43 protein-coding genes and 9 pseudogenes (2 of these 52 only partly in view) are annotated in these 57,671 nt (G+C 65.0%); 16 read left to right on the forward strand and 36 right to left on the reverse strand.

What is annotated here, in order from left to right:
• Positions 1-1,168, forward strand: partial view of a methyl-accepting chemotaxis protein gene (locus G4G28_RS27800; protein WP_183107862.1) — the 3' portion only. Its footprint begins 557 nt before the window's first position; 1,168 of the gene's 1,725 nt are visible here — the last part of the coding sequence; its start codon lies off the left edge, out of view; it ends in the stop codon at positions 1,166-1,168.
• Between the two features lie 108 nt (positions 1,169-1,276).
• Here G4G28_RS27800 and G4G28_RS27135 read toward each other — a convergent pair whose 3' ends face one another.
• Both G4G28_RS27135 and G4G28_RS27140 read right to left on the reverse strand, forming a co-directional pair.
• On the reverse strand, positions 1,277-1,960 hold the full coding sequence (locus tag G4G28_RS27135) for an EAL domain-containing protein (RefSeq protein ID WP_229507787.1): 684 nt from the start codon (positions 1,958-1,960) through the stop codon (positions 1,277-1,279).
• A complete protein-coding gene (locus G4G28_RS27140) occupies positions 1,921-3,090 on the reverse strand; it encodes a GAF domain-containing protein (protein WP_229507788.1) in 1,170 nt (389 codons plus the stop codon). The genes G4G28_RS27135 and G4G28_RS27140 overlap by 40 nt, the downstream gene beginning before the upstream one ends.
• A gap of 231 nt (positions 3,091-3,321) precedes the next feature.
• Between G4G28_RS27140 and G4G28_RS23115 the strand changes: the two genes are divergently transcribed.
• Positions 3,322-4,050: a helix-turn-helix domain-containing protein gene (locus G4G28_RS23115; protein WP_183107863.1), complete on the forward strand. Its 729-nt coding sequence runs from the start codon at positions 3,322-3,324 to the stop codon at positions 4,048-4,050.
• Here G4G28_RS23115 and G4G28_RS23120 read toward each other — a convergent pair.
• The 3 genes and pseudogenes from G4G28_RS23120 to G4G28_RS23130 all read right to left on the reverse strand — a co-directional run bounded on the left by G4G28_RS23120 (position 4,037) and on the right by G4G28_RS23130 (position 5,923).
• Positions 4,037-4,450 carry an ANTAR domain-containing response regulator gene (locus G4G28_RS23120; protein ID WP_182990112.1) on the reverse strand — a complete coding sequence of 138 codons (414 nt, stop codon included), beginning with the start codon at positions 4,448-4,450 and terminating at the stop codon, positions 4,037-4,039. The genes G4G28_RS23115 and G4G28_RS23120 overlap by 14 nt on opposite strands.
• Before the next feature lie 19 nt (positions 4,451-4,469).
• Positions 4,470-5,245: pseudogene (locus tag G4G28_RS23125) on the reverse strand (5'-3' exonuclease H3TH domain-containing protein).
• Positions 5,246-5,251: 6 nt separating this feature from the next.
• Positions 5,252-5,923 carry a glutathione S-transferase family protein gene (locus G4G28_RS23130; protein ID WP_182990113.1) on the reverse strand — a complete coding sequence of 224 codons (672 nt, stop codon included), beginning with the start codon at positions 5,921-5,923 and terminating at the stop codon, positions 5,252-5,254.
• Positions 5,924-6,073: 150 nt separating this feature from the next.
• Here G4G28_RS23130 and G4G28_RS23135 point away from each other — a divergent pair, with 150 nt between their 5' ends.
• Complete coding sequence (locus G4G28_RS23135; protein WP_182990114.1) at positions 6,074-6,973, forward strand: DUF72 domain-containing protein; 900 nt, start codon at positions 6,074-6,076, stop codon at positions 6,971-6,973.
• Between the two features lie 45 nt (positions 6,974-7,018).
• Here G4G28_RS23135 and G4G28_RS23140 read toward each other — a convergent pair whose 3' ends face one another.
• The 4 genes and pseudogenes from G4G28_RS23140 to G4G28_RS23155 form a co-directional block, all read right to left on the reverse strand.
• Positions 7,019-7,558 carry a transposase gene (locus G4G28_RS23140; RefSeq protein WP_182990115.1) on the reverse strand — a complete coding sequence of 180 codons (540 nt, stop codon included), beginning with the start codon at positions 7,556-7,558 and terminating at the stop codon, positions 7,019-7,021.
• A 116-nt stretch (positions 7,559-7,674) separates the two neighbouring features.
• Positions 7,675-7,938: a DUF6587 family protein gene (locus G4G28_RS23145; RefSeq protein ID WP_182990116.1), complete on the reverse strand. Its 264-nt coding sequence runs from the start codon at positions 7,936-7,938 to the stop codon at positions 7,675-7,677.
• 1 nt (position 7,939) lies between these two features.
• A pseudogene (locus tag G4G28_RS23150) lies at positions 7,940-9,824 on the reverse strand (ferrous iron transporter B).
• A gap of 3 nt (positions 9,825-9,827) precedes the next feature.
• Entirely contained in the window at positions 9,828-10,085 is a 258-nt protein-coding gene (locus G4G28_RS23155) for a FeoA family protein (RefSeq protein ID WP_182990118.1), read from the reverse strand.
• Between the two features lie 217 nt (positions 10,086-10,302).
• Here G4G28_RS23155 and G4G28_RS23160 point away from each other — a divergent pair, with 217 nt between their 5' ends.
• A complete protein-coding gene (locus G4G28_RS23160) occupies positions 10,303-10,515 on the forward strand; it encodes a bacterioferritin-associated ferredoxin (protein ID WP_182990119.1) in 213 nt (70 codons plus the stop codon).
• 94 nt (positions 10,516-10,609) lie between these two features.
• Entirely contained in the window at positions 10,610-11,080 is a 471-nt protein-coding gene (gene bfr, locus G4G28_RS23165; RefSeq protein ID WP_182990120.1) for a bacterioferritin, read from the forward strand.
• A 283-nt stretch (positions 11,081-11,363) separates the two neighbouring features.
• Here the strand turns inward: bfr and G4G28_RS23170 are convergent, their stop codons facing one another.
• From G4G28_RS23170 to G4G28_RS23180, 3 genes are all read right to left on the reverse strand, one after another.
• Positions 11,364-13,031 (reverse strand): CehA/McbA family metallohydrolase, encoded by a 1,668-nt coding sequence (locus G4G28_RS23170; RefSeq protein ID WP_183107864.1) that lies wholly within the window; start codon positions 13,029-13,031, stop codon positions 11,364-11,366.
• Positions 13,032-13,144: 113 nt separating this feature from the next.
• Positions 13,145-14,206 carry a sugar-transfer associated ATP-grasp domain-containing protein gene (locus G4G28_RS23175; protein ID WP_182990122.1) on the reverse strand — a complete coding sequence of 354 codons (1,062 nt, stop codon included), beginning with the start codon at positions 14,204-14,206 and terminating at the stop codon, positions 13,145-13,147.
• Between the two features lie 188 nt (positions 14,207-14,394).
• On the reverse strand, positions 14,395-15,255 hold the full coding sequence (locus tag G4G28_RS23180) for an outer envelope protein (RefSeq protein ID WP_182990123.1): 861 nt from the start codon (positions 15,253-15,255) through the stop codon (positions 14,395-14,397).
• A 47-nt stretch (positions 15,256-15,302) separates the two neighbouring features.
• Here G4G28_RS23180 and G4G28_RS23185 point away from each other — a divergent pair, with 47 nt between their 5' ends.
• Positions 15,303-15,452 (forward strand): hypothetical protein, encoded by a 150-nt coding sequence (locus G4G28_RS23185; RefSeq protein WP_183107865.1) that lies wholly within the window; start codon positions 15,303-15,305, stop codon positions 15,450-15,452.
• 137 nt (positions 15,453-15,589) lie between these two features.
• On the opposite strand, the pseudogene G4G28_RS27680 reads toward G4G28_RS23185, so the two are convergent.
• The 7 genes and pseudogenes from G4G28_RS27680 to G4G28_RS23215 all read right to left on the reverse strand — a co-directional run.
• Positions 15,590-16,698: pseudogene (locus G4G28_RS27680) on the reverse strand (GH36-type glycosyl hydrolase domain-containing protein); the annotation flags it as partial.
• A pseudogene (locus tag G4G28_RS27685) lies at positions 16,584-17,216 on the reverse strand (GH36-type glycosyl hydrolase domain-containing protein); the annotation flags it as partial. The pseudogenes G4G28_RS27680 and G4G28_RS27685, both read right to left, overlap by 115 nt.
• Positions 17,111-17,587 (reverse strand): annotated as a pseudogene (locus G4G28_RS27690) (hypothetical protein); the annotation flags it as partial. The pseudogenes G4G28_RS27690 and G4G28_RS27685, both read right to left, overlap by 106 nt.
• The gene (locus tag G4G28_RS23205; RefSeq protein ID WP_183107868.1) at positions 17,500-18,102 is read right to left on the reverse strand and encodes a hypothetical protein; all 603 of its coding nucleotides are present in this window, start codon (positions 18,100-18,102) and stop codon (positions 17,500-17,502) included. The gene G4G28_RS23205 and the pseudogene G4G28_RS27690, both read right to left, overlap by 88 nt.
• The gene (locus G4G28_RS23210; RefSeq protein WP_183108506.1) at positions 18,048-19,376 is read right to left on the reverse strand and encodes a hypothetical protein; all 1,329 of its coding nucleotides are present in this window, start codon (positions 19,374-19,376) and stop codon (positions 18,048-18,050) included. Before G4G28_RS23210 ends, G4G28_RS23205 begins: the two co-directional genes overlap by 55 nt.
• Positions 19,316-19,960 (reverse strand): annotated as a pseudogene (locus tag G4G28_RS28700) (glucoamylase family protein); the annotation flags it as partial. The gene G4G28_RS23210 and the pseudogene G4G28_RS28700, both read right to left, overlap by 61 nt.
• A gap of 163 nt (positions 19,961-20,123) precedes the next feature.
• Positions 20,124-21,662, reverse strand: coding sequence for a hypothetical protein (locus G4G28_RS23215; protein WP_183107869.1), 1,539 nt, complete (start codon positions 21,660-21,662; stop codon positions 20,124-20,126).
• Positions 21,663-21,835: 173 nt separating this feature from the next.
• Between G4G28_RS23215 and G4G28_RS23220 the strand changes: the two genes are divergently transcribed.
• Both G4G28_RS23220 and G4G28_RS23225 read left to right on the forward strand, forming a co-directional pair.
• Entirely contained in the window at positions 21,836-23,197 is a 1,362-nt protein-coding gene (locus G4G28_RS23220) for a hypothetical protein (RefSeq protein ID WP_183107870.1), read from the forward strand.
• A gap of 39 nt (positions 23,198-23,236) precedes the next feature.
• Positions 23,237-23,605 (forward strand): hypothetical protein, encoded by a 369-nt coding sequence (locus tag G4G28_RS23225; protein ID WP_183107871.1) that lies wholly within the window; start codon positions 23,237-23,239, stop codon positions 23,603-23,605.
• Positions 23,606-23,774: 169 nt separating this feature from the next.
• Here G4G28_RS23225 and G4G28_RS23230 read toward each other — a convergent pair whose 3' ends face one another.
• A complete protein-coding gene (locus tag G4G28_RS23230) occupies positions 23,775-25,313 on the reverse strand; it encodes an aminotransferase class V-fold PLP-dependent enzyme (protein ID WP_183107872.1) in 1,539 nt (512 codons plus the stop codon).
• Between the two features lie 146 nt (positions 25,314-25,459).
• On the opposite strand from G4G28_RS23230, the gene G4G28_RS23235 reads away from it, so the two are divergent.
• The 4 genes from G4G28_RS23235 to G4G28_RS23250 all read left to right on the forward strand — a co-directional run bounded on the left by G4G28_RS23235 (position 25,460) and on the right by G4G28_RS23250 (position 30,033).
• Positions 25,460-25,945 carry an Lrp/AsnC family transcriptional regulator gene (locus G4G28_RS23235; protein ID WP_182990129.1) on the forward strand — a complete coding sequence of 162 codons (486 nt, stop codon included), beginning with the start codon at positions 25,460-25,462 and terminating at the stop codon, positions 25,943-25,945.
• 70 nt (positions 25,946-26,015) lie between these two features.
• Positions 26,016-27,149: a branched-chain amino acid ABC transporter substrate-binding protein gene (locus G4G28_RS23240; RefSeq protein ID WP_182990130.1), complete on the forward strand. Its 1,134-nt coding sequence runs from the start codon at positions 26,016-26,018 to the stop codon at positions 27,147-27,149.
• Positions 27,150-27,160: 11 nt separating this feature from the next.
• Positions 27,161-28,981, forward strand: a complete 1,821-nt coding sequence (locus G4G28_RS23245) for a DUF885 family protein (protein WP_182990131.1) — start codon at positions 27,161-27,163, stop codon at positions 28,979-28,981.
• A 167-nt stretch (positions 28,982-29,148) separates the two neighbouring features.
• Positions 29,149-30,033: a transposase gene (locus tag G4G28_RS23250; RefSeq protein ID WP_182990132.1), complete on the forward strand. Its 885-nt coding sequence runs from the start codon at positions 29,149-29,151 to the stop codon at positions 30,031-30,033.
• Between the two features lie 32 nt (positions 30,034-30,065).
• Here the strand turns inward: G4G28_RS23250 and G4G28_RS23255 are convergent, their stop codons facing one another.
• The 6 genes from G4G28_RS23255 to G4G28_RS23280 form a co-directional block, all read right to left on the reverse strand.
• On the reverse strand, positions 30,066-30,854 hold the full coding sequence (locus G4G28_RS23255) for a prohibitin family protein (RefSeq protein ID WP_182990133.1): 789 nt from the start codon (positions 30,852-30,854) through the stop codon (positions 30,066-30,068).
• A gap of 199 nt (positions 30,855-31,053) precedes the next feature.
• Positions 31,054-32,739 carry a PQQ-dependent sugar dehydrogenase gene (locus G4G28_RS23260; protein ID WP_229507789.1) on the reverse strand — a complete coding sequence of 562 codons (1,686 nt, stop codon included), beginning with the start codon at positions 32,737-32,739 and terminating at the stop codon, positions 31,054-31,056.
• Positions 32,740-32,973: 234 nt separating this feature from the next.
• Positions 32,974-34,674 carry a M14 family zinc carboxypeptidase gene (locus tag G4G28_RS23265; RefSeq protein WP_229425284.1) on the reverse strand — a complete coding sequence of 567 codons (1,701 nt, stop codon included), beginning with the start codon at positions 34,672-34,674 and terminating at the stop codon, positions 32,974-32,976.
• A gap of 32 nt (positions 34,675-34,706) precedes the next feature.
• Positions 34,707-36,263, reverse strand: coding sequence for an ATP-binding protein (locus G4G28_RS23270; protein WP_182990134.1), 1,557 nt, complete (start codon positions 36,261-36,263; stop codon positions 34,707-34,709).
• Positions 36,260-36,955: a hypothetical protein gene (locus G4G28_RS23275; RefSeq protein ID WP_182990135.1), complete on the reverse strand. Its 696-nt coding sequence runs from the start codon at positions 36,953-36,955 to the stop codon at positions 36,260-36,262. Before G4G28_RS23275 ends, G4G28_RS23270 begins: the two co-directional genes overlap by 4 nt.
• A 261-nt stretch (positions 36,956-37,216) precedes the next feature.
• Positions 37,217-37,873, reverse strand: a complete 657-nt coding sequence (locus G4G28_RS23280; protein WP_182990136.1) for a response regulator transcription factor — start codon at positions 37,871-37,873, stop codon at positions 37,217-37,219.
• 304 nt (positions 37,874-38,177) lie between these two features.
• Here G4G28_RS23280 and G4G28_RS23285 point away from each other — a divergent pair, with 304 nt between their 5' ends.
• The 4 genes and pseudogenes from G4G28_RS23285 (at position 38,178) to G4G28_RS23295 (ending at position 43,094) form a co-directional block, all read left to right on the forward strand.
• Entirely contained in the window at positions 38,178-38,846 is a 669-nt protein-coding gene (locus tag G4G28_RS23285; RefSeq protein WP_182990137.1) for an energy transducer TonB, read from the forward strand.
• Positions 38,847-39,395: 549 nt separating this feature from the next.
• Positions 39,396-39,851, forward strand: a pseudogene (locus G4G28_RS29540) (M28 family peptidase); the annotation flags it as partial.
• Positions 39,852-39,867: 16 nt separating this feature from the next.
• Positions 39,868-41,316 carry a hypothetical protein gene (locus tag G4G28_RS23290; protein WP_202033865.1) on the forward strand — a complete coding sequence of 483 codons (1,449 nt, stop codon included), beginning with the start codon at positions 39,868-39,870 and terminating at the stop codon, positions 41,314-41,316.
• A gap of 134 nt (positions 41,317-41,450) precedes the next feature.
• Positions 41,451-43,094, forward strand: a complete 1,644-nt coding sequence (locus tag G4G28_RS23295; protein WP_183107873.1) for a M28 family peptidase — start codon at positions 41,451-41,453, stop codon at positions 43,092-43,094.
• A gap of 267 nt (positions 43,095-43,361) precedes the next feature.
• Here the strand turns inward: G4G28_RS23295 and sodC are convergent.
• From sodC to rpoC, 10 genes and pseudogenes are all read right to left on the reverse strand, one after another.
• A pseudogene (sodC, locus tag G4G28_RS23300) lies at positions 43,362-43,888 on the reverse strand (superoxide dismutase [Cu-Zn] SodC).
• 55 nt (positions 43,889-43,943) lie between these two features.
• Entirely contained in the window at positions 43,944-44,165 is a 222-nt protein-coding gene (locus G4G28_RS23305; protein WP_183107874.1) for a hypothetical protein, read from the reverse strand.
• Positions 44,166-44,757: 592 nt separating this feature from the next.
• The gene (locus G4G28_RS23310) at positions 44,758-47,313 is read right to left on the reverse strand and encodes an EAL domain-containing protein (protein WP_182990143.1); all 2,556 of its coding nucleotides are present in this window, start codon (positions 47,311-47,313) and stop codon (positions 44,758-44,760) included.
• Positions 47,314-47,405: 92 nt separating this feature from the next.
• Positions 47,406-48,116 (reverse strand): alpha/beta hydrolase, encoded by a 711-nt coding sequence (locus G4G28_RS23315; protein ID WP_183107875.1) that lies wholly within the window; start codon positions 48,114-48,116, stop codon positions 47,406-47,408.
• Positions 48,117-48,195: 79 nt separating this feature from the next.
• Positions 48,196-48,783 carry a cysteine hydrolase family protein gene (locus G4G28_RS23320; protein ID WP_182990145.1) on the reverse strand — a complete coding sequence of 196 codons (588 nt, stop codon included), beginning with the start codon at positions 48,781-48,783 and terminating at the stop codon, positions 48,196-48,198.
• Positions 48,784-48,812: 29 nt separating this feature from the next.
• Positions 48,813-49,316, reverse strand: a complete 504-nt coding sequence (locus G4G28_RS23325; protein WP_182990146.1) for an arsinothricin resistance N-acetyltransferase ArsN1 family B — start codon at positions 49,314-49,316, stop codon at positions 48,813-48,815.
• A 190-nt stretch (positions 49,317-49,506) separates the two neighbouring features.
• Positions 49,507-49,896 (reverse strand): annotated as a pseudogene (locus G4G28_RS23330) (hypothetical protein); the annotation flags it as partial.
• A gap of 58 nt (positions 49,897-49,954) precedes the next feature.
• Entirely contained in the window at positions 49,955-52,285 is a 2,331-nt protein-coding gene (locus G4G28_RS23335) for an ATP-binding protein (protein WP_182990147.1), read from the reverse strand.
• A gap of 1 nt (position 52,286) precedes the next feature.
• Entirely contained in the window at positions 52,287-53,756 is a 1,470-nt protein-coding gene (locus G4G28_RS23340; protein WP_182990148.1) for a metallophosphoesterase, read from the reverse strand.
• A 187-nt stretch (positions 53,757-53,943) separates the two neighbouring features.
• Positions 53,944-57,671 carry the 3' portion of a DNA-directed RNA polymerase subunit beta' gene (rpoC, locus tag G4G28_RS23345; RefSeq protein ID WP_182990149.1) on the reverse strand. Its footprint extends 520 nt past the window's final position, so only the last 3,728 of its 4,248 coding nucleotides appear in the window; its start codon lies off the right edge, out of view — the gene reads right to left on this strand; its stop codon occupies positions 53,944-53,946.

A 57,671-nucleotide genomic window follows, 5' to 3' on the forward strand; every position in this document is an offset into this window, starting at 1 on the left:
CAATACGGTGCGCACGATGGTCGCCCTGGCCGTGGTGATCCTGGTCCTGGCCGGCCTGATCGCCTGGCGCATCACGATATCGATCACCCGTCCGGTGGCGCGCGCGCTGGCGATTGCCGAAACCGTCGCCGCGGGCGATCTCACCAGCCAGATCGAAGTGAACACGACGGATGAACTCGGCCAGATGTTGTCAGCACTGAAGAAGATGAACGAAAGCCTGGTCGCCACCGTCTCGACGGTGCGCACCGGTACCGACCTGATCGCATCGGCCTCGTCGCAGGTGGCCGCCGGCAGCCTCGACCTGTCAAGCCGCACCGAGCAGCAGGCCAGCGCGCTCGAGGAAACGGCGTCCTCGATGGAAGAGCTGACCTCGACCGTGAAGCAGAACGCGGAGAACGCGCGCCAGGCCAGCACCCTCGCCGACGCCGCCTCCACGGTCGCCGAACGCGGCGGCCATGTGATCAGCCAGGTCGTCGGCACCATGGATGCGATCAACGATTCGTCGGCGCGCATCACCGACATCATCGGCGTCATCGACGGCATCGCCTTCCAGACGAATATCCTGGCGCTCAATGCCGCCGTGGAAGCGGCCCGGGCCGGCGAGCAGGGCCGCGGCTTCGCGGTCGTCGCCAGCGAGGTACGCAACCTGGCGCAGCGTTCGGCTGCCGCGGCGAAAGACATCAAGGGCCTGATCGCCGATTCCAGCAGCAAGGTCGGCGACGGCAGCCGCCTCGTCGGCGAAGCCGGCGACACGATGCAGGAGATCGTCGACAGCATCCGCCGCGTCACCGACATCATGGGCGAAATCAGTGCCGCCAGCCGCGAGCAGAGTGCCGGCATCGAGCAGATCAACCAGGCCGTCAACCAGATGGACCAGGTGACCCAGCAGAACGCCGCGCTGGTCGAGGAAACCTCGGCCGCCGCGGACGCGATGCGCAGCCAGGCAGCGACGCTGGCAACCACGGTGGCGGTGTTCCGTACCGGCGGCGATGCCGGCCGTGTCCAGCCAGCGGCAGCGGCAGCGGCCGCCGCCGCCAAGGCCCCGCGCCTGTCCAGGCCGGCGGTACCGCGCACGAGCGCCAAGCCGCAGGCGAGCGCCAACGTGCAGGCGGGCGCAGGCAAGGCGCAATTGGCGAGCGCCGGTGCCGACGGCTGGGAAGAGTTTTAAGCGAGCGTTCCGGAACGCGTGCCGGCTGCCCGTCCGGACGGCAGGCGCTAACGACGGCGCAGCGATAGTCGCTGCGCCGTTTTCATTTGCACGGTACTGTGGCGGACTTCAGGCGCAGGCCAGGGCCGCGCTCTTGCACTTCGCACGCGGACGCGCCGGTGCTGCTTCGGCGCGAATCCAGCGCGCGAATTCTTCCGGGGCCAGCGGCCTGGCATACAGATAGCCCTGCACCTGGTCGCAGCCGGCGCCGGCAAGGAAGCGCGCCGCCGATGCCGTCTCCACGCCCTCGGTCACCACCACCTGGCCCAGGTCGTGCGCCAGCGTGATCATGGTGCCGACCAGCGCGCGCCTGCGCTCGTCGCTGTCGACGTCGCGGATGAAACTCTGGTCGATCTTGACGACCTTCGCCGGCACGCTTTGCAGGTAGGCCAGGCTGCTGTAGCCGGTGCCGAAATCGTCGATCGCCAGCTGCACGCCGCTCGTAGCCAGCGCTTCCGGGGTGGCGCCGGCCAGCGCGCGGTTGGTCATCAGCGCGCTTTCCGTGATCTCGAGCGCCAGCGCGCCCGGTTCCAGGCCGTGCGCACGCAGCCGCGCCAGGACGTGTTCGCAAAAGTCCGGCTCGAGCAAATTCACAGCCGAGACATTGACCGCCAGCTGCAGGTGCATGCCGGCGGCGTGCCATTGCGCCAGCTGGCGCAGCGCCTGCTCGATCACCCAGCGCGTGGTGGCGCGCGCCAGGAAAGTCTGCTCGATCACGGGGAAGAATTCGCCGGGCGAGATGTCGCCCAGCACCGGATGGCGCCAGCGCAGCGGGCCTCGGCGCCATGGCAGCGGCCCGTTGCCAGCTCGACCTTCGGCTGGAACACCAGGCGCAGCTGGCTGTCGTCCGCGAGCGCCGCACCGAAGTCGTTGACGATGCGGAAGTGGCGCATGAAGGCGGCGTTCTGCTCGGCCGAGAACAGGCGCACCCGGTCCGAGCCTTCGATGGCGTCGTGGGCGGCGCTGAACAGGTCGCGCAGCAGGTCGACCGGATCGGCCTGGCCGACCGCGAACGGCACCACGCCGATCGTGGTGGTGGTGACGAAGCGGGCAATGGTCGTGCCGGCGCGCAGGTCGAGCCAGGCATGCAGCCACTCGCAAAAGCGTGCGGGATCGACATCCGGCTCGGCCACGAAGGCGAACTGGGTCGTCCCCACGTGGTACAGCTTGCGCGCCGGACCGAGCGCCGCGCGCAGCATGCGCGCCGTCTCCAGCACGATCTCGTCGACATACGAGGTGCCCATCGCGCGCACTGCGCTGCTGAGCTGTTCGGGCGTGGCCAGGCTCACCAGCGCGGCGAAGCGCGGCTCGCCGGCCGGCCGCTCGAGCGCCAGGTCGGCCAGGTCCTCGGCGAACTGGTTGCGGTTGGGGACGCCGCTGACCGGGTCGATGCGGCCGATCGCATGCTGCAGCTCGATCTGCGCCATCACCATCGCGGCCAGGTCGGCCAGGCCGGCGCGCTCGCGGTCGCCGATACTGCGCGGCTGGAGGCCGAGCACGCACATCGCGCCCAGGCAGTAGCCATCGCGCGTCATCAGGGGCGCGCCGGCATAGAAACGCACGCCGCTGGCGGCCAGGTTGCTGTCGCGGTAGTAGGGATCTTCCCGCAGGTCGGGAATCACCAGCAGGGCGCCGCTGTCGGCCACCTGCGCGCAGGGCGCGCGTTCGCGCGGGATTGCGCGATGGTCCACGCCGACGCGCGACTTGAACCACTGGCGGTTGGCGTCGGTGAGCGACACCGCCGCGATCGGCAGCTGGAACAGCTGGGCGGCCATGCGGGTGATGCGGTCGAAGGCTTCGTTCGGTGGCGTATCGAGCAGGTCGAGCTTGTGCAGCGCGTCGAGGCGGGCTGCTTCCGGTGCCGGCAGGTGTTGATGACTCATGGCGATCCTTGTCCACTGCCGGCCGGGGCCGATCTATAAATGATGAAAATGATGAATTCATTCTGATCGTCAAATTGCCTTGCGTCAACAATTATTTGCCATTCTGGCAGATTTGCGACAGAATTGTCCCTGCTCAGCAATAATGCCGTGGCGAGCATCATCATTTCCGGCAATTTTGTTGTTTCCGCCGGTAAAATAGCGAACAGTTATCGCAATCCTGGAAAAACCAACATGCACGCGTCCCTTCTTGACGACGCCGCCGGCAGCGATCCGGTCCTGACCACGCGCCAGGCGGCCCAGCTGCTCGGCATCGCCGTCAGCACCGCCCAGCTGTGGATCGAAAACGGCGTCCTGCCGGCCTGGAAGACGCCGGGCGGACACCGCCGCATCCGCCTGAGCGACGTCAGCGCCCTGCTGCGCGAGCGCGGCAGCCTGCACGCCGAGCCGGCGGCGCACGCCCGCGACTTTCTGCCGGCCGCCACGACCGTCCTGCCGGCCCAGGAGCAGGCACGCCTGGCGGCGCTGCGTGCGAGCGGCCTGGTCGACGCTGCGCCAAAGGCGGTGTTCGACCGCCTGACCTGGCTGGCGGCGCAGGTGACGGCCTGCCCGTTGGCGGCGCTGACGCTGGTGACGGCCCAGCGCCAGCTGTTCAAGTCGCGCGTCGGCATCGCCCTGCTCGAGACGGCGCGTGAAGACGCGTTCTGCAACGGGACGATCCTGCGCGACGAGCCGATGGTGGTGCCGGATGCGCGCCTGGACGCGCGCTTTGCCGCCAGTCCGCTCGTCACCGGCGCGCCGTATGTACGTTTCTATGCCGGGGTGCCGCTGCGCGACGCCCACGGCTACCGGCTGGGCGCCTTGTGCGTGATGGACCACGAGCCGCGCCGTCTGCGCGAGCGCGAAATGCGCGCGCTGGGCGAACTGGCCGCGATCGCGATGGACGAGATCAGGCGTCGCTAGGGTTGGCGTTGGAGCTGGCGTTCGCCTGCTGCTTGCGCACGGCGGCGATGACGGTGTTGCGGATGGTTTTCAGCACCGCATCGGCCTTGAAGGGCTTGACGATGAAGCCGTGCACGCCGCGTGCGAGGGCGGCTTCGATGGTCGGCGCGTCGAGCGTACCGGAGACCATGAAGATGAAGGATTTCGGCAGCAAGGCGCGCAGCTGTTCGACCACGTCGCTGCCGTCCTCGACCTGCTCGCGCGCGATGCAGACCAGCTGGGGGCGGAATCTGGTGGCCAGCTGCAGCGCGCCCTGGCTCGTGTGGCCCTGGCCGACGACCTCGTAGCTGCCATCGGTGAGCACCGTATTCAACAGTCCGCGCGAAATCGCATTCGCGTCCACTATCACTGCCTTGAGCATTGCCCCGTCCTTACGTATGTCAGTGTGAATCGTAAGCCAGCATCTTCCACGTGACGCCCAGGCGCACGTCGGTTTTCAGCTCCACGAGCTGGCGCGACAGCAGCAGGATGTCGCGCTCGGCGCGCAGGCGCTCGCCCAGCGGCGTTTTCAGGATGCCGGCGCCGGCCATCACCGCATCCAGGCTGCCATAAGCATTGAGCAAGCGCGCCGCCGTCTTCATGCCGATTTTCGACACGCCCGGCACGCCGTCGGTGGCGTCGCCCATCAGCGCCAGCAGGTCGTGCAGCAGTTCGGGCGCCACGCCGAAACGCGCGCACCCAGGCGTCATCATGCCACTCGCCCTTGAAATGATCCCACACCAGTGCGCCGTGCGCGCGATCAGCACGTGCAGGTCCTTGTCGGTGGTGGCGACGATCGCCTCGCCGCGGTTTTCGGTCAGCCAGCGCATCACGCAGGTGGCGACGACGTCGTCGGCCTCGACCTCGGGCACGGTCACCACCGGCACGCCGGCCCCTGCAGGCGCGCGTGGAATTCCGGCAGCGCGTCGCGCAGGAACGCGGGCATCGGCGCGCGGTGTTCCCGGTAGCGCGGGTACAGGGCGTGGCGCCAGGTCGGGCCGCCGTAGTCGAAGGCGGCCAGCACGTGGGTCGGCGCGTGAGCGTCGAGCAGATTGCGGAAGGACGAGAACGCATGGCGCAAGGCGATGCTGGCCTTCAGGTCGGAGTCGGGCTCCGGGCTGGCTTCGTAGACCCGGCGCACGATGTTCAGGCCGTCGATCGCGAGCAGCTTCGCCATGCGTGCTTACCGTGCGTAGTCGTACTTGCCGCCGCGCTCGAGGGCGCGGATGTAGGCGGGGCGGGCGTGGATGCGTGCCAGGAAGGCCGTCAGGCGCGGGTACTGCGCCCCCAGCCCGGCGCGCGCGCTTGCGGCCTCCAGCGGGAAACTCATCTGGATGTCGGCGGCGGAGAATTCGTTCCCGGCGAACCAGCCGCACGTGGCGAGTTCGGATTCCAGGTAGCCCAGCTGGGCCTGGATATTCGGGTGTACCAGGGTGTCCTTGACCTTGCGCGCGATGGTGCGCGCGATCGGCTTGGCGAAGAAGGGCATCGGACCATTCTCGATGCGGTCGAACACGAGCTTCATCAGGAGCGGCGACATCGCCGAGCCCTCCGCAAAGTGCAGGAAATAGGTGTACTTCAGTTTTTCGGGCGTGCCGGCCGCAGGCACGAAACGCCCCTTGCCGTAGCGTTCGACCAGGTACTCGATGATCGCACCGGATTCGGCCACGACGGTGTCGCCATCCGTGATGACGGGCGACTTGCCGAGCGGGTGCACCGCGCGCAGTTCGGCGGGCGCAAGCATCGTCTTCGGGTCGCGCTGGTACTTTTTGATCTCGTAGTCCAGGCCGAGTTCCTCGAGCAGCCACAGGATGCGCTGCGAGCGCGAATTGTTCAGGTGATGGACGATGATCATGGCGCAAGGGCGGCAAAAGGAAGGACCCTTAGCTTAGCACTGTTGCGTGATTACAAAAAGATGGGCAGCCAATCGCCTGCCTTGCGCCCGCGCCACGGCACCGTTCGTCAGCGCACCGAGGCGCCCTGCCGCCCCCTCTATGATGGGCCCATGGGTGCAATCTACATTGGCATATCCGGCTGGCGCTACACGCCCTGGCGCGGCGTGTTCTATCCTCCCGGCCTGGTGCAGACGCGCGAGCTCGACTACGCCTCGCGCCAGTTGCCGACCATCGAGATCAACGGCTCCTTCTACTCCCTGCAGCGGCCCGAAAGCTACGCGGCCTGGTACCGCGCCACGCCGCCGGGTTTCGTGTTCGCGGTAAAGGGCAACCGCTTCATCACCCACATGCTGAAGCTGAACGACATCGAGGGACCGCTGGCCAATGTGCTGGCCTCGGGCGTGTTCGAGCTGCGCGAAAAACTCGGGCCTTTCCTGTGGCAGTTCCCGCAGATGGTGAAATTCGATCCGGAGCGCTTCGAGCATTTCCTGAGCCTGCTGCCGCAGGATACCGAGGCCGCCCTTGCACGCGCACTGCAATACCAGCCGCGCATGGAGGGCAAAGTGTCGCTGGTGATGGATGCGAAGCGCCCCATGCGCCACGCCGTCGAGATCCGCCACGAGAGTTTCGAGGACGCCCGCTTCATCGCCCTGCTGCGCAAGTACAAGGTGGCGCTGGTGGTCGCCGACACCGCCGGCCGCTGGCCGCATGTCGAGGACGTGACCGCCGACTTCGTCTACATCCGGCTACATGGCGACAAGGAACTGTATGCCAGTGGCTATGACGACGAGGCGATCGAGCAGTGGGCCGCGCGCATCCGCGCATGGAGGACGGGCGGGCAGCCAAAGGAAGACCGCTGCGTGTCCGCGCACGCGCCGCCGAAGCGCACCAGCCGGGATGTGTACTGCTATTTCGATAACGATATCAAGGTGCATGCGCCGTACGATGCGCAGCGGCTGATTGCGGCGCTCGGGCTGGCTGACGCACCGCTTGATTCTTCGAATACGTAGGGTGGAGTCCTGACTCCACGCTTTACACCTGCATACCACCACCGCCTACTCCAAATCCGCGTCCGCAATGTCCGGCGCCCCCGCCCAATCCGCCGAATAAATCCCATCCCGAACATAACGATGGAAGGTCGAATACGGCCAATCGCCAACCCGCCTGGCCTGCCCATGCTTGACCGGGTTGAAATGGATGTAATCCACATGCTTCTCCATGTCGAACTCATCGCGAATCTGGTGCTCCCAAAACCGCCGTTGCCAGATCGTCGATTCATTGCGCTGCCTCGCTGCCCGCGTCAGCAGGCTGGGATCATGTAGCCGGTCCCTGCAAGCGTTGACAACATGACGTTTGATTTCCGCCCAACGCGCCGCGTAGTCGGGATCCCCTTCCGGCAGGGTCCAGATGCAGTGCATGTGGTCAGGCATGAGTACCCAGGCGTCGATCCCAAAAGGCCGAGTCAGGCGTACGGTCTGGATCGCGTCATGCAAGGCGGTGCGCAGTATCGGCGCGCAGAGGATGGTGCGGCGGCGGTAGGCGACGACCGTGAAGAAATAGGTGGAGCCAGCGAATTGGCGGCGGTAGCGGGGCATGGTGCGGCATCGTAGGGCGATGCAGCGCGGGCGCGCTGTTTTACGTCAATCGGACGAGTGGAACCGGTAACATTTGCCGGCGGTGAAACGCGTGGAGTCGGGACTCCACCCTACGGTTATCTCTTGTCGTGGATTTTAATAACGCGATGGCTGTTACCTGGCGGCGGCGTCAATTCCTCCGGCGTCTCGCAGGTATTACAACTCTTGCACCCGCCCCCGCAGCTGTCGGCCGTATCGAGCCAGCGCACCAGCTTCGACTCCGCCCCGCCGGTCGACAGGCGGTTGACGATGCGCACGCGCCACGCGGCCGGCAGGTATTTGGCGCCGACGTAGACGGCGGCGCACACCACGACCAGAGCGACGACGAGTTCCTGCCACATGTCAGCCTCCGCCGAGTGCCAGCGCGACGCGGTAGGTGATGAAGGAAGCGGCGTAGGCCAGCGCGAACATGTAGCCGGCCATCATCCAGGCGTATTTGGCGCTGCCGGTTTCGCGGCGCACCACCGACAGCGTCGACAGGCACTGCGGCGCATACACGTACCAGGCCAGCAGCGACAATGCAGTCGCCATCGACCAGGAGCCGGCGATCAGGGGCCCCAGCGTGTTGGCGACGTCGTCGCCGGAACCGGACAGCGCGTACACGGTGCCGAGCGCGCCGACCGCCACTTCGCGCGCGGCCATCCCGGGCACCAGGGGCGATGCAGATCTGCCATCCAAAGCCGATCGGCTCGAAGATCACCGCCAGCGCGCGGCCCAGCATGCCGGCCACGCTGTAGTAGATCGGCGGCTGCGTGGCGCCTTCGGGCGCGCCCGGGAAGCTCGACAGGAACCAGACCAGCACCATCAGCGTCAGGATGATGGTACCGACGCGCATCAGGAAGATCTTCGCGCGTTCCCACAGGCCCAGGGCCAGCGTCGGCAGGTGCGGCCAGTGATAGGCCGGGAGTTCCAGCATCAGCGGATGCTGGCCGCTGCCGCTGCGGCGTTTCATGTACCAGGCAACCAGCATCGCGCTGACGATGCCGAGTGCGTAGAGGACGAACAGCACCAGGCCCTGCAAATTCATGAAGCCGCCCACCTGGCGGTCGGGAATGAAGGCGGCAATGATCAGGGCGTACACGGGCAGGCGCGCCGAGCAGGTCATCAGCGGCGCGATCATGATCGTTACCAGGCGGTCGCGCGGATTCTGGATGGTGCGCGCGGCCATCACGCCGGGAATCGCGCAGGCAAACGAGGACAAGAGCGGAATGAAGGCGCGGCCGGACAGCCCCACGCCGCCCATCATCCGGTCGAGGAGGAAAGCGGCGCGCGGCAGGTAGCCGCAGTCTTCCAGGATCAGGATGAAGAAGAACAGGATCAGGATCTGCGGCAGGAACACGAGCACGCCGCCGACGCCGGCGATGAGGCCGTCGACGATCAGGCTGCGCAGCGGGCCTTCGCTCATCGCTCCGCCAATCCATTGTCCGATGCTGTCGACGGTATTCGTGATCAGGTCCATCGGCGCTTCGGCCCAGCTGAACACGGCCTGGAAGATCACGAACATCAATACGGCCAGGATGAGCGGACCGGCCACCGGATGCAGGACCACGTGGTCGATCTGCTCCGACAGGTTGCCGGTGTCGTGGGCGTGGCTGGTGCAGGCGGCCAGGATGCGGCGCACTTCGCGCTGGGTCTGTTCGACCGGCACGGTATCGATGGCGGACAGCGCTTTCGGCTGGACCGATGCGTCCAGCGGCATGCGGTCCAGCGCTTCCAGCAATGCGCTTTCGCCGCCGGCCTGGATGGCCACCGTCTCGACCACGGGCATGCCCAGCTCGCGCGACAGCTTTACCGTGTCGATCTCGATGCCGCGCTTTTTCGCGACATCGACCATGTTCAGGGCCAGCAGCATCGGCAGGCCGAGGCGCTGGATCTCCAGCACCAGGCGCAGGTTCAGGCGCAGATTGGTGGCGTTGACGACACAGACGACGGCGTCCGGTGCGCGCTCGCCGGCGCGCAGGCCGGCGACGACATCGCGCGTGATGGCTTCATCCGGCGTTTGCGCCGACAGGCTGTAGGCACCGGGCAGGTCGAGCACGCGCAGCGCGCGGCCGGCGGGAGAAGTAAAACTGCCTTCCTTGCGTTCGATGGTGACGCCGGCGTAGTTGGCGACTTTCTGGCGCGCGCCGGTCAGGCGGTTGAACAGGGCGGTCTTGCCGCAGTTCGGATTACCCAGCAATGCGATCAGGGGCGAACCCGTCGCCACCTGTTGTTCCATGACACCCATCGATTATTCCGGCTGGATGGAAACGAGCGCCGCCTCGAACTTGCGCAGCGCAAAAGTCGATTCGCCGACCTTCACCGCCACCGGGCCGCCCGGCAGGCCGCGCTTGAGCATGCGGATGCGTTCGCCCGGCACGAAACCGAGCTCCATCAGGCGGCGCGGTACGTCCGCCATGCCCTGGGCACTGGGGGCGATATGGATCACGGTCGCACTCTGCCCGGCCTTCAGGGCATCGAGTGTAGTCAAGGTGGGAGCGAGAGTCATGGCGGCGGTCCGTAAGGAGAACGGTGATGAGTTAGCGCAGCATATGTAGCGCTGATGAGACAGATACTAGCATCATAAACCTAAATGCGAATTATTTCTATTTGCAGAAACGATCACACGACAAAACCGCTTGCGTTCGTCCAAAAGTTTCCGCAAAATAGAACACGAATGAGAACGATTCTCATTATTCAGTTGACAATGCCAGGAAGCCATCTCGATGATCGTCTGTGTCTGCAACAACATCTCCGACCGTGAAATCCGCCAGGCCGTCGACCTTGGCATCACCTCGATTGCCGCCCTGCGCGCGGAACTGGGCCTGGGCACCGACTGCGGCAAATGCATCAGCTATGCCCGTGAAGTCCTGCATGAAGCCCTCGACAGCAAGACGACTGTTACCGAACTGAGCCGCCAATCGTCGCAACCGGCCTGATCCGCCGTCTCTCGCGGCGCCGGCGATTCTGCCGCGCGCCCTGCCCTGCTTTGCTATGATTGTGGTAACCGATACCACAACAACAAGGCATATCATGAAGGGCGATCCCAACGTCATCCGGCTGCTCAACGCGCAGCTGACCAACGAGCTCACCGCCGTCAACCAGTACTTCCTGCACGCGCGGATGTACCGCCACTGGGGGTTCTTCAAGCTCGGCAAGAAGGAATACGACGAATCGATCGGCGAAATGAAACATGCCGACAAGTTGATCGACCGCATCCTGATGCTCGACGGCCTGCCCAACCTGCAGGCGCTGCATAAACTCCTGATTGGCGAAAACACCGAGGAAATGCTGGCCGCCGACCTGAAGCTCGAGCGCGCCGCCCAGCTGACCGTCAAGGAAGGCATCGCCGCCTGCGAAGCGGCCGCCGATTACGTCTCGCGCGACCTGCTGCTCGTCATCCTCGAAGACACCGAAGAGCATATCGAGTGGCTCGAGACCCAGCTCGACTTGATCGTCAAGGTCGGCATCCAGAATTACCTGCAGAGCCAGATGGTCGAGTAATGTCGTAGGGTAGGCGGGTCTCCCGCCTACGCGTTCAACCACAACCCGATCAGCCCGAACGCTCGCATCCGATTGAACGCGCGTTGGACGCGTAGGCAGGAAACCTGCCTACCCTACGCCCCTGACGGACGCGGTGGGGGACCTTCCTGCATCACCCACACCGGCGCCGACCACAGTAGGGTAGGCGGGTCTCCCGCCTACGCGTTCAACCACAACCGATCAGCCCGAACGCATGTACCCGATCAAGTACCGGTTGAACGCGTAGGCAGGAAACCTGCCTACCCTACGCCCCTGACGGGCGCGGTGAGGGACCTTCCTGCATCACCCACACCGGCGCCGACCACAGGACCTTGCCGTCCGTCTGCGTCACCTTCGCATAATAGAAATGGGGTCCGGCTGGCGGTGTGAAGGTCGTCACCGCGTCGCCCGACATCTGCGTCACCACCCCGCCCCTCCCCGGTACACCTTCCATGATCGCGACCGACGCTGCCTGCTTGCCCGCCGAGCTGGCGAAATTCGCCACCAGCGTCAATGGCCCGCTGTTGTTGAATCGTTCGCCCATCAGGTGCCCGTTCGCGGTGAGCACCAGCTGCGAGCCCTTGTCCATGGTGGCGAACACGCGCCTTGCCTTCAACGCCTCGATGAAGCTGGCCTGGCTCAGGGGCGTACCGGTCGGAATCAGCACCGCGGTGCGATTGGAAAAGGCGCTGCCCCAGTTGGCACAGTGGTTGTCCTGGTTGGTGCTGAAGGCCACGTGGTAGCCCGCTTCCAGTACCTTGTTGCAGGCGGCCTCGAAATTACTGCGGCGGGTTTCGGTTTCGCTGTCGTTGGTCGAGAACGCGGTGCTGTTGGTGACCTCGCACAGGGCCATGGCTTCGTCGCCGTCCGGCGTATAGCCGAGCGACTGGCCGCCGGCGCTGAATTGGCCATTCAGCGCCGGATGGTTGAACTGCCCCACCCAGCCGCGTGCGCGCATCAGGGTGTAGAGCGCAGCGTAGTCGCCCTTCGGCGTGGCCACATCGGCCAGCAGCTCGCCCTTGGCATTCTTTTCCCAGCCCAGCAGCTGCTCGCTATTAAAAATGTTCAGGTGGCCGCCCCCATTGATGACGCCCCATTCCATGCCGTACACGGCGAGAAATTCCGGATGCTGCGCATTCGACGCGGCGGCCAGGTCGAGGCCCTTGCGATACAGGGCCCTGGCGGCGCCGGCATCGGCTTCAGGCCGGGTACTGTCCGAGCCGTCGTACATGTGGTTGTGTTCCGAGGCGACGAGGATGTCCAGGCCGTGCTCCCGCGCATAGGCAAAGGCGGCGTCCGGCCCATATTTTGCGCTCAAGGGTTCCTTGGCGCCCTTGCAGTCGGACAGTTCGGCGCCGCCGTCGCTGTGGTTGGTCTGGCTGTGCAGGTTGCCGAGATACACCGTGTACGGCAGCGCGCCCGCAGCCGGCGTGGCAGCGACCGTCGGGCCGCTACCTGGCAGCGGGGCGAAACGCGGCAGCGGCGGCGTCGCGAGCTTGCCGATGTCGATCTGCCAGGTCTGTTCGTGCACGTCCTGGGCCGGCGCGTTCGACGTGGCACCGCGGCTGCCGGCGCGCAGGCGCACCGAATACACGCCGGCGGCGAGCTGGCCGGCATCGCGCCCCGACCAGGCCACGGGAACGGACACTGGCTCCCGCGCCAGCGGCGTGCTGCCCTGCCAGCGGCGCAGCACGCGGCCGGCGGGCGAGATCAGTTCGAGCTGCCAGTCGACCACCTGCGCCGCGCGCGCGTTCGGATAATCAAACGCCAGCGTGAAGGTGCGGGCCTCGCTGCGTCCAGGGTCGGCCCCGAGAAACGGCGCATGCAGCGTGGCTTCGAATTCGCTGTGCTCGTCCGGCGTGGCCCCTGCCAGGGAAGCGCAGCCGCACAGCAGGGACAGCAGGAGGGATGAGGTGAGGAATAGGGTTTTCATGATGCAATTGTTGCAATTGCATCACTACCGGGACTTGCGCCAATCCCTCCCTAACTTGTCATTATTTATATCTTTTTTGACAAATAACAGCCGGGGCGACCGGGCCGGCAATCTCAGGCGGCGCGCATCCAGCGGTCGACCTGCTTCAAAGGCAGGTTGATCCGTGCGCAGCCGATCTGGTCCGGGCGGACATTGAGTTCGATCATGCGCGGGCCATCGACGGCAATGGCGACGTCGACGCCGGCCACGTTCACGTGCGGGAAAGCCTGCAATGCGCGGATCGCCACTTCCTGGCACTCTCGCCAGTAAGGCAATTGCACGCCGCTGATTTGCCCGCCCGTATCCGGGTGCACATCCATGGTTTCCAGCGGATTCCTGGCGTTCGCCGCATAGCTGAGCACGCCCGTTTCCAGCTCGACCGGGCAGAACACGCCGCCACTGCTGGTGTTGTCGACCAGGCTGCCCTTGCGCCCCACGCGAAGAAAAGCGCCGGCAATGCGTGCCTCGCCGCGCGCCTGGTACAGCCAGATGCGCAGCGTGTTCACCGAATTCGGGTGGATGCTGGATAACACCGGATGCTGGGGCAGGTAGTGCTCGACGATGTAGCCGTCGCGGCTGCCGCCGGCCTGGGACCACCAGTCGGCCACGCTCGTCACCGCGCTGGTCGTCGGATGAATCAGCGTCGGTGTGCCGCCATCGCTGCCGACTTCGAAGGCGGCAAAGCCGGCCCCGCCATAGCCTTCGACCAGTTTGAAACAGATTTTCTTGCCGACGAGTCCACGGCACAGCGCTTCCAGGTCGGCCTGGGTGCGCAGCGGGCGGCCGTCGGCGAGGGCGCCGCGCTCGGCGTGCATATAGCCGATGAATTCGGGCGTGGGCACACCCACCAGTTGCAGGATCGCCTTTTCGATGACCTTGTGCTGCGAGCTTTTCTGGTAGGGACGGCGGTTCCAGCGGTCGATGAAGGCGTTGTATTCCTTCTTGTTGACGTGCGCCCACTTGTCGGCGAAGGGGACCGAGGGACGCCACCAGCGCGCCTGCAGGTAGTAGCCGGGGCCGATGCCGCGCAACAGGAAGAGCGCGCCCATTTCGAGCGACTGGCGCCAGAACGGCAGGTAGGCGTGCCCACCCTTGCCCGAGCTCAGGTGCGCCCAGGCACGTCTAATATCTTTCACGACTTGCATTCGACATCCTTATCTACCAGGCCCCACGCTGCGAATGGCCGCTGCGACTGGCATTCCCCAAAAATTGTCGCAATATTATGCCATTCCTATACGCAATAGCTCGGCACGGTAGAGAGGAGCGGGGCCGCGGCGATGCCGTGGCTGGCGGCCGTGGCCCGCGGCAGGGTGCAGCAGCCCCCTTAAAAATGGTACTCGGCGCGCACCATCGGGGTACTGGCGCGCTGGCCGCGGCCGCCCGGGGTGGCGGCCGTGTTGCCGAACTTGTTGTTCCAGAACTGGTATTCGAGGCCAAGGCGGAAGCGGTTCTTCGGCTGGCCGAAGTGGCTGCCGACGTCGTACATCAGCGCCATGTCGACATTGGTTTCGGCGCCGGTCGGGTTGCCGGTTTCGTCGCGTCCCTTGGCTCCGATGAAATTGCCGTAGCCCTCGAAGGCGATGCGCTCGGCCAGCGGCAGCGCCCAGCTTACCGACAGCATGGCGTGGGTGTCGTAGGTGTAGCGGCCATTGACCTGGGAGATGGGCGGGAAGGCGCCGCTGGGCGCATTACTCTCGCGCAGCAGCAGGATGCTGGTGTTCACAAACCCCTTCGGCACGTCCCACATCAGGGTAGGCCCGGCCACCAGCATGCGTTTGCGCGAGTTGTAGCCGACGTCGTTTTTCGTGTTCCAGTCGACGCCCAGCGTCAGGCCGACGCCCTTCACCGGCCCGAAGCGCAGTTCGCGCCCGGCCAGCGCGCCCAGGTCGAGCGTGTGGCGGTAGACGACATAGGCTTCCTGCGCGCCTTCGGACTGGGTCAGCGAGGCCGGATCGTTTTCGTCGGACTGCAGCAGGTCCACATTGAAGTAGTTGCTGCCGTATTTGTAGCCGCTGGCGTGGGTCAGCGCGAAGATGTGCTTCTTGATGTCGGTCGGGTTGAACGGTTCGGCGAAACGGGTGCCGTAGCGCCAGCTGATCGAGGTGTCGCTCCAGTCGGCGGCCTGGGCGCCGGCGCAGGTGAACAGGAAAGTGGCACAAGCAGATAGCAGGATGGTCTTGGTCATGGTGAGCCCTTTGACTGGGTTGCTTCGGTATTTGCTCCAACAGGGTGATGCTGGCCGCGCGCGACCTGCAACTGGACGTGGTGCGGCGCGCCGTCGTCCAGCAGCTGCACGGACCTGCCCTCGACCTGGCGGCCATCGACCAGCAGCGCGTCGGCTTCCCCCGCCACGCACCTCGATGTCCCGTGGTGCCGCCGTAGCGGTAGCGTACCCGGAAGCCCGGCCAGGCGGGCGGCAGCACGGGCGCGAGCACCAGCTGCTCGCCGACGCGCGCCAATCCGAGGAGCGACTCGACGATCAGGCGGACCATCCATGCGGCCGAGCCAGTGTACCAGCTCCCGCCTGCGCGTCCGATACGCGGCGTGCAGCTGTCGATGCCGGCCGCGCTCACATACGGTTCGGCTCCGTAGCGCGCCACGGCATCCCGCGTGGCGCTGCGCCGGATCGGGTTCAGCATGTGCAGCAATTCCCGGCGCGCTCGCCCTGCCCGGCGCGTGCAAAGGCCATCGCGGCCCAGAGTGCGACCTGGGTATCCTCGCCGCCGTTCTCGCTGCTGCCCGGCGGGAAAGCCAGGATGCGGCCCGGATCGCGGCCGTCGGCATCGAAGGGCGGATCGAAAGCGCGCACCAGCCCCTGGTCGCGCCGTACCAGCTGGGTATCGAGCGCCGCCAGCGCCTGCGCCGCGCGCTCCGGCTCGGCCGCGCCCGACAGGGTCGCCCAGGCCTGGGTCAACCCGTCGATGCGCCAGGCCGCGCTTTCCGCGGACCCGAGCGGCGTGCCGTCGGCGAAGTAGGCGCGCCGGTACCAGGCGCCGTCCCAGCCGTATTCCTCGATCCGCGCCTGCAGCGCCAGGACCGCGGCGCGGCAGGTGATGGCGAAGCCGAAATCGCCGCGGCGCTCGGCCAGCCCGGCAAAGCCCCCCAGCACCTCGACCAGGAAGAAGGCCAGCCAGACGCTTTCTCCGCGCTCGCCGCTGCCGACGCGGCCCAGCAGGCCGCCCCAGTCGCCACTGCCGATGAGCGGCAGGCCGTGGGAGCCCACCTGCAGGCTGCGCCGGATCGCGCGCACGCAGTGCTCATACAGCGAGCCGGCTTCGTCGGCCTGGCCGGGCAGGTCGACGCAGGCATCTTCGCCAGGCTCCAGCAGGCGCCCCTCCAGGTAGGGCACGGATTCGTCCAGCACGGCGGCGTCGCCGCCGGCGCGCAGGTAGCGGCACAGCGCCAGCGGCAGCCACAGGGCATCGCTCGGGGGCGCGTGCGGCCGCCGCGGCCGCTGGACGGCTGCCACCAATCCTGCACATCGCCCTCGACGAACTGGCGGCTGGCAGAGGCCAGGAGCTGCGCGCGCAGCAGCTCGGGACGGATGTGCACCAGCGCCATCGCGTCCTGCAGGACGTCGCCGAAGCGGCAGCTGCCGTCGCCGGCGCGGCCGTCCGTACGTGCCCACAGGCGGCAGGCGATCGCCTGGTAGGGCAGCCAGCCGTTCACCAGCAGGTCGAGCGCCGGGTCGGGCGTCTCCACCTGCAAGCCGTCCAGGGTCCCGCGCCAGTAGCCGTGCACCGCCTCCAGTGCGGCGGTGGCGGCGGCCAGGCCGCGGTGGCGCGCCACCACCTCCGCGAGCTCAGCCTCGGCACAGGCGCCGAGCAGGAACACCCACTCCTGCTGCTCGCCCGGCTGCAGAGTGAAGCCCACCTGTAGCACCGCGCAGGGGTCGAGGGCGGCGCCCAGCGCACCTGCCAGCCCGCTGCGTGCCAGGGCCGCGGGCTGCGCCAGGTTGCCGGCGCGGCCGAGGAACCCAGGCGGTCGCAGGTGAACGCAGCCTGGGACGCATCGACGTGGAAGAAGGCGGCGCGGCCTGCGAATTCCTCGCTCCAGGCGCTGCGTGCCACCAGCGCCCCGCTGGCCGCGTCGCGCGCACTGAGCACGTGCGGTGCCGCCTGCGCGCGCCCTGTGCCCAGTACCCACTCGACATAGCCGGTGATGGACAGCTGGCGCGGCGCGTCGCTGTCGTTACGTACCCGCAGCACCGTGTATCTCAGCGGCGCTTCCAACGCGACGAAACTCGTCATCGTCGAAGCAATTCCGTGCGCTTCGTGCTCGAAGATGCTGTAGCCGAAGCCATGGCGCGTCAAGTAAGGTGCGCCGGAGGGTGCCGGCAGCGCGCTCGGCGACCAGACCGCGCCGCTGGCTTCGTCACGCAGATAAAACGCTTCGCCGCTGCCGCTGACCGTATCGTCAGGATGCGGCGTCAGGCGGCCGGCCAATGCGTCCCCGCTCCAGGTATGGGCCTGGCCGCTGTGCGCGACGATGCTGGCGAACGAGGGATTGGCGAGCACGTTGCACCGGGCGCCGGCGGCTGCAGGCCGGGCGCCGTGCGGATCAGGTATTCGCGGCCATCGAGACTGAAGCCGCCGATGCCGTTATCGAACAGCAGACCGGGCGGCGCCGGGTCGCGGGTGGATGCGGTGGCGCTCGCCGCCAGCGGTGTCGCCGGCAGCGCCGCTGCCGCTGCCGGCGCCTGCGCCGTGGCGCGCCGCAGCTGCTCGGCCAGGCCGCCGCGCTTGTCGAACAAGACCACGCGTGCGACCGCCTGCATCAGCACCCGGTCCTCGTTCGGGATGGTGCCGAAAGCGCGCACGTGGACGCCGCCGGTGCGGTCGAGCAGCCGGGCCTCGCTGTGGGTGGCGATCATGCCCATCAGGTCCTCGTGCAGCTGGTGGCGGTAGCCGCCGCTGTCGCCATACCAGAGCACCAGGTCGGCCCCCAGGCCGTGCAGGCGCCACCAGGCATGTGCCTTCACCAGCTCGCGCGCCAGTGCCAGCCCGGCGCCGTCGCGCACATGGGCCAGCACCAGCGGCAGCTCGCCCGAGATCGCATATGGCCACAGCCTGTCGCGCCCCGCGCTGCTGCGCCCGATGATGTCCGGGTCGGCGCGCAGCGCGCGTTCGGGATAGAGCACGGCGCCGGCCAGGCGCGCGCGTACAGCCGGGTGTCGGCCTCGGCCGCGCCCAGTTGGCGCAGCAAGGCCTGGCTGTGGGTCCAGGCCAGGTCGAAGGCACGCTCGGCCTGGACGCGCGCGCGGTACTTGTCGGCCAGGCGCACCGCCTCGTCGCGCGTGGCGGCCACCCCCAGCACCAGGTCGACCACGGCTTCCTCGCCGGGGGCCAGCGTGAGGACGCGCCGGATCGCGCATACCGGGTCGGCGACCAAACCGGCATGGCCCCGAGCGGGCCTGTCGCCACCGACGGCGCGGTGCCGTCGGTCTCGTACGAGGCGTCGCCCCGCCGCGGCGCCGTGCATGGCCATCAGGTTCAGCAGCCAGGGCGCGGTTTCGTCAAGCCGCGCCGGACGGCGTGTACCCGGGATGGCGCCGCGCTCGGCCAGGATTTCGGTCTGCAGGAAGTGCCGGCCAGGGAGCGCATCGGCCGCGCCGGCGCTGCGCCAGGCCAGCGGCACGTGGCTGGTCAGCTCGAGGGTGCGGGCCGCGCTCGAGGCATTCGTGACGCGCATGCGCCGCAGTTCGATATCGTCCTCGGGCGAGACCACGATCTCGGTGGCCAGCAGGATGTCGTGGTCGCGCCGGCGCAGTTCCACCCGTCCTTCCGACAGGCAGGCTTCGTACCCATCCGGCACGGCCAGGGTCGGGCGCCAGCCGGCCGACCACAGGGCGCCGCTGTCGACATCGCGCAGGCAGCAGGACAGGCCGCTGTCGGCGCCGCTGCCGTCGCCGCACCAGCGCGTGATGGCGAGATCGCCACAGGCGCTGTAGCCGCCCCGTCGCTCGTCACCATCACGTGATAGCGGCCGTTCGACAGCAGCTGCAGCTGCACCGGGGTCGCGCCTGGCCCGTGCACGAGGCGCTGCGCCGGCACATGCGCCTGGCGTGGCGCAGCCTGCGCCGCCTCCTGCTCGAAGCGCGGCGCGGCGAAGGCGCCGTTCTCCGGCACCGGTTCCTGCAGCAGGAGCAGGTTCGCGCGCAGGCGCGCGTCGGCCTCGAAGTGGCGCTGCAGCGGGCGCTCGCGCAGCAGCCAGGACAAGGCCAGCAAACCCATCGCCTGGTGCTGGCCGACGAAGGCGCGCACGACCGCATGGCGCTGGCCGCGCGGCAGGCGCGCCGCGCTGCAGTCGAGCGCTTCATAGAAGCCGAATTCGCCCATGCAGCCCAGCTGCGCCAGCCGCTCCAGGTTGGCGCAGGCCGACTGCGGTGCGACCATCAGCGCCAGCATGCCAGCGTACGGGGCGATCACGCTGGCGTCGGCGCTGCCGCGCGCGCAGCCCGTGCCCGGCACACCGAAGGTTCCAGTCTGATACTGCAGCGCGCTGTCGACGCTGTTGCAGGCCGATTCCGACATGCCCCAGGGCAGGCTATGACGGCGCGCATGCTCGACCTGGACACGCACGATCGCATGACAAGCCTGATCGAACAGCGAGCCGCGATAGCGCGGCATGACCAGCAGAGGCGCCAGGTAGTCCGACAGGGCGCCTGCGGGCGAGAGCAGCAGCTGCTCGCCATCGACCACGCATAGCGGCCGCTTCAAGGCAGCCCAGTGCCGTGCAGGCAGCTGGCCGGCGGCGATGCCGACGAAGCTGGCCAATCTCGCCTGCGAAGCCAGCAGGCCGTCGCCTGCCTCCATGAGGCGGTCTTCGTCGACTTGCCAGCCGCGCGCCAGCAGGCCATTGTCAGGACGCTGCAGGAAAGCGAACTCCATCTCCGCGAACTCTCGTGCGCGCCGCACCAGTTCAGCGATGTCCTCCAGGCGCGCGCGCCCGTGGCGGCGCCCTCCTCCACCATGCGCGCGAGCAGGCGCTGCGCATCGTCCGCGCCGGGTTCCTGCTGGTACGCCGCCAGTTCACGCAGCGTCGGGATGCGCGTCAGGCTGGCGCCGAGCACATATTCCTGCACCGCGCGCATCCAGGGCGCCTGCGCCAGCAGGTCGGCGTGCAGCGCGGCGCACTGGGCATCGAGGCGCTCGCTCCAGGTGCGCAGCACGGAGGGCGCATCCGGCGGCAGGGTACGCAGCAGCGCCGCGGCGGCGTGCGCCATCCCCTGCAGGCAGTCGGCCAGGCCCGGCAGGGTGCCGCTGTTGCGGCAGCGCTCGGGCGACAGCTGGGCGCGGCAACGCTCGATGGCGGCCTGCACCGGTCGCACCGCACCGGTCGCGTGCTCCTCGACCAGGGCAGCGTGGTACGGATGCCGTCGAGCCCCTGGCTGCCGGCGATCGGCGCGTCGGCCAGCGCTTCCAGTCCGCCCGCCAGCGTCAGCAGGTGGGCGGCCAGGTTGCCGCTGTCGGTTGTGACCACCTCGCGCGGCTGCAGCGGCGCCAGCGTGCGCGTGTCGTAGCCGGCCAGGAAGTGGCCGCGATGGCGTTCGAGCAGGGCCATGCTGTCGAAGGCGCCGCCCACCCTTTCCAGTAGTTCGCGTGTGGCGATGAAGCCGAAATCCCAGGCCGCCAGGCCAGAGAGCAGCCCCAGGCCGATGTCGGTCGGCGTGGTCGCGTGGGTGAGCGTGGGCTGCGGATATTCCTGCAGCCTGCCTGGTGCCAGCCAGTTCGTCTGCGGACCAACCTGGGTGTCGAAGAAATGCCAGGTGCGCCGCGCCAGCTTCGCGAGGAACTCGGTTTGACCGGCGCGCAGGCCGGGCTGGCGCCGTCCCAGCGGCAGGCTGAGCCACCAGGCCAGCAGCGGCGACAGGAACCACAGCAGGAGCAGCGGCGCGCTTGCGAACAGCGCGAACGGGTGCAGGAAGGTGAGCAGCACCGCGCTGCCGACGGCCAGCACGGGCGCGAACCACATGCTGCGCCAGTTCGCTTCCACGTCGGTGCTGCCCCGCACGAAGCTGGGCGAGCGCCACTCCAGCAGCTTGCGGCGCGAGACCCGCAGGCGCCAGCTGCTGCGCACGATGGCGTCCAGGCTGTACCAGGCCTCGTGCGGCAGGAAGGCCGTGCGCATGGCCGCCTGCCGCAACGCCGCGCGCGCCCTGCGGCTCCAGTTGGCCAGGTGCTGGCGCCACAGCATGTCGCCAGGCTTGTCGGCCGCCGCCAGCAGCAGCGCGGCAAACGCCGGCAGGAAGAACACCGCCAGCGCGGCCGCGCTCCAGAACGCAGGGCTTGAGAGCAGCGCCCAGCACAGGACCAGCAGCGCGAGCAGGGCCGGCGCCACCAGGCTGCGGCGCAGGCTGTCGAACAATTGCCAGCGTGCCGCCGGCGGCAGCCCGGCCCCGTTCCTGCGCAACCAGCCGGCCAGCTGCCAGGCGCCGCGGATGTGGCGGTGACGGCGGCCGGCATCGTCGCTGTAGCGCCGCGGCGCGGGAAGGTGTACCTGGACGTCCTCCAGTTGCGCGCAGCGCAGGCGCCAGCTGTCCAGTACCCCGTGCGCCAGCACGGCTTCCGGCGCCAGGTCCTGTCCCAGCACGCGCTCGACGGCGTCGACGTCGTAGATGCCCGGATGCCGTCGCTCGTGTTGTCGGCGGCGCTGTCGGGCAAGGCGGCGGCAAGTGGATCGCTGCCGGCGCCGCCGCCGACGCGCTCGTAGCGCGAGACCGGCTCGCCCGGCAGTGCCGGCACCACCCGCGGCCGCAGCAAGCCGTGGCCGGCGACGACATGACGGCCGGCAGCATCGAGCAGCGGACGGTTCAGCGGATGCGCCAGTGCCGCCACCATCTGGCGTACGCTGTCGTGGCCCAGTTGCGCACCGGGCGCGAGGACGACGACGTGGCGCAGCGCCGCCAGACCGGCATTGCCGCCTTCGACCAGGACAAAGCGCTCGCGCGCACCGCCACGCAGGAAGGCGTGCAAGTCAGCCAGGCGGCCATGATCGCGCCCGCGGCCGATCCATGCCTCTTCCGTTTCGCTCCAGGTACGCGGGCGGTGCAGCAGCAGGAAGGGAGCGGAGCCTTCGCCGTGGCGCCCGTTGAGCATGGCGGTCGCGGTGCGTGCCTCCTCCAGCAGTTCGGCATCGCCGAACATCGTCTCCAGCGGCGCATCGGTGAAGTCGCTCAGCAGGCAAAACCGCAGCTGCGGATCGCGGTTGGTCAGGTAATGGGCTTCGAGTGCACGGCACGCGGCCTGGACGTCGTCGACGCTGTCGAGCGCAGTGGAGAGCACCACGATGGCTGCGGCGTCCGCCGGAATGCCGGCGCTGCAATCCATGCGCGGCAGGGGCGGCGCCGGCAGCGGCGGCGCACGCATCAGCACCAGCAGGCCAAGGGCCAGTTCGCCCAGACCCAGCGGCGCCAGCATGCCAAGCGCCAGCAGGGTCGCAATGCCGGCACCGTCGCCGTAGGCATGTACCAGCACGGCCACCGTGAACAGCAGCGTGAGCGCGGCGAGTGCGCCCGGCAGCATGCTTCCACCCAAGGCGAGCCGGCGCCGCGGGCGGGTATCGTTCAATCCGAGCTTGGCCAGCAAGACCGGCAAGCCCTCCCCGACCAGGTAATGCCCGACGTGGCGCGTGCGCATGTCGCCGTCCTGCCCGAACCGGGAGGCACTGGCCAGGGCCAGCGCCGTCACGGCGACCAGTTGTTCGTCGCGCCCGGCGCGGCGCGCCAGGCCGGCCACGGTTGCCCGGTAATGCCTGCGCGTGCCGCGGTCCATGCGGCCATACACGCCGGCCGGGTCGCGGCAGAGTGTGCGTTCGAGCGCGCTCATGTTCTCGACCAGGGCGTCCCAGTCGATGCGGTCCAGCCCGCCGAGGCCGGCGATGCTGTTGGCGAGGGAGGTATCGTCGGCCTCGTCGCCGGTCCTGGCATCAAGGCGCGCGGCCAGGCGGCGCAGGTTCTCGACCAGGGCCAGGCGCAACACCGTCGGCATGGCGTCCAGTTCGGCCAGCTGCAGCGGCGCTCCTTCGGCGTAGGCGGCAAGGAAGCGCACCAGGCTTTCGTGCTCGACGCAGCCGTCGCCATGCGCCACCAGTTCCAGCGCCAGCTGGTAGACGCGTGGACAGCTTGAAGCGGACGGCGGCGCCAGCAGGGGCCAGCCGCCTGTGCCGTGCGCGAGCAGGTAGCGCCGCGCCAGGCGGATCTGTTCGGCGATCAGCTGGTAAGCGTCGAGCAGCGCCTCGGCCGCGGGTGGCAAGACCTGGCCCATGCGTGCGGCGTGCGCCAGCGTGGCACTGGTCCCCTCCAGGAAGGCGGCATTCTCCACCAGGCGCGCCAGCAGCGGCTCGGCCTCGCCTCCGGCCGTCACCGCGTGGCGGCTTGCCAGCTTGCTGCCATGCACCGCCATCCGGGCCGCGCCGAAACGCTCGGCGCGCAGCGGCGCCGTGTCCGCGCCGCCCGCCGCATGCGCGTGGGAGCGTGGGGCGCGCGGCACCTCGGATGGGGGTTGCGGATCTTCGTTCAACAGGGGCCTCGATGATGAGCGTGCGTGCCGACCGATGCGGCCCGATGGGATCGCGTGCGGCCGGTACGGCCATGCCTTGCGCGGCCCGATGGCCCCCCGGGGGCCCATCGCACGACGCTTCTCATGCTAGAAGATCCGCGGCTGAGAGACCGTGCGATAACGAACAGAGGTGTCGTCGGCGGTCCTACCCGAGCAAGGCCAGGCCACCGGCCAGGTGCCAGACCCGGCGCTGCCCGAACGCCAGCGCCAGCCGCGCCGCCTGGGCGCTGCGCTTGCCGCTGCGGCAGAAGAACACCAGCGGCCGCGTTTCATCGCGCAGCCACTCTCCCTCATCGGCCAGGCGCGACAGCGGCAGGTTGCGCGTTGCGCGCCCGGCCAGCTGCGCGCCGCCGGCCGCGTGCTCGCAGGCTTCGCGCACGTCGAGCAGGAGCGCGCCCGGATGCCGGTCGAGGAAGCACGCCAGCTCATCGCGATCGAGCGCCGTCACGCTGCCCTGCCCTGTCTCCGGCACGACGGGATCCACTGTCGCGCACTGCGCCGGCGGCGGCGCGGCGCCCAGCGCCCGGCCGCAATGCGCGATGCGTGCGCAGGCCGCATCGATGAAAGCGTCGTCGGCCAGCGGTCCGAAAGACAGCCGCACCGCGTTGGCACAGCGCCAGGCGGGCAAACCCATCGCCACGAGTACGTGGCTGGGCGCCGCCTGCCCCGCCGAGCAGGCAGATCCCGCACTGACCCGCAGGTTGGCGGCGTCGAACAGGTCGAGCAGCGCCTTGCCGGACATGCCCGGCACCGAGAAGTTGAGCGTGGTCGGCAGGGCGTGCTCGAAAGGCGCATTGAAGACAAGGTCAGGAAGACGGCGCGCAGCCCCATCGCCAGGCGCGCGCGCAGCCGCCAGCTGGGCCGTCGTCTTGAACGTGCCGCCCTCCTCCAGCGCGCGCAGCACGGCGCCCAGCGCGGCAATGCCCGCCATGTTTTCGGTGCCGGAGCGCTGGCCCGCCTCCTGGCCGCCACCGCAGATCAGGGGCGTGTAGGGCGCCCCCTCGCGTACGTAGAGCATGCCGACGCCCTTCGGCGCATACAGCTTGTGGCCCGAAAAGGGCGCGTAGTCGATGCGTGTGCGTTCGAGCGCCAGCGGCAGTTTGCCCAGCGCCTGCACGCAGTCGACCAGCCACAGGGCGCCGCTGCCACATGCCTCGAGCACGTCAGCGATGCCGCCCAGATCGGAGACCACCCCGGTCTCGTTGTTCGCCGCCATCGTGCACAGCAGGGCGGTGCGCGGCATCAGTTCGCGCAGCACATCCAGGCGGTGGCGGCCGTCGCCATCGACCGGCAAGGCCTGCAGCGTCAAGCCAGTGCCTAACAGCGCGTTCCAGTGCGCCAGGCTTTCCGGCACGGCCTTGTGCTCGGTCGCGCCATAGACCAGCAAATCGCCGCAAGGCAGGCCGGCGGCGCGGCGTGCGCGAACGGCGCACAGGGCCGACAGCACGGCGGTCTGGATGCCTTCGGTGGCGCCGCTGGTGAACAGCAGGCGGCCGTTGCCGGCCTGGATCACGCGCCGCGCGCGCTCGCGTGCATCGTCGAGCAGGGCACGGGCACGCAGGCCGGCGCCATGGCTGCTGCTGGGGTTGCCGAAAGTGTCGGACAAGGCCGCCTGGGCAGCCTCGCGCGCGGCAGGCAGGATCGGCGAAGTCGCGTTCGCATCGAGGTAGATTTCGCTATGCATAATTCTCGTAAAAAGCACAAACAGGCGTCAAGATCGTGTTATTGTTAAGCAATATGTTACATAGACGAGGCGGGTGGCGCGTTCTGAAATTCGCTAAATTTCGCCTACTTTTAGCATGCACATTCTGTTAGTGACCTATAATTAAAATGAATTCACTAGACAAATTTGATTGCGCCATTCTGGCTGCGCTCCAGGCCGATGCCACCCTGTCGATCTCGGGTCTGAGCGAAAAGGTCGGCCTGTCCAGCACCCCCTGCTGGAAACGGGTCAAGCGCCTCGAGGAAGAGGGCTATATCGAAAGCCGCGTCACCATCGTCAACCGCGAAAAAGTCGGCCTGCCGGTGACGGTGTTCGTCAGCGTGCGCACCACCGAACACGACGAAAAATGGCTGGCACGCTTCGCCGCCGCCGTGATCGCCCTGCCCGAGGTGCTGGAATTTCACCGCATGAGCGGCGACGTCGACTACCTGCTGAAGGTGGCCACCACCGACATCGCCGGCTACGACCGCTTCTACAAGAAGCTGATCAAGACCGCGCAGCTGAGCGGCGTGTCCTCGGCCTTCTCGATGGAGCAGATCAAGTGCACCACGGCGCTGCCGCTGGAGCTGATCGCGCACGGTTTGCCTGCCTGAGTGCCGCTCCACCGCTGAGCTGATTCGTGCGATGATGGCGGCCGTTCGTACTACAAACGGAGACAGGCTGATGCCATCGAAAATGAACATCGCGCCGCTGGCGCTGGCCGCGTTGCTGTGCGCCTCGCACGCAGCGTATGCACAGGAGCAGGTCGTCAGGATCGGCGTGACCGGCCCCCTCTCGGGCGCCAACGCCTTTGCCGGCAAGGACAACGAGAATGGCGTGCGTCTCGCCGTCGAAGAACTCAACGCCCAGAAAATCAAGGCCGGCGGCAAGCTGCTCCGCTTCGAGCTGCAGTCGGAAGATGACGCGGGCGACCCGAAGCAGGGCGTGACGGTTGCGCAGAAACTGGTCGACGGCGGCGTGAAATTCGTGCTGGGCCCGTACAACTCGGGCGTGGCGATTCCCGCTGCGCGCGTCTACAACGATGCCGGCGCATTGATGTCCACCGTCGGCACCAATCCGAAGATCACCCAAAGCGGCTACAAGGGCGTGTTCCGCATCGTCGCCAGCGATTCGCAGGTGGGTGGCGCCATGGCGAATTACGCCGCGCGCGAACTGAAACTCAAGAATGTCGGCATCATCGACGACCGCACGGCCTTCGGCACCGGCATCGCCAACGAATTCAAGCGCCAGGCCCAGGCGGCCGGCATGAAGGTCGCGGGCCACGAGTTCACCAATGACAAGGCAAGCGACTTCGCAGCGATCCTCACCGCGCTGCGCGCGAAAAAGGTCGATGCCGTTTTCTTCGGCGGCTACGCGCCCCAGGCCGCACCGATGGTGCGCCAGATGAAGGCACTCGGCCTGAACGTGCCGCTGCTGGGTGGCGACACCCTGTGCAGCCCCGAGATGGCGAAACTGGGCGGCGCCTTCGTCGGCGAAAACGTGCGCTGCGCCCAGGCCGGCGCGATCATCGCCAGGCAACCGAACGGCCCCGCTTTCCTCAACAAGTACAAGGCACGCTTCAAGCGCGACCCGGACGTCTACGCGCCCTCGTTCTACGATCAAACGATGTTCATCGGCCAGGCGATCAGGAGCGCCAACAGCCTGGATGCGGCAGCGGTGGCGCAGCAGCTGCGCACGCAGAGTTATCCGGGCGTGGTCGGCACCTATGGCTACGATGACAAGGGCAACCTGAAGAAGACCGCCGTCACCGTCTACACATTCAAAAACGGCGCGCTGGCGCCACTGGCAAGCTACTGAGGTAATACGACATGAACCAGACTTTCAAACTCGGCGTCCTGGCCGCCGCCGCACTCATCGCCTGCGCACCGGCTGGCGCGGCCCAGCAGGCCGCAAAGCATGCACACGCCCCTGCCAAGGCGATGACCGTCAACCCGCAGGCCGGCAAGGCCCTGAACAAACTCGCCGACGAGTACTACGACGCGCTGGCGCGCTTCGATCCGGTATCGGCCAGCGAAAGCGGCGACAACCGCTTCATCGACCAGGTCGGCCTGTCGATCGCGCCAGCGGAACGGACTAAACAGTTTGCACGGTATAAAGCGTTCCAGAAGCGCCTGCACGCTATCCACCGCGACGCCTTGTCCCCGCGCGACCAGACCAGCTACGACATCCTCGACTACGAGCTGGCGACCGCCCTGCGCTTCGAACCCTTCCCGGAGCACCTGCTGCCGGTGAGCCAGATGGACAGCCTGCCGGTGACGCTGGCGAACTACGCCAGCGGCCAGGGCGCGCAGCCACTCTCCACGCCGAAGGACTACCGCGCCTATGCCAACCGCCTGGCACAGCTGGCCCCCTGGGTCGACCAGGCCATCGCCAACATGCGCGAGGGGATCAAGCGCGGCATCGTGCAGCCGAAATCGGTGATGGCCTCCGCCCTGCCCCAGTTCAAGCAGCTGGCGGCGACCTCGCCCGACACCAGCATCTACTACACGCCGGTGAAGAACTTCCCGGCCGGTTTTTCCGACGCCGACAAGCGCGCGCTGACCAAGCTGTATAGCGACACCATTGGCGGCAAGCTCAATCCAGCCCTCGGCCGCCTGGCGAGCTTCCTCGAGAAGGAATACCTGCCGGCCGCGCGCACTACCAGCGGCTGGAACGCGTTGCCCGACGGCGCCGAGTGGTACAAGGTGCGCGTGGCGAGCCAGACCACGACCGACCTGACGCCGGAAGCCATCCACGAGATCGGCCTGAAGGAAGTGGCGCGCATCCAGGGAGAATACGGCCGCATCGGCCCGAAGATGGGCTATACGGGCCCGGCCGCCGGCCTGCCGGCCTGGGTGTCGCAGCAGGCGAAATTCAAGCCTTTCAAAACCGAGCAGGAAGTCATCGACGTCTACCGCAAGCTCGACGCCCAGCTGCGTACCAAGCTGCCGGCCATCTTCAACCTGAAGCCGAAGTCGCCGCTGGACCTGCGCCTGGAACCTGAACTGAGCCGCGCCACGGCCTCGGACCACTACACGCCGCCGGCGGTGGACGGCAGCCGTCCGGGCGTGTTCTGGTCGGTCGTGAACGACCCGACCCAGTACGGCAGCACCGGCATGGTCACCCTGTTCCTGCACGAAGGCCAGCCAGGCCACCACTTCCACATCGCCCTGGTGCAGGAACTCGGCCTGCCGAACTTCCGCAAATTTGGCGGCAACAACGCCTTCACTGAAGGCTGGGCGCTGTATGCGGAAACGCTGGGCAAGGACATGGGGCTGTTCGACAAGCCAGAGGATTACTTTGGCCACCTGAACGACGAAATGCTGCGCGCCGCACGCCTGGTGGTCGACACCGGCCTGCACACCAAGGGCTGGTCGCGCGAACAGGCGATCAAGTATTTCAGCGATACGCTGGGCTACAGCGAGCTTGAATCGCGGGCCCAGATCGAACGCTACATGGTGTGGCCGGGCCAGGCGCTGGGCTACAAGATCGGTTCGCTGAAGATCCTCGAACTGCGCCACCGCGCCGAAGCCGCGCTCGGACCGAAGTTCGACATCCGCAAGTTCCACGACATCGTGCTCGGTGAAGGCACGCTGCCGCTGGCGCTGCTGGAGAAGAAGGTGGATCGCTGGATTGCGGCGAGCAAATAATCAAGGCTGGGGTCAGGTCTGACATTTGGACACGGCCTCAGCCTTAATGCAAAAAGCTGGGGTCAGGTCTGACATTCAGACACGACCTCAGCCTTGGCATCAGGCCGTATGCCGCACGGCTGCGCAATCTCAGCGACGACTGGCTTGCATGCCCTACCGTTACGGGCATGACCCGACCACTCCGACTCGAATTTCCCGGCGCCCTCTACCACGTCACAGCGCGCGGCAACCGGCGCAACCCCATCTATCTGACCGATTCCGATCGCCGGGCCTGGCTTGATGTGCTCACGCTCGTGTGTGAACGTCACCATTGCGTCATCCATAGCTTTTGCCAGATGACCAATCACTACCATTTGCTCGTCGAAACGATGGGGGCGAATCTTTCGCAGGCCATGCGTCAGCTCAATGGTTTGTACACCCAATATTTCAACTGGCGACACAGCCTCGTCGGGCATCTGTTTCAAGGACGCTATAAAGCCATCCTGGTACAAAAAGAAAGCTATCTACTGGAATTGGCCCGATACATTGTCCTGAATCCTGTGCGTGCGCGAGCGGTATCGTCGCTGGACGATTGGCAATGGAGCAGTCATCATTTAATCGTCGGTGGCGACGATGCCTCACCTCGCTGGCTGGAGCGCGATTGGCTACTCAGCCAATTCGGCGATATCCGTGCCGAAGCGCGTTCCGCCTATCGAGCCTTCGTCCTGGCAGGTATCGATCAGCCCAGCCCGCTTGCCGCAGCACGCCACCAGATTCTTCTAGGCGATGACGCTTTCGTGTCCCGACACCACGATCTGCAACGATCTGAAGAACTGGTCGAAGCCGTCAAGGCTGAGCGCCGAGCCGTGGCACTACCCTTGGCCGAATATCGGACGCGGTATGCGGACAGGAATGAAGCAATGGCCCGCGCCTACCTGTCGACCGCTTTTACGATGCCGCAGATAGCAGCTGCCTTCGGTGTCTCGACCAAGACGGTCAGCCGAGCGATCGCTGTTTTTGAAAGCTCAGCCTGCGCACTTAAGGCCGAGGTCGTGTCCGAATGTCAGACCTGACCCCAGCCTTTGCTTATGACCCCAGCCTTTGCTTACTTCACATTAATAAACGGCACCGCCCCACCTGCCACGTTCGGCAGCTTGCCATCCCATTTCTCGATCGCCAGGCGCTGGTTTTCCATTTCGCGCAGGCGGATCAGTTCGGGCGTGACCTGCTGGCGCTGGATGGCCAACGATTCGGCTTCGGCGCGGGCTTGCGCAACGCGCTGGCGGGCTTCGACTTCGATGCGCAGCAGGTCGCGTTCGGCCTTCAGTTTCAGCTGTTCGGCCGTGGTCTTGGCTTCGATCGCTTCGTTGAACGAGCGCGAGAAGTTGAAGTTCACGATCGAGAACTCGTCGACGACGATGGCGTGGCGGCCCAGACGTTCGCGCAGCGCCGTGACGATCTGGTCGCGCACGTCGGTGCGCCTGGCGATCAGTTCCTCGGCCGTGAAGCGCGCGGTGACGGCTTTCACCGCTTCCTGCACCGATGGGATGATCATGCGCTCGCCCGGTTCGTTGCCCAGGTCGCGGAACACCGTCACCGCGCCTTCCGGCTTGACGTGGTAGTTCAGCGCCACGCGGGTGTGCACGATCTGCAGGTCGCGCGACGCGGCATCGCCCTCGCCTTCGCCCTTCTGGATCGACACGTTGACCAGGTTGATCTTCTGCGCCAGCGGCAGGCGGAAGTGGATGCCCTCGCTCAGGATCTCGTTGCTCGGGCTGCCGAACGTCGTCTTCACGCCCCGGTAACCGGCCGGCACGGTGCCAAACGGTGCCAGTGCGACCAGCAGCACCAGCACAATGATGGCACCGACGATTTTTACGGGAAATCCCCTCATTTTTATTCTCCTTCTCGAGTTCTGCCGAACGATTCTTGCCGTTAGCAGGACGCCATGAATATGACGACCAACAAAGTATATTGTTCGTTGGTCATCAAGAGAATCAGGAATTACCGAAAATCAACTTCGAGAAAAGCGAAGCGTGATGGATCATTGCCGGAGCCGCCCTTGCAGCGGTCCGGCTTGATGCAGTTGCCGTTTACTTCCCGGGCACGATGCGCCAGACGACACCGCCGCCGTCGTCCACCACCAGCAGCGCGCCGTCCTGCGCCACCTCCACCGCCGCCGGGCGTCCCCAGACATCGCGGTCGCTCAACACCATGCCGGTCATGAAGTCCTGGTACTGGCCAGTCGGCACGCCCTTCTTCATCATCACGCGCACCACCTTGTAGCCCGTGCGAATACCCCGGTTCCAGGAACCGTGCAGCGCCAGGAAGATGTCGCCCTCGTACTCCTTCGGAAAGGCATATTTCGCGCCCTTCGGTGCCTGGTAGACCGTCATCCCCAGCGGCGCCGAGTGCGACTGGATCAGGGTGTCCGGTGTCGTTACTTTATCCTTCAGGTCGGGGCGGATGCCCTTCAAGCGCGGGTCTTCTTGGGCGCCGATGTAGTACCACGGCCAGCCGTAGAAGCCGCCCTGCTTCACGCGGGTGACGTAGTCCGGCGGCAGGTTGTCGCCCAGTTCGTCGCGCTCGTTGACGCTGCAGAACAGGTCACCCGTTTGCGGATGCACCAGCATGCCGACGCAGTTGCGCAGGCCATTGGCATAGGGGCGGCGGTTGCGGCCGTCGACATCGAAGGCCAGTACCGCGGCGCGCTCGGTTTCTTCGCCCCAGGCTGCGCCCAGGCCATACTTCGCTTCCCACTGCGCCAGCGGCAACGAGGGCTGCGCGCCGATGCGTGATGCGATGTTGGTCGCCGAGCCGACCGACAGGAACATGGTCTTGCCGTCTTTCGAGAAGGCCAGCGTGCGCGTGACGTGGCCACCGCTGGTGTCGCTGATCTTGTCGACGACGACTTCCGGCTCGCCCTGCGCCTTCAGGTCGCCCACGCTGTAGGGAAAGCGCACGACCGAATTGACGTTGGCGACGTACAGGTAGGTCGGGTTCGGTCCGGCCGGCCACAGGGCCATGCCGTAGGGACGCGACAGGCCGGTGGCGTACACGCTGACGCCATCGGCCTTGATGCCGTCTGTCGAGCGCAGGATCGTGATCTGGCCCTTGGCCGCTTCCGACAGGAAGATGTCGCCGTTCGGCGCGCGCAGCGGCAGGCGCGATTTGCCGAGATTCTCGGCATAGATGCCAACTTTAAAACCTTTCGGGACGGCCGGCAGCGCGCCGTCCGGACGCGGCGCCAGCTTCGGGCCGTTGCCGGCGCTTTCGCTGGCGAAGGGCTGGACCAGGTCGGCGACACGGATGCGGTGCAGGTCGCCTGGCTTGTCGACAGTCCAGGCGGCGGCATCCGCACCGCCTGCCTTCGCGCTTTCCGGCGCTGCAGCCACAGCGGCCTGGCCGCTTTGCCCGGCCAGGAAATCGATCACGGCGGCGCGCTGCTTCGCGTCGGCGACGCCGATCGGCATCGCGGTGCCGGGTACGTCCTTGTTCGGGTCGCGCAGGAAGACGTCGAGCTCTGCGCGGGTCCAGGTTTTACCTGCCGCGCCGGCTTTCGTCAGGGCCTCGGTGTAGTTGAAATGCGGGACGGCGGCGGCTTTGCGCTCGAGGACGTTGAACAGGCCAGGGCCAGCGCGCGAGGACAGTTTATTGTCGACGGTGTGGCAGCTGGCGCAGTTTTGTTCGAAGTAGGTTTGGCCGAGGGTGGGGGCGGCGTGGGCGATGCCGGCCAGGGCCAAGTTGGCGGCAATGACCGCGGTGAGTTGTGTTTTCACGGTTAGTCTTCCATGTTCGTCGTGGTCGCGCAGAGCCAGGGGCGTGCACCCGATATCGGGGCTGTTGCCCGCTCTGTTATTGATATGTTGAATCCGCGTGGGCTCAAGAGCCCACCCTACAAGAGACGCCGCGTATCCGCGTGGGCTCGGGGCGCCCACCCTACAGTTTCGTAGGGTGGGCACTTGTGCCCACGCGGATTGAAGCGTCCGATCATCGCGAACGCGGGGGTAGTCTCAATCGACCATGAACACCGGATACCGGCGCCATTCCGGCTCGCGGTACTTCGCGCAGTTGGCGAAGATGAAGTCGAGCACCGCTTCCTGGTTCACCAGCAACGAAGGATTGGCCGCCTTCCATGCGGCGAACTTCGCCGCCAGTTCCGGCTCCTCGCTCAGCAAACGCTCGGCCTCGTCCTCGAACACATAATTCGAATACGCTTCCTTCTTCTCCAGCACGCTGTTGAAGAAGCCCCAGCGGAAGTAGCTGTCGTGGGCCAGGGGCTCCAGCGTTTCGACGACGTAGCGCGCGCGGTCCTGGGCTAGCGAGATCACATAGTCGCCGGCGCGTACCAGCACGGCGCCGCGGCGCTTTTCCAGCTGCACCTCGTCGTGGAACATGTGGCCTTCGTAGGCGTTCGGACGCGATGCCACCGACACGACGTGGTACCAGGCCACGTCCTGCATGCGGTCCTCGCTCACGCGCTCCATCGCCACGCCGTTCAGTTGCAGGCGTTCGATGGCGTCAACCCAGGCTTGCGGCACGATATAGGCTTTTGGCGCCGCCACCGTCACATCGGCATTGAAACGGTTGTAGTAGGTGATGTCGCGCTCCCATGGGCTGGAACGGTCGTAGTACAGGCGGGTGTAGTCGCCCAGCACGCTCGGCTTGTATTTCGCTTCATAGCCCTTGAAGCGGAAGGTGGCGGTGTTCTCTTCGTCCATGACCCAGTGGATCGGCCACTCGGCGCGCGTGCGTCCGAGCTGCCTGGCGGCGCGCCGCAACGACTGGATCTGCTCCGCGTTTCGCACCGTGAACTCGAGCGCCGTCTCGACCAGGGCGCGCATCGATTCGTAGCGGTCGCGGAAAGGTTTGAGCATGTGCGTCTCGGGCATGAAACCGATCGTGTGGTGCAGGGCCGCGTAACCGGTCGAGAAGCGCGCCGTTTCCAGGAATTCGGCGATGCCATGGTCCGGGCTGTCCTTGACCGGGTTCACGTAGGGACAGGTCGGCCAGCCGCGCGCCTCCATCCCGGCATACAGCGCCGGCAGCATGGTGCCAGTCAGGAAGGTGCCGAGTTCTCCGCCCAGCTTGTCGGCCTGGGTGTGGATCAGCGTCATCGTATAGCTGTAGTCGGCGCCGTTCGACGTATGGGTGTCCACCATCACGTCCGGGTCCCAGGACGTGAACAGCCTGTTGAACACCTGGGCGGTGAGCGTGTCGCACTTGACGAAGTCGCGGTTCAGGTCCAGGTGGCGGCTGTTGCCACGAAAGCCGAACTGCTCCGGGCCGTCCTGGTTCACGCGCGAGGTGTTGGCGCGGTTGATGCTGCCGTCGACGTTATACAGCGGGACGAACAGGAACACGGTCTGGCCCAACGCAGCCAGGCGCTCCGGCTGGATACAGAAATCGCGCACCAGGGCCATGCAGGCATCGACGCCTTCCGGTTCGCCCGGGTGGATGCCGTTGTTGTTGAAGAAGACAGGCCGCCCGGCCGCCTTGATGGCATCACGCTCGAACACGCCGTCGCTGCTGACCACGCCGGCGTGGATCGGCAGCCCGGCGTCCGAGGTGCCGACGACGCCAAAGCGCAGCACGTTTGGATAGCGCCGCGCCAGGTCCTCATACCAGGCGATGCACTCGCCCAGGGTGGTGGTCTGGTTCTGGTTGCCCAGTTCATAGGGCGTCTTCAATTCGTTCGACAGTGGGTTCGACATAAGGATCCGGCAGGAGGTTAAAGGCCAAGCCGCTACGATACCGCAGATGCACCGGCCGGTGGCAATGGGGGCGGCAACGGGGCCGGTAACGGAGGTGGCGGGGACAGCGGCAGCGCGATCGTCACCGTGGTGCCGCGCTCGGGTGCCGAACGCACCTCGATCGTGCCGTGCAGCGCATACACGCGCTCGCGCATGCCGATGATGCCGATGCCCTCGGAATTGTGCGCCGGGTCGAAGCCGTGGCCATTGTCCTCGACCTCGATGCGCAGGGTGTCCCTGGGTGCGTCCAGCACCAGCGTCACCTCGGCCGCCGTCGCGCCGGCATGCTTCATCACGTTCGACAGCGCTTCCTGCACGATGCGATAGGCCGAAATCGCCAGCTCGTTGCCGAGCCGGGAAAAGTCCCCGTCCGAGTGGAAGGCGAAGCGGCAACCTGACCCGCTGTCGTAGTGACGCAGCATCTCTTCCACGGCGCCGTGCAGGCCGAGCATGTCCAGCACTTCCGGGCGCAGGCGCCGAACCAGGCGGCGGCCGTTGGCGTACAGGTCGAGGGCGAGCTTCGTGATCGCGCCGGCCTTGGCGCGGATCTCGTCCACTTCCGGCGCGGGCGGTGCCTTCGAGGCCAGCATGCCGATGCTCTGCGCTTCCAGGCGCACCGCGATCAGCGAGGCATTGAGTTCGTCGTGGATCTCGATGGCGATGCTCTTGCGTTCGTCCTCGATGATGCTGTTTACTTTCTGGATCAGCTTTCGCTTGTCGGCGTCGGCCCTTAACGCCTCGTTGCGCGAGGCGACCAGGTCGCGCGTGCGCGCGGCGACCTTGTTCTCGAGGTCCTGGGTCGAGCGCTCGAGCGCCACCGACATCTCGCCGATCGACTCCTGCAGTTCGCCCACTTCGCCGCCCGTCGTCACCGGCAGCTCGATGCGGTACTGGCCGCCGCGGATGGCACGCAGGGCGTCGATCGCTTCCTTCAGCGGCTGCGTCAGCGAGCGTGCCAGCACCCAGGCCAGCACGCCGCTGGCAACCAGGGCCAGCGCCGCGATGGCCACCTCGACCTGGAAGCGGCGGGTCTGCTTGGCCAGCATGTTCGCCGGCGACATCGTCACCCGCACCGAACCGACGATCTCGGTGGTGAGCGTGGGCGGGCGCGCGTCGCTCGAGGCCGAGACGTGCGGCGTGCCGTTGTCCGAAAACAGGTTGATCCACACGACCTGCTTGCGGATCGGCGCCTCGTAGTAGTGCGGCTCGGCGTCCTGGGCGGAGTCGGAAGTCACGCGCACCGCGCGCTTGCCGGCGGCATCGACCACGTCGACGCGGAAGATGCTTTTATCGGACTGCACCAGGCCATTGATAGTCAGGCGCAGGTCCGTCAGGTTGCCGGAGATGACGTTGTATTCGCTCGTCTCAGCCAGTGCCCGCGCGAGGATGCGGCCCCGTTCGGCCAGTTCCTCGGCCACCTGCGCGCGGTGCGCATACCAGGAATACCAGACGAAGGCGGTGAACAGGAACACGACCGGCAGCATGGTAATGAAGGCCATGCGCAGGCCGATGCTCCAGCTGCGCCAGAAGGTCCAGGAACGCGCGGTCATGGCCGCGCCCGTGCAAAGCGCCTTGCCTCGTCGCTCACGACCAGGTCAAGCGAGCGTGCCACGCCCTCGTTGATCGCGGTGCGGAAGTAATGGGGGAACTGCGGCGCCGGCAGCTCGCCGCTGGCGACAAAACTGGCGGCCATCTCGGCCACTTGCGTGTTGATGTCCTCGATCTCGGAATAAGTCGTGGCCAGCGCGCCCACTTTCACCATGTCGCTGGAAAAGCCGATCACGCCCTGCTTGCGGCGATAGGTCGAGAGCAGGATGTTGCGGATGTTTTCCGGGTTGTAGATGGCGCTGTCGGGCAGTGCCAGCAGCACTTCGCTGTGCCGGGTACGTGCCAGCAGGTCGCCGATGTCGGCCACGGCATCGTTCGTTTCCTGGCCCAGGGGCGCCCTGGCCTGCACGAGGTCGACCTGGCCTTGCAGCAGCGGCAGCAGGTAGGCGGTGTCCAGGCCGAGGATGGCCGCCACCCGCACCGGCCGCCGGTACAGCAGGGCCGCCAGGCGCAGCTGGTCCCGTGGTGCCGGCTCGGCATACACGGCCGTCATGGCGCGGGCGCGGTTCGCGGGCAGGCGCGCATGCAGCGCGCGCCAGACCTGGCTCGACGTGTACGCCGCAATCACCACGCAGTCGCAGCGGCGCGCGGCCGCTTCGCGCAGGCCGTCCGGGCCGATCGCCACATAGACCATGCGCCGGCGCTGTGCCAGTTCGGTGCGGAAGGCAGCGAAAGTAGGGACCAGGCGCTTGTACAGATCCTCGGCGATGCGCGCGGTGACGGCGCTGTCGTCGTTGCCGGTGACGATCTGGAAGCGGTAACCCTCGGCCTGGCGCGCGCGGCGGGTGCACCGGGGTGCCGGCCAGGGCGAGCGCGCACTGCGCCGCCAGCGCCAGCCCGAGCGCCAGCGCGCCGATCCGCCTGCGCAAGCCCTGCAAGCTGCGATCCATCGCGCTTAAGGCTGGATCAGGCCATATTTGACGGCCAGTTTGGTGATGTGGGCCTGGCGCTCGACGCCCAGCTTTTCCTTGATCGACTGGCTGGTGTTGCTGATGGTCTTGGTCGACAGGTTCAGGCGCTCGGCGATCTCGCCGTTGGTCAGCCCCTCGGCCATCAGCTTGAAGATTTCCAGGCCGCGCTCGTCCAGCTGCGACTGCGGCGAGACGTCGCCGCGCACGGCGATGCTGGCCAGGCGCTCGGCAATCTGGGGAGGGAAATACAGCTTGCCGCCATGGGCCTGGCGCACGGCCGTGGCCAGGTCGGCCGGGTCGCAATCCTTGGTGACGAAGGCATGCGCGCCGATGCGGTAGGTTTCCTTGATCAGGCTATCCTGGTCGAACTGGCTGAGGAAGACGACTTTCGCATGCGGGTCGGCGCGCAGGATGTTCTGGGCCGCGTCCATGCCGGTCAGCTCGGTGCCGAAGCGGATATCGAGCACGACGACGTCGGGCTTGCACTCGGCATACAGCGCCACCGCTTCGCTGGGCGTGCGCGCCTGGCCCACCACATCCATCCCCTCGGCCGCCAACGACATGGCAAACCCGGTCATCACGATCGGATGGTCGTCCGCCAGCATCACACGGATGGCTGCTTCTTTGCTTTGCACACTCATTCTCCTTGGACTACGCGATATCGACCTACCAGTGCCTGGTAACGACCTTTTCCATGCGCTGGAAAAATCATCTGTTGGCAGATGGATTATTCCATACAACGTGGCGCGGAGCGAGTGGCCCTGCCATGTGTCCGCCCAGCAGCGTGTCCCGTGAAACCCGGCGCATGCACGATTGCTAAGAAAACGCTTTACGTATTGCTATGACATAGCATATATTGTTTCTACATGTTAGCCATACGCTGTTCTTCCAATCGGCAATAGCCCCTCACCTTCCCGGACGGGGCGCAACAACAAGGAGATCGCCATGCATTTCTCGCACATGCACCCTGATGGTGGCAGCAAAGCAGGCAAGTTCGCCCTCGTCGCGGGACTCCACGCCTTGATCGCGGTTGGCGTCGTCAACATGATGAACAACAAGACCTTCCCGCTGACGACGATCATCGACAGCATCCCGATCGCCCCGCCCGAAGTCCAGAAGCCGGTCGAGCCGCCACCCGAGCCGCCGAAGCCGCGCACGGAGGTCGCACCGCCCGAGCTCTTCGTGCCGAAGGTCGAGATCGACGTGACGCCGCCGCTCGTCGAGCCGACGGTGATCGCGACAACGAAGGTGGAACCGGTGCAGCCGCCTGTCGCGCCAGTGCGCAGCGATCCGCCGGCCCAGGTCGACACCCCTGCCGCCAAGCCGGGCGCCATCCGCAGCGCCGTGCTGGCCGATGCCAACAGCTGCATCAAGCCGTCCTACCCGATCCAGGCGGCGCGCAATGGCGACACCGGCACGGTCTACCTGGCCCTGCTGGTCGGCACCGACGGCCGCGTGACCAGTTCGCGGGTGCAGAAAACCAGCGGCCACCGTGAACTCGACCGCGCCGCGATGAATGCCTTGAGCCTGTGCCAGTTCAAGCCGGCCATGAACAACGGCGTGCCGGAAGCCGGCTGGGCGCAGATTGCCTACGACTGGAAGCTGGACGAATAGGGCCCCCTCTCCCGTGCTTTTGCCCGCCATCCCTCAGCCTGGCGGGTTTTTTTTCTTCCCTGCGCATCGCGTCTCGCCAGGCGGTTCCCCCGCCGCGCGGCACGATCGGTAACGACATCGAGGATGTACGCATGCTTCCGGATTCATCGACCCCAGCCCCGGGCGGCCTGGCCGGCCTGGCCGGCGCCTTCGCCTTCATCGCCCTGCTCGGCTGGGCTGCCTTGCGGCCGACGCAGCCGCCGCTGCCGGCGCCCAAGCCCGCCACTGCGCCGGCGCCGCAATTCTCCGCTGGCCGCGCAGCCGTCCACCTGGAAGTGCTGGCACGCGCGCCGCGCCCGATCGCGAGCAGGATGAACCACGCGGCGCGCGACTACCTGGTGGCGCAACTGCGGGCGCTGGGGCTGGCGCCGCACGTACAGCGCGCCGTGGTGCAGAAGAACTACGTCGACTACAACGCCAACTACGAGGCGACAATGGGCGTGGTGCACAACGTGCTGGTGCGCCTGCCGGGGCGCGCCCGACCGGCTGCGGCGCCCGGCCCTGCTGCTGGTGGCGCAGATCGACAGCGAAACGGCCAGCCTGGGCGCGGCGCGCAGCGCAGCGCCCATGGCGGCCCTGCTGGAGACGACGGTGCGCGCGCTGCGTGCGGGCACGCCGCCGGCGAACGACATCCTGGTGCTGTTCGCCGATGGCGAGCGTGTCGGCAGCCTGGGCATGCAGGCCTTCGCCGAGCAGCATCCGTGGGCGCGCGAAGTCGGCCTGGCACTGCGTTTCGACGGCATGGGGAGCAGCGGCGCACTGGAACTGGTGAACACGGCGGGCGCGAACACGGCGACGATTGACGGCTGGCTGCACGCCACACCCGACGTGCGCGGCTCTTCGCTGATGCGCGAAGTCCATGCTCTGGCCCCGGGCGCGCCGCGCATTGGTGCACTGGCGCTGCTGGCGGTGCCGGTATTGCAGTTCGCCAACCGCGGCCGTCCTTTCGATCACGCCGGCGTATCGGACACACCGGGGCGTCTTGAATCGGCCACCCTGCAGCACACGGGCGAGTCGATGCTGCGCCTGGCGCGCCATTTCGGCGGCCAGCGCCTGGCGCCGCCAGGGGACGCAAACGCAAGCGGCGCGCGGGCAGGTGTACTTCACCTTGCCCCTGCTTGGCACGGTGCACTACAGCGGCGACCTGGTCTGGACGTTCACGCGCCTGACTGGCCTGCTGCTGGTGGGCGCCGTGTGCGTGGCGATGCAGCGTTCGCAGGTGCGCTATCCCGCGCTGCTGCGCGCCGTATTCCTGATGCCCTGCGTCGCCGTGGCGCTGGGCATGCTGGCCTGGCAGCTGTGGATGCACGTGCCGGCGCTGCACCGCGCCTGGAACCCGGACGCGCCGCAGCATGCGCGCCAGGCCCTCCTTTACCTGGCCGGGCTGTGCGGGGTGTGCAGCGCCCTCTTCATCGTCGCCCAGCGCCGGGTGATGCGCCTGACCGGCCTGGCGGCGGCCATGCTGGCGGCCCTGTTTGCGCTGCTGCTGGTACTGGTGCTGGCCAGCTGGCTGGCGCCGGGAGCGAGCTACCTGGTTGCCTGGCCGCTGCTGGCGGCGCTCGGCAGCTTCTGCGCCCTGCATTCGCGCCGGGTACGCGCCTGGCCCGCGGCCGCGCGGCTGGCACTGCTGGTGGCGGGCTTGATACCGGCCGCGCTGCTGGTGCCGCCGGCGCTGCGCGACGCCTACCCGGTGCTGTCGCCGCTGCGCATGAACCTGCCGGTGGCAATGCTGGTGCTGCTGCTTGGCGTGTCGATGCTGTTGCTGGCCCACGCGCGCCGCTTCGTCGCCCGCGCCCTGCTGCTGGCGGGACTGACCGGACTGGCGCTGGCCGGTGCCGCCGACGACCATGTGGAAGCGCCGCCGCTGCGCGCGGACGGCCTGGTGTACTACAAGGACATGCCGAGCTGGGACGCCTACTGGCTGCATCCGGAAGGCGAGCTCGATCCGTGGGAGCGGCGCCTGTTCGCCAACCTGAAGGAGCCGCACATCTTCGTGAACGCCTTCGGCTGGGAGAGTCCGCGCCAGTGGTATGCCTGGGCACCGCGCGACGGGCTGAAGTTCCCCTTCACCCGCGTGCTCAGGAACGGCCCCGCACCGGAGCGCCATGCCGACTTCACGCTGGTGTCGGAAAACAAGGCACCGGAAGTGCGCCTGCGCGTGATCGGCGCGCGCCCCACGCGCGTGAGGCTGAACGGGCGCACCCTGCTCGACACCGAGGCCAAGACCTTGACGGTGGTCCTGTACGGGATGGACGACGAACCGCTGCACTTCCGCATCGACGTGGGGGGCGACCCGATTTTTTCCGTGCGCGTCGAGGAAGTCCTCCCCGGGTTGCCGGATCATCTACTGCCGCCACGGCCGCCGGCAGCGACGCCACTGGTGCCCTTCAGCGGCAAGTCGATCGCGGCGGACACGCTGTGGTTTTACTAGCGCGAACAGTACGCGGATGGGCCGGCGCGATGGACGTTTTGTTACACGCCGGCGCTGGACGAATATAGGGGCGCTTGCAATACAATGTGTCGCGCACTCGACAGTGCGCCTCCATCCACTATTCGCAGGTTGCCATGCACAAGATCGTCTCCTCCGTCGTCCTTACCGCCCTCGCCAGCAGCCTGGCGCTGGCCTACCCCGCGCATGCCGCCGCCAGATCCGCCGGCAAGGCACAAGCCATCGTCAAGGAAGCGCCGCTGCGCGCCCACCTGGCCTTCCTGGCGTCGGACGCCCTCGAAGGGCGCGGCACCGGCCAGCGCGGCGGCGAACTGACCGTCACCTATCTGGAGACGCAGGCACTGGCCGCCGGCCTGAAGCCGGCCAACGGCGGCAGCTTCCGCCAGGAGGTCAAGATCGCCGGCGTGCGCGCGCTGCCGCAGCAGAGCAATGTCGGCATTAGCGCCGGCGGCCAGGCGCTGCCCCTGACTTTTGGTGCCGATTGGGTATGGGGGCCGGGCGACGCCAAGGCGGACCACGTGATGGACAACGAACTGGTGTTCGTCGGCTACGGCATCAGCGCGCCGGAAGAAGGCTGGGACGATTTCAAGGGCCTGGACGCCAGGGGCAAGGTGCTGGTGATGCTGGTGAACGACCCGGCGCCAACCGCCGCGGAGCCGAACCGCTTCAATGGCGCCGGCCTCACCTACTACGGCCGCTGGACCTATAAATTGCAGGAAGCGGCGCGCCAGGGCGCGGCCGGCGTCCTCCTGATCCATACCGACGCCTCGGCCTCCTACGGCTGGAGCGTCGTGCAGAACAGCTGGGCAGCGGCCGAGCGCTTCCAGCTGGCCGACGCCGATCTCGGCACGGGCCTGCAGGGCTGGATGACCGACGCTACCGCGCGCAAGCTGTTTGCAGCAAGCGGCCAGGACCTCGATAAACTGCGCGCCGCGGCGGAAGACAAATCGTTCAGGCCGGTGACCTTGAACGCGCGCGTAAAAGGCGAGGCGCGGGCCGCGGTCCGTTCCATCAACGAATACAACGTGGCCGGCATCGTGCCCGGCACCGACCCGAAGCTGAAGGACGAAGTCGTCATCTACAGCGCCCACTGGGACCACATGGGCAAGCAGGGAACCGAAGGTGACACCATCTTCAACGGCGCAGTCGACAATGCCTCCGGCACGGCCGGCCTCCTGGCGATGGCGCAGGAAGCGGCGCGCGCACCCGCGAAGCGTTCGCAGATGTTCCTGTGGGTGGCGGCCGAAGAGCAAGGCCTGCTGGGCAGCGCGGCCTATGCGGCAAAACCGCTGTGGCCCGCCGATAAAACGGCGGCCAACCTGAACCTGGACAGCCTGAACTTCGTCGCCGCAGCCAAGGACATCGGCGTGCAGGGCAGCGAGCGCACCGACCTGGGCGCAATGGCGGCCGCCACCGCGAAAGCCATGGGTTTGAGCGTCGCACAGGCGAAACCCGACCTGGCCGGCGGCTACTTCCGCAGCGACCACTTCAGCTTCGCGAAAGCGGGCATCCCCGCCTTCTCGGTGGGCGGCGGCAGCGCCTGGGTGACGGATGTGGAAGCGAACAATGCGAAAGCCAAGGCCTACCGCGCGCGCTACCACCAGGTGAACGACGAATACGATCCGAGCTGGGATTTGGCGGGCATGGTGCAGCAGGCGCAGTTCACGCTGAACCTCGGCCGGATGGTGGCGGACACGCCGAAGATGCCGGCCTGGAAGGCGGGCGACGCTTTCGGCAAGGTGCGCGCCGAGAAGAAGTAAGCGCTCAGCTTAAACGCAAACGCCCGGTCAGCGATGACCGGGCGTTTTTCATGGAGCGGCCTGTCTGCCGGCAGATCGTAGGGTGGGCGCCCCGAGCCCACCGTCTTGCGCAGCCCGAAGCATACGATGCGTCATTCCGCGTGGGCACAGGGCGCCCACCCTACGTGACTGTGACAATGCTGGGAATCAGGCAAGCCGGTGATCGGTCGATCGCGCCGCCCCCTCTCCCCGCGTCGGCGGTTTGGCGCGGGGCCGCCGAGGCCAAGCCTATTCGATGATCCCGCACACGATGCGCGCGCCGCCACCGCCGAGCGGCGCCGGGTGGTCCGCATGGTTGTCGCCACCGGCATGCACCATCAGGGCCTTGCCCTTGATGTCGGCCAGTTTCAGGCGCGGCGCCAGCACGGGATTATTCGCCGCGCCCGAGCCCTCCACGTGCAGCGCCGGCAGGTCGCCAAGATGGCCGTCGCCCGGGGCAGGCCGTGCTTCTTGCTGCCTGCCGGGTCGAGGTGGCCGCCGGCGGCACCGGCCGGTACGGGCTTGCCGTCCTTCTGGTTGGTGGCGCAGCTGTTGTTTTCGTGGACGTGGAAACCGTGCGCACCCGCCGGCAGGCCGGTGAGGCTTGGGGTGAACACCAGGCCGTATTTCGTTTCGCTGATCGTCACGGTGCCGGCCGCCTTGCCGACGCCGGCTTCGGACACCGTGTTCATCGTCGCGCGCAGTTCGGCGGCGTGCACGGCCGCCGCCGCGTACGTCGAGCACAGCAGGGCTGCGCAGATCCATTGGGCTTTCATGTGGGCTCCCTTTCAGTGGCTAGGTTTTGAACCAGACAGCGCGGAAGAGTGTAGATCAATCCCGGCAGTGGCGGCGTCCAGCATGGACAGCGTGTGGCCGTCCCGACTGCGCGGCGCCCACCACAGGCTGCTGCCAGCGCAGGCCATACGGCAGCGCCGGCGGGCCGAAGACGATGTGCAGCACCCGCCGCAGGCTCGTGCCCGATGCTTTCGAGGACGCGTGCAGCACGAGCGGACGCATGACGAGCGCGTCGCCCTTGTCCGGGGTGCAGGTCACGACCGATCCGGTCCTGCGCAGCTGCGCGGCCTCGGCAGGGGCGATCCTGCCACGGTATGACTGCCGGCGATAAACTGCAGCGGTCCGTCTGCGATCGCGCACGGGTCCAGGTGCAGGCGCACGGCGACCAGGGTTGCCAGCAGCCCGGCAGGCGGCTGCACGAACAGGCTGCCTTCCTTTTCCGACCAGCCGCGCAGCGCCGGATGATCGACACGCTCGGCAACGGAATGCTCAGGTCCTGATGGATGGGAACGAGCCAGTTGCGTGCCTGCGATTTCTCGAAATAGGTGCACTGCACGGCGAGGTGCTCACGCGGCAGGACGTCCGCCAGTGCGGGATGCGTGCCGAGCCCGGCCACCAGGTCGCGGCACCAGGCGTGCTGCAACAGGCAGCGCGATCCGGTCGAGGCCGGATCGAGGCCGACGGCGTGCGCCAGCAGCCGGTCGCAGTCGGCGTGCGCCAGGACGCGGGGAAACACGGCAAAGCCGTCGGTATCGAATGCGTGTGCTTGCATGGGCGAAGGAAAGTGGCAATGCCATCCATCTTAACCCGTACGCTGCATGGCTTGGGCGCCGCGCCGGATTCCTCGAAGCTAGTGGATGAACTGTCGCGGCAACATGTCCAGCAATTGCGCTTCCGGTACCGGCTTCGAAAAATAGTATCCCTGGCCGTAATCGCAGCTCGCCTGCGCCAGGATGTCGAGCTGCTCGTGCGTTTCGATGCCCTCGGCAATGACCTGCAGCCCCAGGCGGTGCGCCATGAGGATGATGGTTTCCGCGATCGTGCGGTGGCTGGAATTGGATTCGATGTCATGCACGAACGACTGGTCGATTTTTAAATAGTCGATATGGAATTTATGCAGGTAGGACATGGACGAGTACCCGGTGCCGAAGTCATCGATTGCCAGGCGTATGCCCGATTCGGCATACTGCATCAAGGTCTTGTTTACATTCGACGAGGGATGCAGCAGCAAGCCCTCGGTGATCTCGACAATAATGCTGCCGGCCGGCATGCCCATGCGCTCCAGGTAGTGCAGCCAGTCGGAATCCTCGTCCTGGCGGATGAACTGCAAGGGCGATTTGTTGATACCGATCGGAATCAGTTTATTTGCCTGCTCGCTGCTGCGCCTGGAGCAGGCTACCGCCTGGTGGAAGACCCAGTTGCCGATCGCATTGATCAAGCCACATTCTTCGGCGATCGGCACGAACAGCGACGGCGCGACATCCCCCAGCAGCGGGTGCTTCCAGCGCACGAGGGCTTCCGCTTCGGCGATCATCCCGGAATGCAGGTCGATGACGGGCTGATAGCTCAGCGACAGCTGGTTCTTGTCGATGGCATGCCGCAGTTCGTACGACAGGTGCAGGCGTGCATGGGCGCGCTCGTCCATCTCCCGGGTGAAATAGCTGAACTGGTTCTTGCCGCCCTGCTTGGCGGCGTACATCGCCTGGTCGGCCTTGCGCATCAATTCGTCGGCGGCGCCGGCATCGAAGGGGCTGACGGCGATGCCGATACTCGCGGTCACATACGCTTTTTCATTTCCAAGTGTGAAAGGACGGGCCAGGCCGAGCAGGATTTTCTCGCACACGAATTCGATGTGAGCCGCCTCGTGCAGGCCCGTGAGCACGACGGTGAATTCATCTCCGCCGAAGCGTGCAACGATGTCGCAGTCGCGCACGCTGCCCTGCAGCCGGCGGGCAACTTCTCTTAACAACAGGTCGCCGGCATCGTGCCCGAGCAGGTCATTGACCTGTTTGAAGCCATCCAGATCGATGAACAGCAGGGCCAGCGTCTCGTGCGAGCGCTGCGCCTTGCGGATTTCCCCGTCCAGCCTGTCGCGCAGCAGGCGGCGGTTGGGCAGGCCCGTCAGCGTGTCCATGTGGGCGTGGCGCCAGGCCTGCTCCTCCGCTTCCTTGCGCGCCGAAATATCCGAGGTGGTGCCGACGATGGCGACCGGCTTGCCGAGCGCGTTTCGGGCAACGATGACGCCGCGCGACAGTACCCATTTCCACCCGCCCTGCTTGGTGGCCAACCGATACTCGCACTCGTAGATCGGCGTCTGGCCTTTGACGCATGCGTGCAGCGCTGCTGTGGCACGGGGCAGGTCGTCGGGATGGATGAAAACGCTCCAGTCAACCTTGCCGTCGATCGGGTCGCTTGGCTCCCAGCCGAAGATCTGCTTGAGCTTGCCGGAAAAAGTGAAGGTGTCGTTGACGATATCCCAGTCCCAGATACCGTCGCCCGTGCCTTCCACGGCGAATTTCAGCCGCTCGTGCATCAGGGTCATTTGATCCTGAATATGCTTGCGCTCGGTGACGTCCCGGATGAGTACCTGCACGGCAGGCCTGCTCTCCCAGTGGATTCTGCCGGCACTGAGTTCGACGAACACCGTCGATCCATCCAGGCGGCGCGCACCCAGGGTGGCGGGCGCAGCGGCGGCGTCGCCCTCCAATGCGCAGGCAACGGTATACCGGAACAGGTCGACGGTGGCGGCGTCGAAGAAATCGGCTGAGGATCGGCCGATGAGATCGCTGGCCTGAAGCGTGCCGAAAAGACGCGCTGCCGCCGGATTCGCATACAGGACCCACCAGTCCTCCGCGACCACTATCCCATCCGGGCTGTGCTCGGCGAGCAGGTGATAGCGTTGTTCGCTGGCGCGGGCAGCTTCCTCGGCCATTTTCCTGTCCCCGATGTCCAGACAGGCACCGATCAGGCGTCCTCGCGTTCCGTCCCCTGCTTCGACAAACCTGCCGCGCGTCAGCAGCCAGAGAACGCGCCCGTCATGCCGGAGCATGCGATGTTCCAGGCTGAATGGCTCTCTGGTGGCGATGGATACGCCGAGCGCTTCCCTGACTGCGGGAAGGTCGTCCGGGTGGATATGGCTTTCCCACTCGGAAAGCTGTTGTCGGAGCCGTTTTGGCGGGAAGCCGAGCATGCTGGCCATGAGCCGGCACAGGTCGACTGTTTGCACGGCCAGATCCATGTTCCAGGTGCCGATGCCAGCGCTTTCGGCCGCCAGACGATAGAGCAGCGGCTCCTGGCTACTGTCCAACGCTTTCCAGTCGACGGACACGCCATCGTCGTCGATGGGCGTGCCTGCACTGGCGGTCTGCCGCCTGTGAACACCAGCATGGGTGCCGGAATCGGTCATGACGTGGGCTGGAACGCGATGTATGCAATGTATGCAATGCGCATGCATGCGCTTGCATGGTCGCACAATTTATCTTGCGATGCTTTTCTCGATCAACCGAGTTGTGCGCCTGAGGGCTGGTTTGTTCCAAGGAACCAGTCGACCGACTGGCTGGCGATATCGGACGGAATGAAATGCCCGCCGTGAAACTCCTGGTACACAAGACCGTATCCGGCCGCGTCCAGTCGGCGCGCAATCGTGCGGCCGCAATGGTCGATGGGCAGCACCCGGTCCGCGTCGCCGTGGGAAATGAACACCTCGGGTGCGCCCCGCTGGGCCATCGGACCGATAAAGCCGGGAGAAAACGCCAGCACGTGGGTGAACAGTTCGCCGTTGGCCAGGCCCAGCGTCAGCGCGTACGAGGCGCCATCTGAAAAGCCGCCGATGCCCAGCCGCTCCGAGTCAACCGCGTAGTGGGCAAAGGCAAACGCGAGGGCGCGGTCGACCAGGGCCAGGTCCTGGCCATAGCCGCGGCGCGCGATGATGTCCCAGGTGGAGGCATGCGAGGCCGGCGCCAGCAGGATCAGGCCGGCCTGGTCGGCCAGGTGCAGCAGGATGTGCAGGCCGTCGTGGGCGTGGCCGCCTGCGCCGTGCAGCAGCAGCACGAGCGGCAGCGGCTGCTGCGCCGTATAGTCCCTGGGCACATAGAGATAACTGTCGCGCCGGCTGCCGATGTCGAGCTTCTGCAGGCCCGTCGGCGCGTCCGCAGGCAGGCGCGCGCCAGGGTCGGGTAGCCCGACTTGCAAGTGACCCAGTTCGTTCATGCTGCCCTCCGTGACGTGAGGACTAGTCTAGGAGCTGGCGGCGGCAGGTGGCGCAAGATACGCCTACGATGATCGCAGCCTAGCGGCCGAACGGTCCTGCCCGGTAGCGCAGCGCGGCGGCCTGCTCGAGCAGGGTGCGCGTGTCCTTGATCGTTGCGTATTCGCCGTCGAGGTTGGCCAGCGCCATCGCGTGCACTTCCTCGGCCGTGCGCTGCACGCCAGCGTAATCGCGCAGGGCAAAGGCAAAGCTGGCGTCGGACACGACCGTGGTATCGAAGCCGAGGTTGCCGGCCGTACGCGCGCTGCATTCGACCGAATTGTTCGTGCTGACGCCGACCAGGACGAGCTCGCGCAGGTCGCGCACGCGTAGCCAGCGCTCCAGCCCCGTGTTGATGAAGGCGTCCGGCACATTCTTTTCGACCACGTGCTCGTCCGCCAGCGGCAGCAGCGCATCCTGGAACTCCACGCCGGGCTGGCCGGGCGCAAACGGTGACGTGGGCGAGCGCGAGATATGGCGCACATGCACGACTGAGCCGCCGGCGCCGCGCCAGGCCCGCAGCAGCTGGCCGATGTTGTGCTCCGCCGCCGGGTTATTGCGCACGCCGGCCTTGGCGCTGGCCATGCCCTTCTGCATGTCGATGATGATGAGGCATGGAAGTGTGTTCATATGTGCTTGTCGTCGGGGCCGATGGTGGATTAGTCGAGTTGCAGCTGCCAGTAGCCGACATCGCGCCACTGGCCGAACTTCATGCCCACTTCGCTGAAGTGCGCCACCTTGCGAAAGCCGAGGCGTTCGTGCAGGGCGACGCTGGCCTCGTTCGGCTGGGCGATGCCGCCGATGACCAGGTGCAGGTCGCGTGCCCGCAATTCTTCCAGCAGCGCTTCGTACAACATGCGGCCGGCCCCCTGGCCATGATGTGCGGGGTCCAGATAGACCGAGCTTTCCACCGAATAGCGGTAAGCGGGGCGGGCGCGCCATTTGGTGGCGTAGGCATAGCCGATCAGGTGGTCGCTTTCGATCAGTACCAGCCAAGGAAGGTCCGCGGCGTCGACGTCACGGATACGCTGCGCCATGTCGGCGCTGGAGACGGGATCTTCTTCGAAACTGATGGCCGTGTGCGCAACGTAGTGGTTATAGATGCCGCAGATCGCGGCGGCGTCGAGAGCACGAGCGGGGCGGATGATGCGTTGTGGTGTCATCGTAGTGCGATCCGGTGGAAAGAGTGCTTGTTCGGCAACTGCTGAGTACATAGTAGCGTGAACGTCTGTGAGTTTCTATACGGGAAGGATGAATTTGTATTTACAAGCGCTGCCAGCGGTCTTGCATAGGACGGACGAAAAAAACGGCCCCCCTCGGGGTGCCGTTTTCGTTAGCAAAACCTTAGCAGCTGAGCAGATTACTCCGCGTCGCCGTGAATATCTGCACGAGGCGCAGCATCTGACAAACAATCACTTCGATGTGCTTGTCGTTGATCTTCACGCCCTGCAGACGGTAGACGTCCTGCACCTCGTCGACGATGTAACGGGCCAGCGCTTCGATACCCAGCAGACGCAGGATGTCCTGCGATCGGCGGGGCGCCGAGCCCGGACCATCGACGATCCTCTCGCCGTTATTCACGACGTGACCATCGTGGACCAGCACTTGCTTGTCCTTGGTGATCCGGAACTCGTGCTTGTTGCCGTTCATGTCCGCAATTTCCAGACGCTGCTTGCCCTTCGGTTCCTTACCGAAGGCAACCGTACCGGTGACTTCGGCCAGCATGCCCGCGTCTTTCGGCGAACCGAATATCCTAACTGTGCGACCCACTTGCCGTATGACTTTGCTCTAACCGGAACTCTTACTCTTCCTCGGACTCAACCCGCAATAAATCACATCGTATCTCAAAGCGCTTCCGCTCACCCGCTACGGGCACGAAACTCGTCATTATCTCATTTGGAACCGGGATGTAAATGCGGTCCTTCAAAACTATTGTGCAAGTTGGATATGCACGTCCACCAGAATCTGAAGCGATCGTTCCGTTTGTCTGAAGATCATAATATAAGCCGACTTGCCCGGAATGGTGCAGGAAAATAAATAAAGCCTTCTGACCACCCCAAACAACAGATGTTTTATGAGGCTGCAAGAAAAAATCCCCCATGTCATTACGCGCTTTTTCGGTAAGAGCAATAAAGCACCGATAACCGCGCAGTGCTGGCATATCGTCGGAGATGACTAGCAGTTTTGCACTGCTCTTCTGCTCTGTCCTCGTTATAGCCGGGGCAGCATCGAAGGAATACTGCTCTGGCTCCGCACCTTCGTTTCGGAACGTTTCTTCGTTTGCGATTAAGTCAGGGACGACGTCACGTACCTGAGCAGCACTGCTCGACTCCACGATTTGTACAGAATTCCGTACATTCTCTTTGGACATCGTAACTGCTTCCGTTAAAGATATTTTCCCTTCCGTATAATCAAGCCATATCGCTGATAAATTGGATGTATCAGTATCCTCGTATTCAAAGACATCTCGCGGCTTTTTGATAGCACGTAAGAACGCCTCAGCCCCCTGTCGGGTACTGCTTGGAACGTATTCTGCCACCTTTGGGAAAATTGCGGTCCGCACAAAATCTTTAACCATGCTTCCAAAGGCGGAATACTGGTGATCGTACAGGCCCAAAATTGTTAATATCGTTGGGCCAGCTTGATGCAAGGTAATGGTTGTCTTATTTTCTCCCGACCGCTCTACCAATAGAGCTAGACCGTGCGAAATCAATCCGAAGCGCACTTCCGCATTTAAGAAATAGTCAGCTTCCAGCACATTTTCAATTCGAAACGCCAAGGCACTCTGTGCAGATGACCATTGATTGCGTGCGGAAAGTCGCTCAACAAGTGGCGCATCTGAAACGTCTGATGTCTTGCAATAGGCGGCGAGAAAACCCTGCTCGCATTGTCGGCGAGGATTACTTCGAGCCAAGAGCAAAAGCGGGCGGTCTTCGCTCGAATAGCTGGTAATAACTGATTGGTCACTCCCCCCATACACAGGAAGAGGAACTTTTTCAGTCAACTTTATTATCTCGCTAAGATTAGTTCTATCGCCAGGCTGAAGCAAAATTCTCAAGTTGCCGCACAAATCAAACCTTCTATGGGAGGCAACCCATTGCATGAAGGGAGTGCTTGAGTCAGCCTCGGGACGCTTTGAAAGAGCTATGGACGCGAACACATCAACATCGGATACTATCGTTTGAAGCAACTGCATACTGTCCGTTGTTAGCGCTTCCCTTCCTGCCGTAGGTTGGAAATTTAGCATGTCAGCAATTCCACCGAACTGATATGTGGATCCTACGGACACCGTAGCGAGACCAAATCCGCTTCTAAACGTTCTAAGTGCCGGATTACCGCTTCGTAGGGATAATTGCCCCTGCAGCGGTATGCCCATCCAAATTAGCTCAGTGAGAACAATCGATATGTCTGCATTTTGCGTTATCTCGAAGACAACATCCGCTACTAATCTTGAGCTGATCGTTGCCGCAAGAAGCACTTCGCGTGCTACACCGCTGAAACGTGGGAGAAATCTCTCCGTTGATTGACGGCTTAAGAGCTCGCCGTTAAGGAAGACGTCGATCGACAGTAACGATACAAACTCAGCTACATACCTTTTTGCCTCGACCTCTGAGACCTGATTTTGCGATATTATTCGCGCCTTTACTCTCGTACCTGGAAACCCAACAGGTGAAAGCTGCTCCGTCTCGATGCAATCCTGATTGAATTTCAAATTCTCCAGATGCGCTATACACTTCGTTCTTTCGCCAGTAACTACACTTTCCGACTCCACTTCGAGAACGTCCGCTATGCCAAAATTCGCCATAGCACCGATACCAAAGGTACCAACAACACCAGCACGTCGCGCTTCCTCATTGTTCTTACTACTACTGCCAGCCTGCCAGAAATTTTTCCGAATCTCGTCAAAGGACATCCCGATACCGTTATCACTAACGGTAATAAATTCTGGAGTAACCGTAATTTCAATCTTGGGTTCGAAATTTGGGTCGCGCTGGCGCCTTAGCAAAATCGCATCGTAGGCGTTCTGCGTATTTTCACGCAGTAATGCTAACGGAGACTGATAAATTTGTTTCGCCAGAACTTCGAGTACCCGTTTGGTATCTACGTGAAAAGAAATCAGTTGAGTTGACATATTATTTCCCCAATGCTTGACGAAGTTGAATACGGCTTGCTAGTTCCGCAATGGTTGCGCTATCGATCCCAAAGTTAGCTGCACTTAACGCAAGTAGGCTAACGGCTTCGCCAAGGTTTCCTAAATGTTCGTGGGCCTGCAATGTAAGCAAAAACTCATCCATAGTAGTGGCCGGACTAAGAAAGGAAATTATCTCACTCCATTTTTCGAGCTCCTTAGCCGCTTCCAAATATAGCCGTCTCGCGTGGGTTCCATTCTCTCGCTCCGTCTCACTCAGCAGCGAGAAAGCTATTTCAGGATGGCCGCTTTTCAGAGCATCTTCCGCGCAGAGAATGGTTTGTTGCGAGAAACGCGCAATTTTTTCGGAGTGAATTGCACTGTCAAGATTTTCGTCTGCTATTTTCATCTCAACAAATCCGTCCGGCCCAAACAATCCTTGCCGGCAACGTCCAAACTGATTACCTTGCGACATCTCTCGGACGTGTATCTGGGCGGTACTATAGTCGCTTGAAATCGTGATAAGGTTATATTGTCGATTGGTTCCGCGGGGCAGCTCTGCTGCGCCGGCGCATAATGAACCGGCACTTATAATCGCCATGGACTGCTCTTCCGGCAAGTGGATGTTGTATGCAGAGGCATCTGCTTGGTGTTGATGTCCGTGCAATCCCAGTTGAAATCCTGCACCGATCATCTCGTGCACTGTAGACGTGTCCATATAGTCGTCGCGTTGGGGTGGGCCTTGAAGACTATGATGCCACGTTGAAATTTTGAGGATTGGCTGCCGAGGCATATTCCTGATTTTCAGCGAACAATTTCCAATCGCTCCAGCCTGAATGGCGCCATGGTTGCAGTAGCAATCATTTCCGTGGACTGAGTTGAACGCAGTGAGAAGTATCCGGCCCCCATCAAATTCATAGAAATTAAGGGGTTTTTTGGGATCGATAGGGTGTGCCATTTCAACGCCACTGTAGAACGCTTCAATAAATTTACAGTAAGGCGCCAATCTCTTTTCGTAGATTTCTGGAGCGGATATTTTATATATTTTCCTTTCGCTCCAACTCCACCGATATGGGCTACTTGAGCTAAACAGATGCGGTCCGATTTTTTTCGGCTCATCATCGGGAGGCAATTCCGTCATACTCGCTCTTGCTGTGTTCCAGCACACGTCGTGGTTTCCGGGAACAATCGCGATACGGCTACGGTCCCCGTCGAAAAATAGATCAGCGAGCCTGATAAGAAAATCAGTCGCCACTTCGTATTGTCGCTCGAGCTCTTCAGTAAAATTCTGCTGCCCTAGCCGCACCCCTTGGATAATATCTCCACTAACAACTGCAAAGCTCGGCGTTGGGATTTTAGGGGTCTCGATAAGATATCGATCTCGATCCGCAAGTAAGGAAGATAACAACGTATCGTTGTTGATAGGTTCATTATTGGAACGGTGTAAATCGGATATATGTAGGATCGTTACCATGGGTGCCTTCTTATTAAGATAGGTCTTGCTGTAATTTTGAAATTTTTCCGAGCTTACTGACTCCTTTCCTAATTGTCAACAAACCTTTTGCTAGCTTGTATTTTACGTTTCGCTAGCGAATGGACGAAAAAAAACGGCACCCGAAGGTGCCGTCCTGCTCAGCCAATTAAGGCCAAGGTTTCAGCAATTACTCGCCGTCGCCGTGATGCTCAGTGGTCTGCGCCTGAGCCTGGTCTTCCATCGCCTGCAGCTCGGCAGCCATGTTGGCCTTTTCCTGCTGCAGCAGTGCCTGGCGCTCTTCCGCCTCCCACACTTCCTTCTCTTTCTTGGCGCGGTGGAATGCCAGACCGGTACCGCCAGGAATCAGGCGGCCGACGATGACGTTTTCCTTCAGGCCGCGCAGACCGTCGCGCTTGCCCATGATCGCCGCTTCGGTCAGCACGCGGGTGGTTTCCTGGAACGATGCGGCCGAGATGAAGGAGTCGGTCGACAGCGATGCCTTGGTAATACCCAGCAGCACGTTTTCGTAGGTTGCCGGCAGTTTGCCTGCCGCTTCCATACGGTCGTTCTCTTCCAGCAGCTCCGAACGCTCGACCTGCTCGCCGACGATGTAGTCGGTGTCGCCAGCTTCCACGATCTGCACGCGGCGCAGCATCTGGCGCACGATGACTTCGATGTGCTTGTCGTTGATCTTGACGCCCTGCAGACGGTAGACGTCCTGCACTTCGTCGACGATGTAACGTGCCAGCGCTTCGATACCCAGCAGGCGCAGGATGTCCTGCGGGTCGGCCGGACCATCGACGATCATCTCGCCCTTGTTCACGACTTGACCATCGTGGACCAGCACTTGCTTGTCCTTGGTGATCAGGAACTCGTGCTTGTTGCCGTCCATGTCCGTGATTTCCAGACGCTGCTTGCCCTTGGTTTCCTTACCGAAGGCGACGGTACCGGTGACTTCCGCCAGCATGCCCGCGTCTTTCGGCGAACGTGCTTCGAACAGTTCGGCAACGCGCGGCAGACCACCGGTAATGTCACGGGTCTTCTGCGATTCGGTCGGGATACGTGCCAGCACTTCACCCACCGACACCGACTGGCCATCCTTGACCATGATCAGCGCGCCGACCTGGAAACCGATCGTCACGGCGTGTTCGGTGCCGGCGATCTTGACTTCCTGGTTCTCCTCGTTCAGCAGTTTCACCTGCGGACGCAGCACCTTGCCTGCGGAACCACGGCGCTTCGGATCGATCGCGACCAGGGTCGACAGACCGGTCACTTCGTCGACCTGGCGAGCGACGGTGACGCCCTCTTCCACGTTCTCGAAGCGGATCGTACCGGCGTACTCGGTAATGATCGGACGGGTCAGCGGATCCCAGGTTGCCAAGGCGGTACCGGCTTTCACGACCTGGCCGTCCTTGACGATCAGGGTCGCGCCGTACGGCACCTTGTGGCGCTCACGCTCGCGGCCATGGTCGTCCGTGATCAGGACTTCGCCCGAACGCGAGATGACGATCTGCGAACCCTTGCCGTTGGTGACATAACGCATGGTCGCGGTGAAGCGGACCGTGCCGTTCGACTTGGCTTCGACCGACGAGGCCACTGCCGCACGCGATGCCGCACCACCGATGTGGAAGGTACGCATGGTCAGCTGGGTACCCGGCTCACCGATCGACTGTGCAGCAACCACACCGACTGCTTCGCCGCTGTTGACCAGCATGCCGCGGCCGAGGTCACGGCCGTAGCACATGGCGCACAGGCCGTAGCGCGTGTCGCAGTTCAGCGGGGTACGGACCTTGACTTCGTCGATGCCGAGGCGCTCGATGTCTTCGACCATGTCTTCGTCCAGCAGCGTGCCGGCCGGGTACACGGTTTCCTGGGTTTCAGGATTGACGACATCGGTACCGGTCACGCGGCCGAGGATACGGTCGCGCAGGGCTTCGATGACTTCACCACCTTCGACCATCGCCTTCATGTGCGTGCCGTTGGTCGTGCCGCAATCGTCCTCGATCACGACCAGATCCTGGGTCACGTCGACCAGGCGGCGGGTCAGGTAACCCGAGTTCGCGGTCTTCAGCGCCGTATCGGCCAGACCCTTACGGGCGCCGTGCGTCGAGATGAAGTACTGCAACACGTTCAGGCCTTCGCGGAAGTTCGCGGTGATCGGCGTTTCGATAATCGAACCGTCCGGTTTCGCCATCAGGCCACGCATACCCGCCAGCTGGCGAATCTGGGCTGCCGAACCACGGGCGCCCGAGTCGGCCATCATGTAAATCGCGTTGAACGATTCCTGGGTGCCCTGGGTACCGTCACGACGGGTGACCGGCTCGACTTTCAGCTGGTCCATCATCGCCTTGCCGACTTCATCGGAGGTCTTGCCCCAGATGTCGACGACCTTGTTGTAACGCTCGCCGGCGGTGACCAGACCCGAGCTGTACTGCTGCTCGATCTGCTTCACTTCCGCTTCGGCGGTCGCGATCATGCCCTTCTTGACGTCCGGGATCATCATGTCGTCGACGGCGATCGAGATACCGGCGCGCGTTGCCAGGCGGAAGCCGGACTGCATCAGCTTGTCGGCGAACACGACGGTGGCGCGCAGGCCGCACTTGCGGAACGACGTGTTGATCAGCTTCGAGATTTCCTTCTTCTTCAGGGCGCGGTTCAGCACGCTGAATGGCAGGCCCTTCGGCAGGATTTCCGACAGGATCGCACGGCCGACGGTGGTCTCGTAACGGGTGACGGTGCGCTCGAACTCGTCGCTGCCGGCTACGCGTGGGAATTCCACGATACGCACGGTGATGCGGGTTGCCAGTTCCACTTCCTTGTTGTCGTAGGCACGGATGACTTCCGACACGTCAGGGAACAGCATGCCCTCGCCCTTGGCGTTGATCGCCTCGCGGGTGGCGTAGTACAGACCCAGCACGATATCCTGCGACGGCACGATCGACGGCTCGCCGTTCGACGGGAACAGGATGTTGTTCGACGCCAGCATCAGGGTACGCGCTTCCATCTGCGCTTCGATCGACAGCGGCACGTGGACAGCCATCTGGTCACCGTCGAAGTCGGCGTTGAACGCCGCGCAGACCAGCGGGTGCAGCTGGATGGCTTTACCTTCGATCAGGACCGGCTCGAACGCCTGGATACCGAGACGGTGCAGGGTTGGTGCACGGTTCAGCATGACCGGGTGTTCCTTGATGACATCTTCGAGGATGTCCCAGACCACCGGCTCCTGGATTTCGACCAGCTTCTTCGCCGCCTTGATGGTCGTCGCCAGACCCATCAGTTCGAGCTTGTTGAAGATGAAGGGCTTGAACAGTTCCAGGGCCATCAGCTTCGGCAGGCCGCACTGGTGCAGTTTCAGCTGCGGACCGACCACGATGACCGAACGGCCCGAGTAGTCGACCCGCTTGCCCAGCAGGTTCTGACGGAAACGGCCGCCCTTACCCTTGATCATTTCAGCCAGCGACTTCAGCGGACGCTTGTTGGCACCGGTCATCGCTTTGCCGCGACGGCCGTTGTCCAGCAGCGAGTCCACTGCTTCCTGCAGCATGCGCTTTTCGTTACGCGTAATGATTTCCGGAGCGCGCAGTTCCATCAGGCGCTTCAGGCGGTTATTACGGTTGATGACGCGGCGATACAGGTCGTTCAGGTCGGAGGTCGCGAAACGGCCGCCATCCAGAGGGACGAGCGGACGCAGCTCCGGCGGCAGGACCGGGAGCACTTCCATGATCATCCACTCGGGCTTGATGCCCGAACGCTGGAACGCCTCGAGCACTTTCAGGCGCTTGGCGTATTTCTTGATCTTCGCTTCGGACTTCGATTCCTTCAGTTCCACGCGCAGGGCTTCGGCATCGCGGTGGATGTCGATCGAGCGCAGCAGTTCACGGATACCTTCGGCGCCCATGTAGGCGGTGAAGTCGT

The sequence above is a fragment of the Massilia sp. Dwa41.01b genome, assembly GCF_014171775.1.
Lineage (GTDB): Bacteria > Pseudomonadota > Gammaproteobacteria > Burkholderiales > Burkholderiaceae_D > Telluria.

Coding starts and splice junctions, on each gene's coding strand:
- G4G28_RS23310 (WP_182990143.1), bottom strand. CDS start 47,313: ATGACCGATTCCGGCACCCATGCTGGTGTTCACAGGCGGCAGACCGCC.
- bfr (WP_182990120.1), top strand. CDS start 10,610: ATGAAGGGCGATCCCAACGTCATCCGGCTGCTCAACGCGCAGCTGACC.
- G4G28_RS23320 (WP_182990145.1), bottom strand. CDS start 48,783: ATGAACACACTTCCATGCCTCATCATCATCGACATGCAGAAGGGCATG.
- G4G28_RS23185 (WP_183107865.1), top strand. CDS start 15,303: ATGCTGGCCGCGCGCGACCTGCAACTGGACGTGGTGCGGCGCGCCGTC.
- G4G28_RS23285 (WP_182990137.1), top strand. CDS start 38,178: ATGCATTTCTCGCACATGCACCCTGATGGTGGCAGCAAAGCAGGCAAG.
- G4G28_RS23280 (WP_182990136.1), bottom strand. CDS start 37,873: ATGAGTGTGCAAAGCAAAGAAGCAGCCATCCGTGTGATGCTGGCGGAC.
- G4G28_RS23265 (WP_229425284.1), bottom strand. CDS start 34,674: ATGTCGAACCCACTGTCGAACGAATTGAAGACGCCCTATGAACTGGGC.
- G4G28_RS23155 (WP_182990118.1), bottom strand. CDS start 10,085: ATGACTCTCGCTCCCACCTTGACTACACTCGATGCCCTGAAGGCCGGG.
- G4G28_RS23140 (WP_182990115.1), bottom strand. CDS start 7,558: ATGCCCCGCTACCGCCGCCAATTCGCTGGCTCCACCTATTTCTTCACG.
- G4G28_RS23325 (WP_182990146.1), bottom strand. CDS start 49,316: ATGACACCACAACGCATCATCCGCCCCGCTCGTGCTCTCGACGCCGCC.
- G4G28_RS23250 (WP_182990132.1), top strand. CDS start 29,149: ATGACCCGACCACTCCGACTCGAATTTCCCGGCGCCCTCTACCACGTC.
- G4G28_RS23130 (WP_182990113.1), bottom strand. CDS start 5,923: ATGATCATCGTCCATCACCTGAACAATTCGCGCTCGCAGCGCATCCTG.
- G4G28_RS23340 (WP_182990148.1), bottom strand. CDS start 53,756: ATGGTAACGATCCTACATATATCCGATTTACACCGTTCCAATAATGAA.
- G4G28_RS23160 (WP_182990119.1), top strand. CDS start 10,303: ATGATCGTCTGTGTCTGCAACAACATCTCCGACCGTGAAATCCGCCAG.
- G4G28_RS23115 (WP_183107863.1), top strand. CDS start 3,322: ATGCACGCGTCCCTTCTTGACGACGCCGCCGGCAGCGATCCGGTCCTG.
- G4G28_RS23120 (WP_182990112.1), bottom strand. CDS start 4,450: ATGCTCAAGGCAGTGATAGTGGACGCGAATGCGATTTCGCGCGGACTG.
- G4G28_RS23275 (WP_182990135.1), bottom strand. CDS start 36,955: ATGGTCTATGTGGCGATCGGCCCGGACGGCCTGCGCGAAGCGGCCGCG.
- G4G28_RS23230 (WP_183107872.1), bottom strand. CDS start 25,313: ATGCATAGCGAAATCTACCTCGATGCGAACGCGACTTCGCCGATCCTG.
- G4G28_RS23240 (WP_182990130.1), top strand. CDS start 26,016: ATGCCATCGAAAATGAACATCGCGCCGCTGGCGCTGGCCGCGTTGCTG.
- G4G28_RS23170 (WP_183107864.1), bottom strand. CDS start 13,031: ATGAAAACCCTATTCCTCACCTCATCCCTCCTGCTGTCCCTGCTGTGC.
- G4G28_RS23245 (WP_182990131.1), top strand. CDS start 27,161: ATGAACCAGACTTTCAAACTCGGCGTCCTGGCCGCCGCCGCACTCATC.
- G4G28_RS23180 (WP_182990123.1), bottom strand. CDS start 15,255: ATGACCAAGACCATCCTGCTATCTGCTTGTGCCACTTTCCTGTTCACC.
- G4G28_RS27140 (WP_229507788.1), bottom strand. CDS start 3,090: ATGAGTCATCAACACCTGCCGGCACCGGAAGCAGCCCGCCTCGACGCG.
- G4G28_RS23295 (WP_183107873.1), top strand. CDS start 41,451: ATGCACAAGATCGTCTCCTCCGTCGTCCTTACCGCCCTCGCCAGCAGC.
- G4G28_RS23255 (WP_182990133.1), bottom strand. CDS start 30,854: ATGAGGGGATTTCCCGTAAAAATCGTCGGTGCCATCATTGTGCTGGTG.
- G4G28_RS23135 (WP_182990114.1), top strand. CDS start 6,074: ATGGGTGCAATCTACATTGGCATATCCGGCTGGCGCTACACGCCCTGG.
- G4G28_RS23315 (WP_183107875.1), bottom strand. CDS start 48,116: ATGAACGAACTGGGTCACTTGCAAGTCGGGCTACCCGACCCTGGCGCG.
- G4G28_RS23335 (WP_182990147.1), bottom strand. CDS start 52,285: ATGTCAACTCAACTGATTTCTTTTCACGTAGATACCAAACGGGTACTC.
- G4G28_RS23145 (WP_182990116.1), bottom strand. CDS start 7,938: ATGTGGCAGGAACTCGTCGTCGCTCTGGTCGTGGTGTGCGCCGCCGTC.
- G4G28_RS23270 (WP_182990134.1), bottom strand. CDS start 36,263: ATGACCGCGCGTTCCTGGACCTTCTGGCGCAGCTGGAGCATCGGCCTG.
- G4G28_RS23235 (WP_182990129.1), top strand. CDS start 25,460: ATGAATTCACTAGACAAATTTGATTGCGCCATTCTGGCTGCGCTCCAG.